Source organism: Tardiphaga sp. (assembly GCF_028290495.1).
Classification (GTDB): domain Bacteria; phylum Pseudomonadota; class Alphaproteobacteria; order Rhizobiales; family Xanthobacteraceae; genus Tardiphaga.
The window spans coordinates 1-55575 of sequence record NZ_JAQGJT010000051.1 but is presented as its reverse complement, the minus strand read 5'-3'; the positions used below and the strand labels follow the sequence as shown (position 1 = coordinate 55575).

General features: G+C 63.6%; 54 protein-coding genes and 1 pseudogene. 29 read left to right on the top strand and 26 right to left on the bottom strand.

Annotated features, from left to right (window positions below; translation table 11 throughout):
• Together JWQ24_RS09925 and JWQ24_RS09920 are read right to left on the bottom strand one after the other, a co-directional pair.
• Window positions 1-947, bottom strand: a 947-nt coding sequence (locus JWQ24_RS09925; RefSeq protein WP_299807133.1) for a GTP-binding protein, incomplete at its 3' end; no start/stop codon positions are given.
• Between the two features lie 483 nt (window positions 948-1430).
• Complete coding sequence (locus tag JWQ24_RS09920) at window positions 1431-2759, bottom strand: TAXI family TRAP transporter solute-binding subunit (protein WP_299807141.1); 1329 nt, start codon at window positions 2757-2759, stop codon at window positions 1431-1433.
• Window positions 2760-3026: 267 nt separating this feature from the next.
• Here JWQ24_RS09920 and JWQ24_RS09915 point away from each other — a divergent pair, with 267 nt between their 5' ends.
• From JWQ24_RS09915 to JWQ24_RS09905, 3 genes are all read left to right on the top strand, one after another.
• Window positions 3027-3332, top strand: a complete 306-nt coding sequence (locus tag JWQ24_RS09915) for a 4a-hydroxytetrahydrobiopterin dehydratase (protein ID WP_299807131.1) — start codon at window positions 3027-3029, stop codon at window positions 3330-3332.
• 85 nt (window positions 3333-3417) lie between these two features.
• The gene (locus JWQ24_RS09910) at window positions 3418-3801 is read left to right on the top strand and encodes a YkvA family protein (protein WP_299807129.1); all 384 of its coding nucleotides are present in this window, start codon (window positions 3418-3420) and stop codon (window positions 3799-3801) included.
• Between the two features lie 105 nt (window positions 3802-3906).
• The gene (locus tag JWQ24_RS09905; RefSeq protein WP_299807127.1) at window positions 3907-4311 is read left to right on the top strand and encodes a host attachment protein; all 405 of its coding nucleotides are present in this window, start codon (window positions 3907-3909) and stop codon (window positions 4309-4311) included.
• Between the two features lie 170 nt (window positions 4312-4481).
• Here the strand turns inward: JWQ24_RS09905 and JWQ24_RS09900 are convergent, their stop codons facing one another.
• Window positions 4482-5456: an NADPH:quinone oxidoreductase family protein gene (locus JWQ24_RS09900; RefSeq protein WP_299807125.1), complete on the bottom strand. Its 975-nt coding sequence runs from the start codon at window positions 5454-5456 to the stop codon at window positions 4482-4484.
• A 230-nt stretch (window positions 5457-5686) separates the two neighbouring features.
• Here JWQ24_RS09900 and JWQ24_RS09895 point away from each other — a divergent pair, with 230 nt between their 5' ends.
• The 5 genes from JWQ24_RS09895 to argG all read left to right on the top strand — a co-directional run bounded on the left by JWQ24_RS09895 (window position 5687) and on the right by argG (window position 10529).
• On the top strand, window positions 5687-6271 hold the full coding sequence (locus tag JWQ24_RS09895; protein WP_299807123.1) for an invasion associated locus B family protein: 585 nt from the start codon (window positions 5687-5689) through the stop codon (window positions 6269-6271).
• A gap of 111 nt (window positions 6272-6382) precedes the next feature.
• Complete coding sequence (gene rlmN, locus JWQ24_RS09890) at window positions 6383-7627, top strand: 23S rRNA (adenine(2503)-C(2))-methyltransferase RlmN (RefSeq protein ID WP_299807121.1); 1245 nt, start codon at window positions 6383-6385, stop codon at window positions 7625-7627.
• Between the two features lie 191 nt (window positions 7628-7818).
• Window positions 7819-8292 (top strand): hypothetical protein, encoded by a 474-nt coding sequence (locus tag JWQ24_RS09885; protein WP_299807119.1) that lies wholly within the window; start codon window positions 7819-7821, stop codon window positions 8290-8292.
• Window positions 8289-9062, top strand: a complete 774-nt coding sequence (locus JWQ24_RS09880; RefSeq protein WP_299807117.1) for a phosphatase PAP2 family protein — start codon at window positions 8289-8291, stop codon at window positions 9060-9062. Before JWQ24_RS09885 ends, JWQ24_RS09880 begins: the two co-directional genes overlap by 4 nt.
• 129 nt (window positions 9063-9191) lie before the next feature.
• Window positions 9192-10529, top strand: coding sequence for an argininosuccinate synthase (gene argG, locus JWQ24_RS09875; protein ID WP_299807115.1), 1338 nt, complete (start codon window positions 9192-9194; stop codon window positions 10527-10529).
• A gap of 110 nt (window positions 10530-10639) precedes the next feature.
• On the opposite strand, the gene JWQ24_RS09870 is transcribed toward argG, so the two are convergent.
• Window positions 10640-11191, bottom strand: a complete 552-nt coding sequence (locus JWQ24_RS09870) for an SH3 domain-containing protein (RefSeq protein ID WP_299807113.1) — start codon at window positions 11189-11191, stop codon at window positions 10640-10642.
• Window positions 11192-11416: 225 nt separating this feature from the next.
• Between JWQ24_RS09870 and JWQ24_RS09865 the strand changes: the two genes are divergently transcribed.
• Window positions 11417-12418: a D-glycerate dehydrogenase gene (locus tag JWQ24_RS09865; RefSeq protein ID WP_299807111.1), complete on the top strand. Its 1002-nt coding sequence runs from the start codon at window positions 11417-11419 to the stop codon at window positions 12416-12418.
• Between the two features lie 5 nt (window positions 12419-12423).
• On the opposite strand, the gene JWQ24_RS09860 is transcribed toward JWQ24_RS09865, so the two are convergent.
• Window positions 12424-13362 (bottom strand): LysR family transcriptional regulator, encoded by a 939-nt coding sequence (locus JWQ24_RS09860; protein ID WP_299807109.1) that lies wholly within the window; start codon window positions 13360-13362, stop codon window positions 12424-12426.
• 120 nt (window positions 13363-13482) lie between these two features.
• On the opposite strand from JWQ24_RS09860, the gene JWQ24_RS09855 reads away from it, so the two are divergent.
• Window positions 13483-14487 carry an aldo/keto reductase gene (locus JWQ24_RS09855; RefSeq protein ID WP_299807107.1) on the top strand — a complete coding sequence of 335 codons (1005 nt, stop codon included), beginning with the start codon at window positions 13483-13485 and terminating at the stop codon, window positions 14485-14487.
• 67 nt (window positions 14488-14554) lie between these two features.
• Here JWQ24_RS09855 and moeB read toward each other — a convergent pair whose 3' ends face one another.
• Entirely contained in the window at window positions 14555-15355 is an 801-nt protein-coding gene (gene moeB / locus JWQ24_RS09850) for a molybdopterin-synthase adenylyltransferase MoeB (protein WP_299807105.1), read from the bottom strand.
• 228 nt (window positions 15356-15583) lie between these two features.
• On the opposite strand from moeB, the gene JWQ24_RS09845 reads away from it, so the two are divergent.
• Genes JWQ24_RS09845 through JWQ24_RS09835 form a run of 3 tightly spaced genes read left to right on the top strand, consistent with a single transcriptional unit; the run spans window position 15584 to window position 19046 of the window.
• Window positions 15584-16945, top strand: a complete 1362-nt coding sequence (locus JWQ24_RS09845) for a serine protease (RefSeq protein ID WP_299807103.1) — start codon at window positions 15584-15586, stop codon at window positions 16943-16945.
• Window positions 16946-16993: 48 nt separating this feature from the next.
• A complete protein-coding gene (gene corA, locus JWQ24_RS09840) occupies window positions 16994-18043 on the top strand; it encodes a magnesium/cobalt transporter CorA (protein ID WP_299807101.1) in 1050 nt (349 codons plus the stop codon).
• Window positions 18012-19046 (top strand): MBL fold metallo-hydrolase, encoded by a 1035-nt coding sequence (locus tag JWQ24_RS09835; protein ID WP_366521426.1) that lies wholly within the window; start codon window positions 18012-18014, stop codon window positions 19044-19046. Before corA ends, JWQ24_RS09835 begins: the two co-directional genes overlap by 32 nt.
• Before the next feature lie 111 nt (window positions 19047-19157).
• Here the strand turns inward: JWQ24_RS09835 and JWQ24_RS09830 are convergent, their stop codons facing one another.
• Entirely contained in the window at window positions 19158-19859 is a 702-nt protein-coding gene (locus tag JWQ24_RS09830; RefSeq protein WP_299807097.1) for an SIMPL domain-containing protein, read from the bottom strand.
• Between the two features lie 71 nt (window positions 19860-19930).
• Window positions 19931-20695: a GyrI-like domain-containing protein gene (locus JWQ24_RS09825; RefSeq protein ID WP_299807096.1), complete on the bottom strand. Its 765-nt coding sequence runs from the start codon at window positions 20693-20695 to the stop codon at window positions 19931-19933.
• A 201-nt stretch (window positions 20696-20896) separates the two neighbouring features.
• On the opposite strand from JWQ24_RS09825, the gene dapF reads away from it, so the two are divergent.
• Both dapF and JWQ24_RS09815 read left to right on the top strand, forming a co-directional pair.
• A complete protein-coding gene (dapF, locus tag JWQ24_RS09820; protein ID WP_299807094.1) occupies window positions 20897-21769 on the top strand; it encodes a diaminopimelate epimerase in 873 nt (290 codons plus the stop codon).
• Window positions 21770-21833: 64 nt separating this feature from the next.
• On the top strand, window positions 21834-22577 hold the full coding sequence (locus JWQ24_RS09815; RefSeq protein ID WP_299807092.1) for a hypothetical protein: 744 nt from the start codon (window positions 21834-21836) through the stop codon (window positions 22575-22577).
• Between the two features lie 12 nt (window positions 22578-22589).
• Here the strand turns inward: JWQ24_RS09815 and JWQ24_RS09810 are convergent, their stop codons facing one another.
• The gene (locus JWQ24_RS09810) at window positions 22590-23225 is read right to left on the bottom strand and encodes an RluA family pseudouridine synthase (protein WP_299807139.1); all 636 of its coding nucleotides are present in this window, start codon (window positions 23223-23225) and stop codon (window positions 22590-22592) included.
• Window positions 23226-23364: 139 nt separating this feature from the next.
• Between JWQ24_RS09810 and ftsY the strand changes: the two genes are divergently transcribed.
• Together ftsY and JWQ24_RS09800 are read left to right on the top strand one after the other, a co-directional pair.
• The gene (gene ftsY, locus JWQ24_RS09805) at window positions 23365-24309 is read left to right on the top strand and encodes a signal recognition particle-docking protein FtsY (RefSeq protein WP_299807090.1); all 945 of its coding nucleotides are present in this window, start codon (window positions 23365-23367) and stop codon (window positions 24307-24309) included.
• A gap of 1 nt (window position 24310) precedes the next feature.
• On the top strand, window positions 24311-24928 hold the full coding sequence (locus JWQ24_RS09800; RefSeq protein ID WP_299807088.1) for a septation protein A: 618 nt from the start codon (window positions 24311-24313) through the stop codon (window positions 24926-24928).
• 74 nt (window positions 24929-25002) lie between these two features.
• Here JWQ24_RS09800 and JWQ24_RS09795 read toward each other — a convergent pair whose 3' ends face one another.
• The 7 genes from JWQ24_RS09795 to ccmA all read right to left on the bottom strand — a co-directional run bounded on the left by JWQ24_RS09795 (window position 25003) and on the right by ccmA (window position 29685).
• Window positions 25003-25380 carry a helix-hairpin-helix domain-containing protein gene (locus JWQ24_RS09795; RefSeq protein WP_299807086.1) on the bottom strand — a complete coding sequence of 126 codons (378 nt, stop codon included), beginning with the start codon at window positions 25378-25380 and terminating at the stop codon, window positions 25003-25005.
• Between the two features lie 239 nt (window positions 25381-25619).
• Entirely contained in the window at window positions 25620-26165 is a 546-nt protein-coding gene (locus JWQ24_RS09790; RefSeq protein ID WP_299807137.1) for a DsbE family thiol:disulfide interchange protein, read from the bottom strand.
• A gap of 32 nt (window positions 26166-26197) precedes the next feature.
• Complete coding sequence (gene ccmD / locus JWQ24_RS09785) at window positions 26198-26377, bottom strand: heme exporter protein CcmD (protein ID WP_299807084.1); 180 nt, start codon at window positions 26375-26377, stop codon at window positions 26198-26200.
• Window positions 26377-27114, bottom strand: a complete 738-nt coding sequence (locus tag JWQ24_RS09780) for a heme ABC transporter permease (protein WP_299807082.1) — start codon at window positions 27112-27114, stop codon at window positions 26377-26379. The genes ccmD and JWQ24_RS09780 overlap by 1 nt, the downstream gene beginning before the upstream one ends.
• A gap of 76 nt (window positions 27115-27190) precedes the next feature.
• Window positions 27191-28255, bottom strand: a complete 1065-nt coding sequence (locus JWQ24_RS09775; RefSeq protein ID WP_299807080.1) for an amidohydrolase family protein — start codon at window positions 28253-28255, stop codon at window positions 27191-27193.
• 112 nt (window positions 28256-28367) lie between these two features.
• Window positions 28368-29036: a heme exporter protein CcmB gene (gene ccmB, locus JWQ24_RS09770; RefSeq protein WP_299807078.1), complete on the bottom strand. Its 669-nt coding sequence runs from the start codon at window positions 29034-29036 to the stop codon at window positions 28368-28370.
• A gap of 46 nt (window positions 29037-29082) precedes the next feature.
• Window positions 29083-29685 (bottom strand): heme ABC exporter ATP-binding protein CcmA, encoded by a 603-nt coding sequence (ccmA, locus tag JWQ24_RS09765; RefSeq protein ID WP_299807076.1) that lies wholly within the window; start codon window positions 29683-29685, stop codon window positions 29083-29085.
• A gap of 228 nt (window positions 29686-29913) precedes the next feature.
• Here ccmA and acnA point away from each other — a divergent pair, with 228 nt between their 5' ends.
• The 3 genes from acnA to JWQ24_RS09750 all read left to right on the top strand — a co-directional run bounded on the left by acnA (window position 29914) and on the right by JWQ24_RS09750 (window position 34345).
• On the top strand, window positions 29914-32631 hold the full coding sequence (gene acnA, locus JWQ24_RS09760; RefSeq protein WP_299807075.1) for an aconitate hydratase AcnA: 2718 nt from the start codon (window positions 29914-29916) through the stop codon (window positions 32629-32631).
• 170 nt (window positions 32632-32801) lie between these two features.
• Window positions 32802-33557, top strand: coding sequence for a thioredoxin family protein (locus JWQ24_RS09755; protein ID WP_299807074.1), 756 nt, complete (start codon window positions 32802-32804; stop codon window positions 33555-33557).
• 428 nt (window positions 33558-33985) lie between these two features.
• Window positions 33986-34345, top strand: coding sequence for a DUF2794 domain-containing protein (locus tag JWQ24_RS09750; protein ID WP_299807072.1), 360 nt, complete (start codon window positions 33986-33988; stop codon window positions 34343-34345).
• 3 nt (window positions 34346-34348) lie between these two features.
• Here JWQ24_RS09750 and JWQ24_RS09745 read toward each other — a convergent pair whose 3' ends face one another.
• From JWQ24_RS09745 to JWQ24_RS09730, 4 genes are all read right to left on the bottom strand, one after another.
• Window positions 34349-34894, bottom strand: a complete 546-nt coding sequence (locus tag JWQ24_RS09745; protein WP_299807070.1) for a GNAT family N-acetyltransferase — start codon at window positions 34892-34894, stop codon at window positions 34349-34351.
• Window positions 34895-34976: 82 nt separating this feature from the next.
• On the bottom strand, window positions 34977-35765 hold the full coding sequence (locus tag JWQ24_RS09740) for a Bax inhibitor-1/YccA family protein (RefSeq protein WP_299807068.1): 789 nt from the start codon (window positions 35763-35765) through the stop codon (window positions 34977-34979).
• 279 nt (window positions 35766-36044) lie between these two features.
• Window positions 36045-38615, bottom strand: a complete 2571-nt coding sequence (locus JWQ24_RS09735) for an ABC transporter permease (protein ID WP_299807066.1) — start codon at window positions 38613-38615, stop codon at window positions 36045-36047.
• The gene (locus JWQ24_RS09730) at window positions 38615-39325 is read right to left on the bottom strand and encodes an ABC transporter ATP-binding protein (protein WP_299807064.1); all 711 of its coding nucleotides are present in this window, start codon (window positions 39323-39325) and stop codon (window positions 38615-38617) included. Before JWQ24_RS09730 ends, JWQ24_RS09735 begins: the two co-directional genes overlap by 1 nt.
• A 64-nt stretch (window positions 39326-39389) precedes the next feature.
• Between JWQ24_RS09730 and JWQ24_RS09725 the strand changes: the two genes are divergently transcribed.
• From JWQ24_RS09725 to sucD, 6 genes are all read left to right on the top strand, one after another.
• Window positions 39390-40022, top strand: a complete 633-nt coding sequence (locus JWQ24_RS09725) for an arylesterase (RefSeq protein WP_299807135.1) — start codon at window positions 39390-39392, stop codon at window positions 40020-40022.
• 219 nt (window positions 40023-40241) lie between these two features.
• Window positions 40242-40778, top strand: coding sequence for an RNA 2',3'-cyclic phosphodiesterase (gene thpR, locus JWQ24_RS09720; RefSeq protein WP_299807062.1), 537 nt, complete (start codon window positions 40242-40244; stop codon window positions 40776-40778).
• A gap of 209 nt (window positions 40779-40987) precedes the next feature.
• Window positions 40988-42169, top strand: a complete 1182-nt coding sequence (zapE, locus tag JWQ24_RS09715) for a cell division protein ZapE (RefSeq protein ID WP_299807060.1) — start codon at window positions 40988-40990, stop codon at window positions 42167-42169.
• Window positions 42170-42447: 278 nt separating this feature from the next.
• Complete coding sequence (mdh, locus tag JWQ24_RS09710) at window positions 42448-43416, top strand: malate dehydrogenase (protein WP_299807059.1); 969 nt, start codon at window positions 42448-42450, stop codon at window positions 43414-43416.
• Between the two features lie 207 nt (window positions 43417-43623).
• A complete protein-coding gene (gene sucC / locus JWQ24_RS09705; protein WP_299807058.1) occupies window positions 43624-44820 on the top strand; it encodes an ADP-forming succinate--CoA ligase subunit beta in 1197 nt (398 codons plus the stop codon).
• 4 nt (window positions 44821-44824) lie between these two features.
• Entirely contained in the window at window positions 44825-45709 is an 885-nt protein-coding gene (gene sucD, locus JWQ24_RS09700; RefSeq protein ID WP_299807056.1) for a succinate--CoA ligase subunit alpha, read from the top strand.
• A gap of 349 nt (window positions 45710-46058) precedes the next feature.
• On the opposite strand, the gene JWQ24_RS09695 is transcribed toward sucD, so the two are convergent.
• The 4 genes from JWQ24_RS09695 to JWQ24_RS09680 form a co-directional block, all read right to left on the bottom strand.
• Entirely contained in the window at window positions 46059-46913 is an 855-nt protein-coding gene (locus JWQ24_RS09695) for a hypothetical protein (RefSeq protein WP_299807054.1), read from the bottom strand.
• A gap of 70 nt (window positions 46914-46983) precedes the next feature.
• On the bottom strand, window positions 46984-47805 hold the full coding sequence (locus JWQ24_RS09690; protein ID WP_299807052.1) for a phosphatase PAP2 family protein: 822 nt from the start codon (window positions 47803-47805) through the stop codon (window positions 46984-46986).
• 115 nt (window positions 47806-47920) lie between these two features.
• Window positions 47921-48703 carry a hypothetical protein gene (locus JWQ24_RS09685; protein WP_299807050.1) on the bottom strand — a complete coding sequence of 261 codons (783 nt, stop codon included), beginning with the start codon at window positions 48701-48703 and terminating at the stop codon, window positions 47921-47923.
• A gap of 56 nt (window positions 48704-48759) precedes the next feature.
• Window positions 48760-49116, bottom strand: a complete 357-nt coding sequence (locus JWQ24_RS09680) for an HdeA/HdeB family chaperone (RefSeq protein ID WP_299807048.1) — start codon at window positions 49114-49116, stop codon at window positions 48760-48762.
• A 378-nt stretch (window positions 49117-49494) separates the two neighbouring features.
• Between JWQ24_RS09680 and JWQ24_RS09675 the strand changes: the two genes are divergently transcribed.
• On the top strand, window positions 49495-50496 hold the full coding sequence (locus tag JWQ24_RS09675) for an AraC family transcriptional regulator (protein WP_299807046.1): 1002 nt from the start codon (window positions 49495-49497) through the stop codon (window positions 50494-50496).
• 97 nt (window positions 50497-50593) lie between these two features.
• Here JWQ24_RS09675 and JWQ24_RS09670 read toward each other — a convergent pair whose 3' ends face one another.
• Both JWQ24_RS09670 and JWQ24_RS09665 read right to left on the bottom strand, forming a co-directional pair.
• A complete protein-coding gene (locus JWQ24_RS09670) occupies window positions 50594-51628 on the bottom strand; it encodes a DUF1254 domain-containing protein (RefSeq protein ID WP_299807044.1) in 1035 nt (344 codons plus the stop codon).
• A 547-nt stretch (window positions 51629-52175) separates the two neighbouring features.
• Window positions 52176-52271: pseudogene (locus JWQ24_RS09665) on the bottom strand (OsmC family peroxiredoxin); the annotation flags it as partial.
• 233 nt (window positions 52272-52504) lie between these two features.
• Between JWQ24_RS09665 and JWQ24_RS09660 the strand changes: the two are divergent.
• Both JWQ24_RS09660 and JWQ24_RS09655 read left to right on the top strand, forming a co-directional pair.
• Window positions 52505-53188: a TetR/AcrR family transcriptional regulator gene (locus tag JWQ24_RS09660; RefSeq protein ID WP_299807042.1), complete on the top strand. Its 684-nt coding sequence runs from the start codon at window positions 52505-52507 to the stop codon at window positions 53186-53188.
• A 174-nt stretch (window positions 53189-53362) separates the two neighbouring features.
• The coding region (locus tag JWQ24_RS09655; RefSeq protein WP_299807040.1) for a 2-oxoglutarate dehydrogenase E1 component at window positions 53363-55575 on the top strand (2213 nt) is incomplete at its 3' end.

Genomic DNA, 55575 nt, shown 5'->3' with positions numbered 1-55575 from the left:
GGCGAGTTGTTGACGATGAAGGACATCGACACGGTCGGCGGATCGATCGCCTGGGCCTGGATCGGAATCTCGACCGAGGGATCGCAGAACGTATCGGCCACGGTGCCCGTGGGCAGGCCGGCGATGGCGACGATGTCACCGGCTTCGGCGAGCTCGACCGGCTGACGCTCGAGGCCGCGGAAGGCCAGGATCTTGGTGATGCGGCCGGTTTCAACGGTCTTGCCGTCGCGCGACAGCACCTTGACCGCCTGGTTCGGACGAACCGAGCCGGACGAAATGCGGCCGGTGATGATGCGGCCGAGATAGGGGTTGGCTTCCAGGATCGTGCCGAGCATGCGGAACGGGCCTTCTTCGACCACGGGCGGCGGCACGTGCTTGATGACGAGATCGAACAGCGGCTTCATGCCGACGTCATGCGACGCATCCGGGCTGTCGGCCATCCAGCCGTTGCGGCCGGACCCGTACAGGATCGGGAAATCGAGCTGGTCGTCGGTGGCATCGAGCGCTGCGAACAGGTCGAACACTTCGTTGACGACTTCGGTGATGCGGGCGTCCTGACGATCAACCTTGTTGATCGCGACGATCGGGCGAAGGCCGAGCTTGAGCGCCTTGCCGACCACAAACTTGGTCTGCGGCATCGGGCCTTCAGCGGCATCGACGAGCACGATCACACCGTCGACCATCGACAGGATGCGTTCGACTTCGCCACCGAAATCGGCGTGGCCGGGGGTGTCGACGATGTTGATCTGGGTGTCTTCCCAATGCACCGAGGTGCACTTGGCGAGAATGGTGATGCCGCGCTCTTTTTCGATGTCGTTCGAATCCATCGCGCGCTCAACCTGACGCTGGTTGTCGCGGTAGGTGCCGGACTGCTGCAGCAGCTTGTCGACGAGCGTGGTCTTGCCGTGGTCAACGTGGGCGATGATAGCAATGTTGCGAAGGTTCATAGGTCTTCTTCTGGTTTTACGGTCTGGGTGCCCGGAGCGGTTCAACAAGGCAAGTTCGACAAAAGGCCTCAAGCCTCACGCGCCAGCGCGTCGTCGGTTCTGCCTCGTCTGAAAACGCGCTGGGGCAATCCCTCCAAAAGCAAACCCGGCCAATGGCCGGGTACTCGGACGCGTTGCGGCGCAATATAGTCAAAACGCGCCGGAAAACAAGCAAATCCGGCTTCACGTCCGCGTATTTTCGAGCCCTCAACCGTCGACAATATCGCCAGATCGGCCCGATTCGGGTGAGTCAGGGCCATTTGCCCGCCTTGGCCGTCGAATCCGGCGCATCCAAGGGTCCTGGCGAGGCGCTGACGGCAGATGCAGGCCGCGCCGAACGCGTTAATTTGACCTCGAATGACGCCGATGGCGAGGACGCGGAGGTATCGGAGAAAGCCGCCACACGGGAAATGCGGGCGCGTGCCGCAAATTTTCCGGCTGCGATCACACGATCTGCACCCGGTTCTGCCGAACAGGCTCGGGCAGGACCATGCCGATGAGCGCCTTGCGATCGGCGACGGCGTTGTGAAACTGCTCGAGCGCAATGTTGAAGGCGGTCAGCGTTCCATCCTCGATGGCGCCATACTCGAAGCAGTTTAGCGTCGCGCGCAGGATGTCGTCGGCCTCGGCCTGCATGCCGTCGAGTTCTTCCAGCGAATTGCTGTTGCGCGCCACCGCCAGCATGTCGAGCAGGCGGTCGCGCTGCGAGGTGTTGTTGTTGCGCTCGTCGCGCTTCATGAAGCTGGCGAACCAGGCGCCGGCCGAACCAACAGCGGAAAGCCCCATCAGGCTCCACCAGATGTAATCGCTGTAGCGATCGAGGAATGTCTTTTCCTCGCCGTCAACATAGGCCGCCGCGCCCGGATGCACGGGGACCACGGCGTCCTTGTCGGTGTCCGGCGTCTCGATCTTCGCTGCCAGAGGAAAATCGGTGATGAGTTGCTGGCGGACCGCGAACAGTTGCCGCGTGAACGCCGCCACCGTGGTGTCGGAGAGGCTCTGGCGGGCCACGATGTGGTGCGAGAAGCCGATGGTCTTGACGTCGTCGTCCGGCCGCGCGGGCGAACCGCCGAACACGCCGGCGGGAATTTCCGACGCTTCGTACATCGGGAAATTCTGCGCGATGGCTTCAGCCGCGTCTATCGCCAGGAAAGTCGGCGCGCCGTCGCGCGACGAAGCGGTGATGGCGTCGCTGGTGATCTTGCTGTTGACCGGACCCGCGGCAAGGAAGGCATCGACCTTCTGATCCTTCGCGGCCTCGGCCACCTCGGTGGTCGAGAACTGAACCGTGGTGACCTTTTCGGGATCGACGCCGTATTGCCGAAGCACGATGTTGAGCAGGTTGATATTGGCGGGGGTCTTGCCGATGACGCCGATCGTGCGGCCGGCCAATTGCGCGACCCTGGTGATCTTGGGTCCGCTCTTCTTGCCTTTGACAGGCCCCGGCAACCACAACACGACGACATTCTTGCGCAACGTGGCGACGGCGCGGGCGTTCTTCGGCACGTCGAGGTCGCCACGGATAATGGCGAGATCGGCGTAGCCGTCCGCGAGCGCCTTGGCGCTGGCGCTGGCGCTGTCGGTCACGATCGGGCGCAGCCGCACGCGGGTGTGATCGCGCGAGAATGCCTGCACCAGTGCCTGCACCACCTTGGCGTCGTCGCTGTTATACGGGCCGACGGCGATCCGCAGCGGCACCGGCTTCATCGCGAAATAATAACCGCTGGCCACGGTAGCAACGATAGCCAGCATGCCGGCCAGCACCACCAACATCATCCTTCGGCGGCGGACCGTGCGCGGCGATGCCGGATCGACCGGCCCGATCACGTCGGGGCCGTCCACGATCGATCTGGAAAACAATCGCTTCAGGCTCAAGGTCAATCCACCGTGGGGTTCATTGTCAGTATAACCGTTTGCGGCCGCCATGCCGACGATACCGCGTGGGAACTATCCTGCACGGGCTTTGCTGCCTTATTGTGGCACGGATCCGAACCGCGTCACCGGGCGTTGAGGTCAAGTTGCGGTGAGCAGGAGAATGACATGGCAGAACGATTGACGGCTGCGGCCCGCACGACGGCGCTGCAGGAATTGAGCGGCTGGAGCGATGTCAGCGGCCGCGACGCCATCGCCAGGACTTTCAGCTTCAGGGATTTCAACGAGGCGTTCGGCTTCATGGCGCGGGTCGCTCTGGTCGCCGAAAAACGCGACCACCATCCGGAATGGCGCAATGTTTACAAGACAGTGGAGGTGGTGCTGACGACTCACGACGCCGGAGGCGTAACCGCGCTGGATATTGATCTGGCGAAGGCGATGAACCGGATCGCCGCACCGTTCGAGGGATCGTAACAGCCCCCGCGCTTGCGGCATCGGGACGGAGTCACCAAATTCACCTGGCATTGCCGCGCAGCGCGGCAAGCGATGGGGCAACGCAATGGCTTCCGAACACAGCGTGGGTTTCGAGCCGGCCGACCGGCTGGCGCAGGACCAGGAAAGCGTTCGCCGAAGGTTCTGGCACAAGCTGAAGCGGCTGGCGGTGAAGCTGCCGTTCGCCGAGGATTTGCTGGCGGCGTATTACTGCGCCTTCGACCGGCAGACGCCGCGCCATGTCCAGGCCGCCTTGCTCGGCGCGATCGCTTATTTCATCCTGCCGTTCGACTTCGTACCGGACATGCTGCCGATTCTCGGCTTCACTGACGATGCCGCGATACTCGCCACAGCGCTGCGCATGGTGGCGACCCACATCACACCGGAGCACCGCGAAGCCGCGCGCGCAGCGATGGCGCGGGGTTTGGACAAAGGCGACGTGAAGGCTTGATTTACCGCAACGCGCGCTGCGGAACTTCCGGGTAACTGATCGATTGGTGCGGAGAGCCGTTTGAGCGATCTCGCTCGCGGCCGTCATCCATCACAGGAAATCCAAATGATCCTTCCCACGGATACCATCGTTGCCGTTGCCGATGGTGAAAAGCTCAGCCTGTTCCGCAACATCGGAACCGAAACCGAAATGAGCCTGAAGGCAGCGCCGGAGCCTGCGATCGACGCCGACGCCAAGGGGACCAGCGCCGGCCATCACAGCAGCGCCGCCAATCCCGATGATAGCCAGGTGGCCGAAGACGGCTTCGCCAAGGGCATCACGGAAATGCTGAACCAGCAGGTTCTGACCGGCGGCGTCCCCCATGTCCTCGTCATCGCCGCGCCGCGAACACTCGGCGAGATGCGCAAGCACTACCACAAGAAGCTGGAAGACGTTCTGCTAGGCGAGATCGCGAAAGACCTCACGGGCCATGCGATCGCCGATATCGAGAAAACGATTCTGGCGGCATAAGCTTCGACGACTTGCAGTCGCGGTGACACGCGACTGCCGCATCGGTTTCGGTTGTCATCACCCGCGGAAGCGGGTGAACCAGTACACGCGGTCTGAGTGTACTGGTTCACCCGGTCAAGCCGGGCGATGACAGCGAAGCTTGAAGTAGCTACAGCGCACCCAACGCCGGGCTACGGCTTCAAGATTACCTTGCCCATTGCCTTGCGGCCGCCGAGCACCTTCAAGGCTTCCGCGGTCTGCGCCAGCGGGAAGGTGCGATCGACATGCGAGGAAATCTTGCCTTCGGCCGCCCAGCTCACCAGCTTCTGCAGATTGGCGCGGTTCTTCGCCGGGTTCTTCTTCGCCCACGCGCCCCAGAATACACCGCGAATGTCGCAGCCTTTCAGCAGCGCCAGATTGAGCGGCATTTTCGGAATATCGCCGGCGGCAAAACCGATCACCAGGAAGCGGCCTTCCCAGGCGATCGCGCGCAACGCGGCTTCGGCATAGGTTCCACCAACCGGATCGAAGATGATGTTGGCGCCCTCGCCCGCGGTCAGCCGCTTCAGGCCTTCCTTGAGATCTTCGGTCGCGTAGTTCAGGCCGAGTTCCGCGCCGTGCTGCTTGGCGAACTCGATCTTCTCATCCGACGACGCACAGGCAATCACCTTCAGCCCCATCAGCGCACCGAGCTCGCAGGCCGCAAGGCCCGTGCCGCCGGCCGCGCCGAGCACGGCCAGCGTTTCGCCGGGCTTTGGGCTGGCGCGATCTTCCAGCGCATGCAGCGCGGTTCCGTAGGTGATGATGCAGCCTGCGGCGCGGTCGAAATCAAGATTGTCGGGGATCTTCACCACGGATGCCGCGGGAACCGCGATCTTCTCGCGCGCGCCGTTATGGCCGACCGAAGCCACCACGCGGTCGCCGACACGCAGATCGGTGACGCCGTCGCCGACGCTCTCGATCACACCAGCAACTTCGGCAGCCGGCGAGAACGGGAACGGCGGCTTGATCTGATACTTGCCCTGGATCATCAGGATGTCGAAGAAATTCAGCGCCGCGGATTTGATCGCGATCACCACCTGGCCTTCGGCCGCGACGGGATCAGCGATATCGGCGAGCACGAGATCGTCGGGTTCGCAAAACTGCGAGCAGAGGATAGCCTTCATCGATATCTGACCTTCTGATTGAGACAGTTGATTTCTTCTTGCCGGATTTGCGGGCGCGCGACAATCTGATTCAGTGGGCGACGGTCGCGGCTGCTTTCCAAGCCGGGCTTTCCCGGTTAAGTCAGGCCCGTGACGGCGCGGATTCGAGCCAGCTTTCGGGCCATCTTGCAGTCACAATAATAGAGGATCGAGACTTCATGTCCGTGCGAAAAATCCTGACAGTTGTGTCGATGAGTGTGGCATTTTGCGCGGCTACTGGCCTCGCACAAGCGCAGACGGCTTCGTCAAAAAGTGCCAAATCCGCGGCCAAGCAGACGCCTGCCAAGCCGAGCGCGGCCCCTGCCGCTGCAGCCGGCGGTGGAAATGCCGAGCCGACCTTGATCGGCCAGTTCGGCACCTGGGGCGCCTATACCGCGACCCCGAACGGCAAGAAGGTCTGCTTCGCGCTGGCCAAGCCGTCGTCGTCAAAGACCACGCCGGCCGGCCGGCCGCGTGACCCGGCCTACGCCTTCATCTCGACCCGCCCGGCGGAGAAGGTGACCAACGAAGTCTCGATCATGATCGGCTATCCGCTGAAGCCCGGCTCGGAATCGTCGCTGGAAGTCGGCGGCGCGCGCTATGCGATGTACACGCAAGGCGACGGGCTGTGGATCAAGAATGCCGCCGAGGAAGAGCGCATGGTTGAAGCCCTGCGCAAGGCCGCCGATGTCACCGTCAAGGGTACCTCGGCCAAGGGAACCGAGACCTCGGACACCTTCGCGCTGAAGGGTCTGGCCCAGGCGCTGGACCGTCTGGCGCAAGATTGCCGCCGCTAATTCGGCCGCCAGACACCGCCGCCGTTAATATTGCCGCATTTAGCGCCTTTTCAGGGGGCGCCGGAAAGCCTATTTGAGGCTGACATTTCCGCGACATCACAGATCGACGCCATGACCCCTGTTTCAACCGAGGCCGGTTCCATCGACGCCCATGCGCATGCGCTGCCCCCGGCAGACGCGCCATTGGAGAAGACGGCGCTGGAAACCTACGTTCCGCTCGCCAAGCCTTCCCTGATCGGACTGTCGCGCAATGAGATCGCCGAGCAGCTCGGCGGGATCGGCGTGGCCGCGGCCCAGCGCAAGATGCGCAGCCAGCAGCTTTGGCACTGGATGTATGTCCGCGGCGCCCGCGAATTCTCCGAGATGTCGAGCATCTCCAAAGACATGCGCGCCGAGCTGGAAAAGCATTTCACGGTCGCACGGCCCGAGGTGGTGGCCGAGCAGATCTCCAATGACGGCACCCGCAAGTGGCTGCTGCGGCTGCCGAGCGGCACCGCGGGCGAGAAAGCCCACGAGGTCGAGTGCGTCTACATTCCCGAGACCGACCGCGGCACGCTCTGCGTCTCCAGCCAGGTCGGCTGCACACTGACCTGCTCGTTCTGCCATACCGGCACCCAGCGGCTGGTGCGCAATCTGACGCCCGGCGAGATCGTCGGCCAGATCATGGTCGCCCGCGACCGCCTCAACGATTGGGCGGACCGAGATACCGCTAACGGCAACCGCCTCGTCACCAATGTGGTGATGATGGGCATGGGCGAGCCGCTTTATAATTTCGAGGCGGTGCGCGATGCGCTGCTGATCGTGTCCGACAATGAAGGCATCGGCATCTCGCGCCGTCGCATCACGCTGTCGACCTCCGGCGTGGTGCCGAACATCAAGCGCACCGGCGAAGAGATCGGCGTGATGCTGGCGATCTCGCTGCACGCAGTGCGCGATGAACTGCGCAACGAACTGGTGCCGATCAACAAGAAATATCCGCTGGCCGAACTGCTGCAAGCCTGTCGCGACTATCCCGGCGCCTCGAACGCACGCCGCATCACGTTTGAGTATGTGATGCTGCGCGGCGTCAACGATTCGCTCGAGGACGCCAAGCTGCTGGTGAAGATGCTGAAGGGCATCCATGCCAAGATCAACCTGATCCCGTTCAACCCGTGGCCCGGCACGCGCTATGAGTGCTCGGACTGGGACCAGATCGAGAAATTCTCCGAATACGTCTTCAACGCCGGCTATTCCTCGCCGGTACGCACCCCGCGCGGCCGCGACATTCTCGCTGCCTGCGGCCAGTTGAAGTCCGAAACCGAGAAGCTCACCGCCCGCGAGCGCCAGGCGCTGCGCGCAATGGCGATGACGGACTGATGCGTTCGCTACGTTCTCAACCGTCATTGCGAGGTCAAGGAAAGTTGGCTTGCCAACTTTCCCCTTAGCGAAGCGACGCGGCAATCCAGAGAGCCGCGAACTCCGCCAGAACTGGATTGCTTCGTCGCAAGGGCTCCTCGCAATGACGGGGAGAGGCCGGTGAAGTCATCACGAGCGAAGAGAATTTCTCGATGTCCCTGATCGGCCGCCTGTTCGTCGTCTTCTTTGCGTTCTGCGTCGCGTGTTTGATCGCCGGCGCGATCGTGGTGGTGGCGATCCTGTTTCCGGAGATCAGCGCGATCGATGTCGCCGGCATCGATCCCAATGCCATCAACGTGATCCTCGGGTTCGGCTTCATCTTCGTCAGCGGCTTTGCGCTGCTGCCCGCCATCATCGTGGTGGCCATTACCGAGACGTTCTCGATTCGCAGCGTGCTGGCCTATGCGCTGGGCGGCGCCGCGGTGGGACTGGCCTGCTACCTCGGTCTGGTGCCGTTCGATACCGATGCCATGCGCTTCGACGGCATCGTGCGCCGCCACCTTGAAGTGGTGACCGGCGCCGGCATCGTCGGCGGCTTGATCTACTGGATGATCGCCGGCCGCAATGCCGGCCGCTGGCGCGAGTCTTTTCATCGCCCGCCCGCTCCGCTAAACCGCGCACCATGAACCGGACCGGACTTTATATCGCGATCGCGCTTTGCCTCGTCGTCGGATTGACCTTCGGGCTGTATCCCGAACTCGATCTCAAGCTCGCAGCGCTGTTTTACGACGCCGCCAGCAAAACCTTCCCGATCAAGGACGGCGCGCTGGCGATGTTCGCGCGCGATGCGGCGATGTGGATCTGCTGGGCCTTCGTGCTGCCGTCGATTGCGGCCCTCATCATCAAGCTGATCTGGCCGAACCGGCCGCTGCTGATCTCCGCCAATACCATCGCATTCCTGCTGATCACCATCACGCTCGCTGCCGGCATCCTGACCAACCTGACTTTCAAGACCCATTGGGGCCGGCCGCGGCCGGTGATGGTCACGGAATTCAGCGGCCCCTGGCAGTTCAAGGCGTGGTGGGACCCGACCGGCCAGTGCGGCCGCAACTGCTCGTTCTTTTCCGGCGAGGGCGCCACCGCGTTCTGGACCTTCGCCCCGGCCGCGCTGACGCCGCCGGCCGTCCGCCCACTCGCTTATGCCGGTGCCTTCGTGTTCGGATCGCTGACGAGTGCCCTGCGGATGGCGTTCGGCGGGCATTTCTTCACCGACGTGGCGATCGCCGGGCTGGTGACGTTCCTGGTGATCTGGCTGGTGCACGGCTGGATTTACCGATGGCCGGCGACGCGCAAGACCGACGCCGAGGCCGAAGCCCGCCTGACGCGCTTCGCGTGGCCCGGCTATCGCTGGCGTCGCAAGCTGTTCGGCCGCGACGTCGGACCAGCCCCGGTCTGACCTTGCACCGAGGTCGGTTCTGCCTATAGTCCCGCAATCCCGTCAAACAGCCCCTGAACCGGTACCCGTCCCCGCGAAGCTTGATGGGCGCGCACCCCATGCAACCGAAATTGCCCGATTGGACGTTCGATGACTACGATCTTGAAGAACCTGCCCCAAGGAAAGAACGTCGGCATCGCTTTCTCCGGCGGGCTTGATACCAGTGCGGCGCTGCTTTGGATGAAGCAGAAAGGCGCCCGCGTGTTTGCCTACACCGCCAACCTGGGGCAGCCTGACGAAGCCGACTACGAAGAGATTCCGCGCAAGGCCATGGAATTCGGCGCCGAGAAAGCGCGCCTCGTCGATTGCCGCACGCAACTGGTTCACGAAGGCATCGCCGCCATTCAATCGGGCGCCTTCCACGTCTCGACCGGCGGCATCGCGTACTTCAACACCACGCCCCTCGGGCGCGCCGTGACCGGCACGATGCTGGTCTCGGCCATGAAGGAGGACGGCGTCAATATCTGGGGCGATGGCTCGACCTATAAAGGCAACGATATCGAGCGGTTCTACCGCTACGGGCTGCTGACCAATCCGGACTTGCAGATCTACAAGCCCTGGCTCGATCAGCTATTCATCGACGAACTGGGCGGCCGCTCGGAAATGTCGGCGTTCATGACCGCCCACGGCTTCGCCTACAAGATGTCAGCCGAAAAGGCCTATTCGACCGACAGCAATATCCTCGGCGCCACGCATGAGGCCAAGGATCTCGAACACCTCGACAGCGGTATCAAGATCGTCAATCCCATCATGGGCGTCCCGTTCTGGCGGGACGATTGTGTCGTCAAGGCCGAGAAGGTCGTCGTGCGGTTTGTCGAGGGGCGGCCGGTTGCGCTGAACGGTCAGACCTTCGCCGATCCTGTCGCGTTGTTCCTCGAGGCCAACGCCATCGGCGGCCGGCATGGCCTTGGCATGAGCGACCAGATCGAGAACCGGATTATCGAGGCCAAGAGCCGTGGCATCTACGAAGCGCCGGGCATGGCGATGCTTCACATCGCCTACGAACGTCTCGTCACCGGCATCCACAACGAAGACACCATCGAGCAATACCGCATCAGCGGCATGCGGCTTGGGCGGTTGCTCTACCAGGGGCGCTGGTTCGATTCCCAGGCCTTGATGCTGCGCGAAACTGCGCAGCGTTGGGTGGCTCGCGCCATCACCGGCGAGGTGACGCTCGAACTGCGCCGGGGCAACGACTACTCGATCCTCAACACCGAGAGCCCCAACCTGACCTATAAGCCGGAGCGGTTGAGCATGGAGAAGGTTGAGGATGCGCCGTTTACGCCAGCAGACCGGATCGGCCAGCTGACCATGCGCAACCTCGACATCATCGACACCCGCGCCAAGCTGGATCTCTACGCGTCGGCAGGCTTGCTGTCCGCCGGGCAGGGCTCCAACATCCCCAAACTTGACAACGACAAGAGCTGAACCGCGCGGTTTGGTGTAGAAGCGATGTCGTCCCGGACCAGCGAGCGTTAGCGAGCGCTCGCCAGGGCTCGCTTGGGCCGGGACGACGGGCTGAGGGTGCTGTGCCCCCCTCAATCCACCTTCTCGTCGGCGTACACGCCCCACAGCCGCTGCTGTTCGATCCAGCCATCGAAGCCGGGGCCGATGACGCGACACCAGTTCTTGCTGCAACGCTTGACCTGCGCCACCACGCCGGCCTGCAGCTTCGCGGCCACCGCGCTGGCGGGATCCGGGCTGTCATAGATCGAAGCAAGATCTTCCTTGTTCTTCATCGTCACCACCGCAGTGCGGCGGCCGGACAACAGCGAGTGGTAGACCCACCCCTCGGCGCCTTCGGAATCGCGCACGCGGCGCCAGTTCTCGTATTCGGCGGTGATCTCCACCGGCAGCCCGCTCTTGGTGTAGACCCAGGCGACGTCGTTATCCTTTGTCGGGCCGGCGCGAACGTTCACATGGTCTGACTTCAGGCTGACATAGCGCGGCACCGGCAGCCCGCTGCCGCCGACCGGCACGTTGCCGGTGCCATCCTTGCTGGCATCACGCGCCGCCGACCCCGGCTCGACCGACACGCCGAGCAACGCACTTGCGAGCAACGCCGCACCCACCACACGCCTGAACGCCATTCGCCAACCCCAACCAATTCAAGTCGCGTCGTCTCATCCACTCCCGCTGGGTTCTTGTTTTGGCTTGGTCTTCTGCTAGAGAGGATCAAAGCCCAAGATGAAGCCCGGGACGCCGAAGAGCATCCGGGAACCCGAGGAAACGGTGAGATCGCGCGATCGCGGCAGTTTCGATCAACCGGGTTAATGCGGACTGAACGGGCAGGCCAAAGCGCGAGTGAGCAGCACATGTCGGTCAAGAAAAAACCTCTCGTCGTTGTCACCCGCAAGTTGCCGGACAGCATCGAAACGCGCATGCGCGAGCTGTTCGACGCTCGTATCAACCTTGACGACACACCGCTGACCACCGAACAGCTCGCCGAGGCGATCCGCACCGCCGACGTGCTGGTGCCGACCGTGACCGACGAGATCACCAAGGAACTGCTCGACCAGCCCGACTGCAAGGTGAAGCTGATCGCCAACTTCGGCAACGGCGTCGACAACATCGACGTCACCGCGGCGCAGGCGCGCGGCATCACCGTCACCAACACGCCGAAGGTGCTGACCGAGGACACCGCCGACATGACGATGGGCCTGATCCTCGCCGTGCCGCGGCGGCTGATCGAGGGCGCCTCCATCCTCACCGACGGCAAGGACTGGCCGGGCTGGTCGCCGACCTGGATGCTGGGCCGCAGGCTCGGCGGCAAGCGCCTGGGAATCATCGGCATGGGCCGCATCGGCCAGGCCGTGGCGCGCCGCGCCCGCGCCTTCGGGTTGCAGATCCACTACCACAACCGCAAGCCGGTCGCCCCGGTGATTGCCGAGGAACTGGGCGCGACCTATTGGGATTCGCTCGACCAGATGCTGGCGCGGATGGACATCATTTCGGTGAACTGCCCGCACACGCCGGCCACGTTCCATCTGCTGTCAGCGCGACGCCTCAAGCTGATCCGCAAGGACGCCTATATCGTCAACACCGCGCGCGGCGAGGTGATCGACGAGGAAACGCTGACCAGACTGATCGAGAGCGGCGACATCGCCGGCGCCGGCCTCGACGTGTTCGAGCACGAACCGGCGGTGAACCCGAAGCTGGTGCGGCTGGCCCGGGCCGGCAAGGTGGTGCTGCTGCCGCATATGGGCTCGGCGACCATCGAAGGCCGCGTCGAGATGGGCGAGAAGGTCATCATCAACATCCGCACCTTCCTCGACAACCACAAGCCACCGGACCGCGTGCTGCCGGGAATGTTGTAAGTTCGTTACCGGCCCCCTCCAGGGCCGGGTGAAGAAACAGCGCTACGCCTTCCCTTCCGCCACTCCGCGACAAATCCCACGAACGCCGCCAGCGCCGGCGGCGGCTGCCTTCGGCTGGGGTAATACAGATACGGTCCGGGAAACGGCGGCAGCCAGTCCTCGAGCACGCTGACCAGCGTCCCCGCCGCGACGGCGTCGCGGACATAGCCTTCAAAGATGGCGTAGAAGCCGAGGCCATCGCTGGCCGCCTTGATCCCGAGATGCGGATAGTTGGCCGTCAGCCGGCCCTTCGGGGATACCATCACGACCCGGCCATCCTTCTCGAATTCCCAGTCCGGCATCGCGCCGGAGTCGAAACGGGTTCGGATGCTGGCGTGCTGCAGCAGATCCTGCGGGACATTGGGCCGGCCATGCTGCGCAATATATTGCGGCGACGCCACGATCGCGAAGCGCTCCGGCTGGCCGAGCGAGACAGCGATCATGTCCTGCGCCAGATGCTCGCCATAACGCACACCAGCGTCGAAGCCGGCATCGACAATGTCGATAAACGCCGTCTGCATGACGATATCGAGCTCGATCTGCGGGTATTTCGCCAGAAACGGCGCCAGCATGGGCGCTATCACCAAATCGATGGCCGGGCCCGGGGCGTTGATCCGCAGCCGGCCGGACGGGACATCGCTCATGCTGCGCACTTGTTGCAGTGCAGCATCTACGTCGGACATCGCCGGCCCGACCTGCGCCAGCAGCAGCTCGCCGGCTTCGGTCAGCGCTACGCTGCGGGTGGTGCGGTTCATCAACCGGACGCCGAGCCGCTCCTCCATGTCGCGCAGCCGCTGGCTCAGGCTGGACACCGAAACACCCTGCTCGATCGCGGCGCGGCGGAAATTCCGCGTCCGGGCCACGGCGATGAAGGCGGCGAGATCGCGAAGATCGAGGTCACTCATTGTTCGCCAGTGTGAACAAGGCTTTCAGTATTGTCCAGCTTATCACGCCAATGGCCCCGGTGCATATCAGAGCCACCGGCGGCAGGAGTGGTCCTGCCGCCTACGCCAAAGGAGAACACCATGGACACTCGCCCCCTCGGTAAAACCGGTCCCGCCGTATCCGTCTTCGGTCTCGGCTGCATGGGCATGTCGGATTTCTACGGCCCGGCCGACCGCGACGAAAGCATCGCGACGATCCACGCCGCGCTCGACGCCGGCATCACGCTGCTCGACACCGGCGACTTCTACGGCTCCGGTCACAACGAAATTCTGATCAACGAGGCACTGCGCGGCCGCAACCGCGACAACGTGCAGCTATCCGTCAAATTCGGCGCTCTGCGCGATCCCGCGCTAGGCTTCCTCGGCATCGACAACCGCCCCGCGGCGCTGAAGAGCGCGCTGGCCTATTCGCTGGTGCGGCTCGGCGTCGAGACGATCGACATCTATCGTCCGGCGCGGCTCGATCCCGCAGTGCCGATCGAGGACACCATCGGCGCGCTCAGCGAGATGGTGAAGGCCGGCTATATCAAGCATATCGGCCTGTCCGAAGTCGGCGCTGACACCATCCGCCGGGCCCACAAGGTGCACCCGATCGTCGATCTGCAGATCGAATATTCGCTGATTTCACGCGGCATCGAGGACGACATCCTGCCGACCTGCCGCGAACTCGGCATCGGCATCACCGCCTATGGCGTGCTGTCGCGCGGGCTGATCAGCGGCCACTGGACCAAGGGCGGCACCGGCGCGCGGGATTTCCGCAATCTGAGCCCGCGCTTCCAGGACGGCAACATCGACCAGAACCTCGCGCTGGTGGAGAAGCTGCGCGACATTGCCTCCGAGATCGACGCTTCCGTCGCGCAGGTCGCGATCGCCTGGGTGGCGGCGCAGGGCAGCGACATCGTGCCGCTGGTCGGCGCCCGCCGCCGCGACCGCCTCACCGAAGCCCTCGGCACGCTGGAGGTGAAGCTATCGCCCGCGCATCTCGCCGCCCTGGCGAAAGCGATCCCGGCCGACGCCGCGGCCGGCGGGCGCTATCCGGAAGAGCACCTCGCGCATCTGGACAGCGAGAAGAGAAAGAACGCGTAAGCACGGATCTGTATCCGGACGCGGAGCAGCACGCTTGTGCTGCTCCGCGGATCCGGGGAACGAGAACTCAGCGATGTCCGCTCAAATCCACAATCGTCGGCGCATCGCCGTTCAGCGGATTGGCCGGATCCCTCGCGTAGCGCAGCGTCTCGAACCGCATCGCGCGCGCATCGATCATCAGGAGTCGCCCCACCAGACCCTCGCCAAAGCCGGTGATCTCGCGGATCGCCTCCAGCGCCATCATCGAGCCGAGCACGCCGGCCAGCGCGCCCATCACGCCGGCTTCCTGGCAACTCGGCACGGTACCGGGCGGCGGCGCATCGGGGAACAGGCAGCGATAGGTCGGATTCAACACGCCGGAGGCGTTTTTCTCATGCGCGCGGATCGTGGTCAGCGAGCCATCAAAAGTACCAAGCGCCGCGGAGATCAGCGGCTTGTTCGCCAGATAGCAGGCGTCCGATACCAGATAGCGCGTCGCAAAATTATCCGAGCCGTCGAGAATGAGGTCATAGGACGACAGCAGCTCCATCGCATTCGTGGCATCGAGACGGACGCCATAGCCGATGAAATTGACATGCGGATTGAGCGCATGGATCTTCGCCGCCGCGCTGTCGACCTTGCGCGCGCCTACGTCCGGCGTGGTGTGGATAATCTGACGCTGCAGGTTGGACAGCGACACCTGATCGTCATCGACCACGCCGAGCGTGCCGACGCCGGCCGCGGCCAGATACATCAGCACCGGCGCGCCGAGCCCGCCGGCGCCGATCACCAGCACCTTCGCCTGACGCAAGGCGGCCTGGCCCTGGCCGCCGATCTCGCGCAGCACGATGTGGCGGGCGTAGCGTTCCAGTTCGTCTGCGCTCAGCATGATGTGGTCTTCCTGTTATTCGTCACCGGCCTCACCCCGTCATTGCGAGGAGCCCTTGCGACGCGGCAATCCAGAAGCCACAAGCTCGGCAAGAACTGGATTGCTTCGTCGCAAGGGCTCCTCGCAATGACGGCCGTGGGCACTGCGCCCTTGAACCCACACCCCGCTGTTGCCGACCCACCAGATGTGCTTCATTTGGCCGACGTCAATCGCTACCCGGGACATGTCATGAGATCGTGGCTTACGGCAACATGGATGATCGCGGCGGCCACCGCCGCGCAGGCGCAGATGACGCCGCCGGCCGCGCCGGTGAAGCCGAAGCCGGTGGCTACCGTCCCGATCCGCCCGGCACTGCAGACCCCTGCCGACACCGCCAATGCGATGGCGCAGGCCGAGCGGCTGGCGATCCAGTCGGACCTCGCCTGGGCCGGCGAATATAACGGCGCCATCAATGGCGAGGTCTCGGAACGCATGGTCGCCGCCATCAAGACGTTCCAGAAAAACAACGGCGCCAGGCAGACCGGCGTGCTGAACCCGCAGGAGCGCGGCATCCTCACTGCGGCTGCGAAGAAGCTGCAGGACAATGTCGGCTGGAAAGTCGTCACCGACATGGTGACCGGCGCCCGGCTCGGCATTCCCACCAAACTGGTGCCGCAGCAGTCAAGCGATGCCGGTGGCAGCAAATGGAGTTCGTCGACCGGCACGATCCAGATCCAGCTGTCGCGCCGCAAGGAGGCCGCGCCGTCCACGGCGAAACTCGCCGAGCAGGAGAAGAAGGAGCCGCCCGGTCGCCGCATCGACTACAGCGTGGTGAAGCCGGATTTCTTCGTGCTGTCGGGCATGCAGGGACTGAAGAAGTTTTACGTCCGCGGCCAGTTCAGGGATGCCGAGGTCCGCATCCTCACCATCCTCTACGATCAGGCTACCGAAGGCACGATGGAGCCGGTGGTGATCGCGATGTCGTCAGCGTTCAACCCGTTCCCGTCCGGCGCGCAGGCGATCGGCCCGCCGCCGCGCAAGAAGGTCGAGTATGCCTCCGGCATCGTCGTCAGCGGCGACGGCGCGATCGTCACCGACCGCGGGGCGGTCGATGGCTGCCTCTCCCTTGTCGTTGCCGGTTACGGCCAGGCGGACATGGCCGCCGCGGACAAGGTGCGTGACCTCGCGCTGCTGCGCATCTACGGCGCGCAGGGGCTGAAGCCGCTGGCACTCGGCGGCAATGCTGCGCCAAGGCCGGCACTCGACGTGATCGGCATTGCCGATCCGCAGAACCAGGGCGGCGCCGCCGCCGTGAGCAGCGTCAAGGCGGCGAGCACGCCGGTCGGCACATCCGGCGAGTTCGCCCTGTCGCCGGCGCCCGGTATCGGCTTCTCCGGAGCGGCGGCGATCGATAGCGACGGCGCGTTTGCCGGCGTGGCACAATTGAAGCCGCTGATCGTGGCCGGCCCAGCGAACGGCGTCGCCATGCAGGCCGCATTGGTGCCGGCAGAGGTCGTGCGCGCCTTCCTGAAAGACAACGGCGTGGTTGCGAATGCGACCTCGCGTGATACCAAGGCCGCGATGGTGCGCGTGATCTGCGTACGGAAGTAAATCTCGCGTCACGCGCCGTCGCGCAACTTTTCGACGGCCGGCGCGCCCATGACTACAGGCGCCACTGTGCGCATCGAACCGGAGTGTCTCGTGCACGGCAGCAAGTTACCGGAGCCGTTCTCCCATGAAGCCGGCGTTGTCGCCTCCAGCGTTTACGCCGGCGGGCATCGCGTCGCCGATATTCCGGTCGAGGAAGCGAAAGCGTGGTCCGGCAAGCCCGGCCATGTGGTGTGGATCGGCCTGCTTGAGCCCAGTACCGAGCTTCTTGAGCGCGTCCGCGCCCAGTTCGACCTGCATCCCCTCGCCATCGAGGACGCCGGCAAGGCGCACCAGCATCCCAAGGTCGAGCAATATGGCGAATCGCTGTTCGTCGTCGCCCGCACCGCGCAGTTGAACGACGGCGTCATCGCGTTTGGTGAAACCCATATCTTTGTCGGCCGCGGCTATGTGGTTTCGGTGCGCCACGGCGCCTCCACCTCTTACGCCGCGGTCCGCGCGCGGTGCGAGGCCTGCCCGACAGTGCTGACCAACGGCGAAGACTACATTCTCTATGCGATCCTGGATTTCATCGTCGACAACTACCAGCCGGTCATCGACGTGATCCAGGCCGAGGTCGAGCAGCTCGAGGATCGCGTGCTTCGGCAGACGCTGCATCGATCGGAATTCGAGCGGCTCTACAAGTTGCGTCGCGAACTGCTGAAGTTGCGCCGCGCGGTGGCACCACTGGTCGATGTGTGCCACCGGCTGGAGCACTCCGCCGTGCTGCCGATCGACGCCGAGATGCGACCGCTGTTTCGCGACGTACTCGATCACGTCAAGCGCGCGCAGGAGGACATCGATTCCCTGCGCGAGGTGCTGGCCTTCGCCTTCGAGGCCAGCTTGATGTCCGGCCAGTCGCAACAGAACGAGATCACAAGGCGGCTGGCGGCCTGGGCGGGAATTCTCGCGGTGCCGACTGCGGTCGCCGGCATCTACGGCATGAACTTCGACCACATGCCCGAACTGAAATGGGCCTACGGCTATTACATGGTGCTAGGTGGCATCGCCGCAATATGCGGGTTTATGTATCTGCGGTTCCGGCGCAACGGCTGGCTGTGAGCGAGCGACAGGAAGTGTTTCCCGCATGACTCGATATCACGGCCCGGTCTCCGATCATTTCGACGGCAAGACGTTTTTCGACCCCGACGGCGCGCCGCCGAAATCCCTGGGCGAGGTGCTGCGCTGGCAATTCGGCGGTGGTCGCAACCGGCATACATGGCCGGACTGGGTCGAGAACACGCATACCGACATTCCGCCGTCTGTCGTCGATAGCGGCGCGCGGCTGTCGTTCGTCGGCCATGCCAGCTGGCTGATCCAGAGCGCCGGGCAGAACATCCTGATCGATCCGGTGTGGTCGGACCGCGCCTCGCCGCTTGCCTTCGCCGGACCGAAGCGGCACAACGCGCCGGGCATCGCGTTCGACAAGCTGCCTCGCATCGATACCGTGCTGGTGTCGCATGGCCATTACGACCATCTCGACCTCACCACGCTGTCGCGACTCGCCGTGACGTTCAATCCGCGCGTGATCACGCCGCTCGGCAACGACCTCACCATGCACAGCGCGGACCCCGCGATCCGGGCCGAGGCGTTCGACTGGTACGACCGCGTCGAACTCGGCGGCGGGCTGGCGGTGACGCTGGTGCCGACGCGGCACTGGTCCGCGCGCGGCATGTTCGACCGCAACGAGGCATTGTGGGCAAGCTTCGTGCTGGAGACGCCGGCCGGCAAGCTCTACGTCGTCTGCGATTCCGGCTATGGCGACGGCGTCCACTTCCGCCGCGTCCGCGACGCGCACGGTCCCCTGCGCCTGGCGATCCTGCCGATCGGCGCCTATGAACCGCGCTGGTTCATGAAGGATCAGCACATGAACCCGAGCGACGCCGTGAAGGCTTTCGCCGATTGCGGCGCGCCACAGGCCCTGGCGCATCACCACGCCACGTTCCAGCTCACCGACGAGGCGATGGATGCGCCGGCGAAGGCATTGGACGTAGCACTCGATGCGGCGGGCGTTTCGCGGGAAATGTTCGTCGCGCTAAAGCCCGGGCAGGTTTTTGAAATCTAGCTCTGGCCTCTCCACGTCATGGCCGGGCTTGTCCCGGCCATCCACGATTCCCCGCAAGAACGTGGATGCCCGGCACAAAGCCGGGCATGACAGCGCGCACCTCAATTTGCGTTACTGCGCCGGCTTGATTTCCCAGGCCACGCTGACATTCACCCGCAGCGTTTCCTCGCCTTGCGCGACCGGCGCGGAGGCGGCCATGCTGGCCATCCTGCGGAACGCCACCGGCGGGGCCGAGCCGCCGCCATCTTCGGAAATGCTGACCGGGTTGCCCAGCGTGACGCCGGCGGCTTTCGCGTAGATCTGGGCCTTGCGGCGGGCGTCGGCAATCGCCTCGATGCGGGCGTCGTCGAGCAGTTTGGAGGCCTTCTCCACCGTGAAGTTGATACCGCCGATTTCGTTGGCGCCGGACGATACCAGCGTGTCGATGGTGGCCGCGACCTTGCTGATGTCGCGCAACCGGATGGTGACCCGGTTGCTGGCGCGGTAGCCGACGACAACATTCGGGCCGGACTTGGTCGCTTGCGCATATTGCGGCTGCAGCGACAGCCGCGCGGTCTGCACGTCCTTCTCATCGAGCCCGCCGGCCTTCAGTGCCAGCAGCACCTTGCCCATCGCAGCATTGTTAGCCTCGGAGGCTTCGCGGGCAGATTTCGCCTCGGAGCTCACGCCGCCATCGATCACCGCCATGTCGGGCGGCACCGATACGGTGCCCTCGCCCGATACGACGATGGTCGGCGGCGGAATGACCTGCGCCAAAGCGGGGGTCACGGCGAGGATGCCGGCGAGCGCGGCGAGAGCAAGATGATTTTTCATTCCCGATACTTCCGGACTGTCCAAGGCTTCTTTATGTCCACCGTTTCGTTATGTACGAGCCTCAGGCCTCGTTACTTCAGCGGCACATAGACGTTGATCACCAGCCGGTCTTCGGCGGTTTTCAACGGGTCGGTCATGTATTCCTCGATGAAGGTATCCTTGGCTTCCAGCTTCTTGTCGTCGAGGTGATTGGTGATCGCCTCGTAGGTATTGTCCATGTTGTCGTAGGAGCCACGGTGGACGAATTTCAGCGACTTGCCTTCCGGCGATTTGCTGACGCTCATCGTCTTCGGCAGGTTTTTCGGATCCTGATCGACCGGGATTTCCGCCAGGAATGTGAAGCCGGCATCATCGGTCGAGGTGTAGACGATCATCGAATTGCCGGATGATTTGATGCCCTGCTTGTCGAGCACCGCGGTCAACTGCTTGAAAGCATCCATCAGGGTCTCGAACGCCGAGTCCCAGTTCGCCTTGCCGTTGAAGGCTAGCACCTGCTTCGGCGTCAGCGTGATCTCCTCGCCGAACGGATCGGCGGCCTGCACCGCCGGCGGGGCGACGGGCGCCGGGGTTTCGACCACCACCGGCGGCGTCACCGCGGCGGGCGTCGAAGCCGAAGGCGTCGCCGGTGCGGGTGTCGCGGGCGTGGCTGGGCTCGGTACGACAGGAACCACCGGGGCCGGACTCTGGGCCGGCGTCTCCGGCGTCGGCGTGGCCGGGGTGGCGGTCGCCGCTGGCGCGGTGGCGGGAGGCGCCTGCGCGAAGGCCGCAAAATTCAGCGACAGCGCGGCGGCCGGGATCAGCGCCACAGCGGCGAGGCGAAGCAGGGAACGGTTCATCCGGGGGTCTCCATCAGCATCGACGCGCGCCCGGTGGCGGCGCGTCGAAACGAGCGCAACAGGACATCATGGTAACACGCTGCCCCGGCTTTCGTCCCCTGCACAATCCGCCGGGGCGCATGAATGTCGCGCCATAGATTGGCCGCACTGGCCAACGCCCGCCGGCTTCGCCATATACAGCAGGCAACATCGGAACATGACATGAGCACGCTGGCCAACCACGCCTTTGCCAAGATGAACGGCATCGGCAACGAGATCGTCGTGATCGACCTGCGCGACGGCGCCGCCGCCGTGACGCCGGACGACGCCCGCGCGGTCGCGGCACCATCTGGCGTGCCCTACGACCAGCTAATGGTGCTGCAGAAGCCGCGGCTCGCCGGCACCGAAGCTTTCGTGAAAATCTACAACAACGACGGCTCGGAATCCGGCGCCTGCGGCAACGGCATGCGCTGCGTGGCGCGGCAGGTGTTCGCCGGCAGCGGCAAGACCGCGCTGACCTTCGAGACGTCAGCCGGCCTGATCAATTGCTGGCCGGGCCCCTCGCCGGAGACCTTCACCGTCGATATGGGCGCGCCGAAGTTCGGCTGGCAGGACATTCCGTTGGCGGAGGAATTTCGCGACACCCGCTCGATCGAGTTGCAGATCGGCCCGATCGACGCGCCGATCCTGCACACGCCCTCGGCGGTCAGCATGGGCAATCCGCACGCGATCTTCTGGGTCGACGACATCGAGGCCTACGACCTCGGCCGCTTCGGCCCGCTGCTCGAGAACCACCCGATCTTTCCGGAACGCGCCAATATCACGCTGGCCCATGTCATCGACCGCGATCACATCGTGATGCGAACCTGGGAGCGCGGCGTCGGCCTCACCCGCGCCTGCGGCTCGGCCGCGTGCGCCACCGCGGTCTCTGCCGTCCGGCTGCGCCGCACCAACCGTATCGTGCACATGACGCTGCCCGGTGGCGAACTCAGCATCGAGTGGCGCGAGCGCGACGACCACGTGCTGATGACCGGCCCGGCCGAACTGGAATATGAGGGCCGGCTCGATCCGAAACTGTTCGGGACGGCGGCGTAAGGCAGCATCTACTGCGCCTCGTGGCGCCGTTGATTCAACCAGAGATAGTGATACCTTTCGCAAGGTGCAGCGCCGACAGTTGGTCGCTGCGGCCGGGGAAGGAATGGCAATGCCATCAGTCATCAATCTCAACTTCGTCAACCGCAGCAGCGATGCTGGCAACAGCCACATCGTGATCTTCCAGCAGCAGCCCGGCCCGCCGGCACACACCCTGAGATTCCACAACAACAGCGGCACTACGCAAACCTTCGTCTGCTTTCAAACCAGCGGAAGCAAGCCGGCTGGCCTCGCCCCGGCGTGGTTCGCCATGCCCGTCGCCACCGGCGTCGAAGTCAACTTCACCTGGCAGCCCAGCTACGATCTGGTCTGGATGGAAACCGGACAGCTCGCGGAAGGTGTGCAGTTCACGGCGTCGCAGGTCGTGCCGGCGACCCTCGGGACCGAGAACAAGATCGAACTGACCTATAGCGAGGGCGCCTTCGCGTTCAACGCCCAAGGACCGGCCCAAATGACAAATCAGCTCCAGATCCTTTGCGACGGCACGATCCCGCCAAATACCGTCAGCGTCGGCATCGGCATGGCCGGCTCGCCCATCGAAGTCATGCAGGCCGCTTCCAACATGAACTTCGTATTCACACCTCTGGCGAATTACTGGGTCACCCTGGCCGATGTCACGCAGGGTGAAATCATGGACCTGTCCAGACTGACATCCTCGGCACGGGTGGTTTTCCCGCCCAACGTGACCGCCATGACGGCAACGATCAACGTGGATCAGAGCTGGACGATCCAGCAGGGGCTGGTCGTCTGAGGCGGCAAGCGCCTACTCGCCGTTCCAGCCACACGCCCGAAGCCGCTCGTGCAGATGCGACGGGGCGGGGGCGACGACGCGGATCGGGTCCTTGTTGCGCGAGATCGGGATCACGATCTCGCGGGCATGCAGATGTAGCGTCGGCTCGCCGAAGCGGGGTCCGCTGCCGTAGATATTGTCGCCGACGATCGGCCAGCCCGACGCGGAACTGTGCACGCGCAACTGATGGGTTCGTCCGGTGACCGGTTCCAGCGCCATCCAGGCGAGGCCATCGCCCCGCCCCATCACCCTGAAATTGGTCACGGCCTTGAGCCCTTCGGCGTCCGGCTTCATCCACCAGCCCCGCTCGGCGTTGAGCCGGCCGAGCGGCATGTCGATGGTGCCTTGGTCCTCGGCCGGGCCGCCTTCGACCACCGCCCAGTCGGTCTTGGAGACCCGTCTGTGCATGAACAGCAGGCCGAGCGACGCCGTGGCCTTGCGGTGGCGGCCGAGCACCAGGCAGCCCGATGTATCCCGGTCGAGCCGATGCGCCAGCACCGGCGGGCGCGGCAGGCCATAGCGCAGGAATTCAAACGAGGATTCCAGGTTGGCGCCGCCCTTGGGGCCGCGATGCACCGGCAGCCCGGCCGGCTTGTCGATCACCAGCATCAGCCCGTCGCGGTGCAGCACCCTGGACAGGATCTCGGCTTCGGTCAGTTCCACCGCGTCGGTGCGCGGTAAACGGGGCTCTTCCCCAATGTCGTCGTGGCTTTCGTTCATGGCGCGAAACCGCTAACACAGCGCCAACATGAACGACACTCCTGAAACGCCGAAACTGAGCTGGTGGCGGCGGCTCTCCAGCGGCCTGAAACGCACCTCGAACTCGCTGGGAAGCGCGGTCGCCGACCTCGTCACCAAGCGCAAGCTCGACCGCGCCATGCTCGACGATATCGAGGATGTGTTGCTGCGTGCCGATCTGGGCACCGAAGTCGCGGCGCGGATCGCCGCTGCGGTCGGCCATGGCCGCTACGACAAGGCGATCTCGGCCGATGACGTCAAGGCCGTGGTCGCCACCGAGGTCGAAAAGGTGCTGTCCGCTGTCGCCAAACCATTGGTCATCGACACCGGGCAAAAGCCATTCGTTATCCTGGTGGTCGGCGTCAACGGCTCCGGTAAGACCACCACCATCGGCAAGCTGACCGCGAAGCTGTCCGCCGAGGGTCGCCGCGTGATGCTCGCCGCCGGCGACACTTTTCGCGCGGCAGCGATCGAGCAGCTCAAGGTCTGGGGCGAGCGTAACAAGGTGCCGGTGATCGCCGCGGCACAGGGCTCGGATTCGGCAAGCCTCGCCTTCACGGCCGTCACCGCGGCGCGCGACGACAAGCGCGACGTACTGCTGATCGATACCGCCGGCCGGCTGCAGAACAAGGCCGAGCTGATGATCGAGCTGGAAAAGGTCGTCCGCGTGATCAAGAAGGTGGAGCCATCAGCGCCGCATGCGGTGCTCCTGGTGCTCGACGCCACCGTGGGACAAAACGCGCTATCGCAGGTCGAGGCGTTTCATCGTATGGCAGGGGTCACCGGGCTGGTGATGACCAAGCTCGACGGCACCGCGCGCGGCGGCATCCTCGTCGCGCTGGCGGAAAAATTCAAACTGCCGGTGCATTTCATCGGCGTCGGCGAAGGGATCGACGATCTCGCGCCATTTACCGCACGCGACTTCGCCCAGGCGATTGCGGGAATCGAAAGCTGACATGAGCAAAACCGAAATTCTCGACAGGAAGCAGCCGCACCCGCTGTTCAAGCTCGCCACCGAGCTCGGCCCGCTGCTGATCTTCTTCGTCGCCAATGCGAAAGCCAACCTGTTCGTCGCCACCGGCGCGTTCATGGTAGCGGTGATCGCGGCGATGATCGCCTCCTATGTGGTGACGAAGCATGTGCCGATGATGGCCATCGTCACCGCCATTGTCGTCATCGTGTTCGGATCGCTGACGCTTTACCTGCACGACGAGACCTTCATCAAGATGAAGCCGACCATCGTCTATGCGCTGTTCGCCGCGACCCTCGGCGGCGGGCTGCTGTTCGGCCGCTCCTTCATCGCCATCATGTTCGACCAGATGTTCAATTTGACCACGCAGGGATGGCGCACGCTGACCTTGCGCTGGGCGCTGTGGTTCGCGGCGATGGCGATGCTGAACGAGATCATCTGGCGCACCCAGACGACCGAATTCTGGGTCGCCTTCAAGGTGTTCGGCATGGTGCCGCTGACGATGGTGTTCGCTATCACCCAGATGCCGCTGATCAAGCGCTACCATCTGGAGCCGGTGTCGCTCGCCAAAAGTGCCGCCGACGAAGGCGATCTGACGAAGTAAAGTCGCACACGTTTCCTGAAAAGAAAACGCACCGGCGCGAAAGCGCCGGTGCGTTTTTGTTGGAAGTGAGAAGCTTACTTCGGCTGGGTAGCGATGATCTGGTCGGAGAGCTTCTTGTAGGTCGCCTCCGGCAGGATGTTCTTCGAGACCAGCTGGTCCTTCTTGGCGTAGGGACGGCCGGCAATGATCTTGTCGGAATACTTGTCGCCGATGCCCTTGAACGCCATCAACTCTTCCTTGGTGGCGGTGTTGATGTCGATCTTCGCCTCGGCCTTCGCCGCGGGCGCCATTTTCGATTCAGCGGCGGGGGCCATCTTGGCGGCGGGCGACGGCGCGGGCGCCATCTTGCTGGGCGTGGCGGGGGCTGCTGTCTGCGCCATCGACGGGCCGGAGACCAGAAGGCCGATCGCGAGGGCGGCGGCGGAGAGTGAAGCAAGCGAGAAATGGCGCATGAAATGTCCCTCCAAGGACTGATTAAGTAACGGAACCAAACTAGCGGTCGATTCATGGCGGACGCAAGGCGGTCAAATGAACGGCGGATAAACGCTGAAGTTTATTTGGTATGTCATTCCGAGCCGGGCACTGCGCCAGTTGCGAGCGAACCTGAACCCGGAGATACTCAAAACACTTCCGGCTTCCGGGTCTGCACCCCAGCCGGCTACGCCGCCTGAAGCGCATCCCGGAATGACAACTAGCTTCCCGCCTTCAGCGCCTTGTCAATTTCCACCTTCAGCACGCGATCGAAATTCTCCGGCGTGACGCCGCCGACCAGCTTGTAGCTGATACGGCCGTCGCGGCCGACGATGAAGGTCTCCGGCACGCCGTAGACCCCCCATTCGATCGAGGCGCGGCCGTTGCCGTCGACGCCGACGATGCCGAACGGATTGCCGTAGCGGCCCAGAAAGCGCCGGGCGTTGTCGGCGCCGTCCTTGTAGTTGATGCCGACGATCTGGATGCGCTTGTCCTGCGCCAGCGTGGTGAACAACGGCGCCTCGTCGTGGCACGGCACGCACCACGACGCCCAGACATTGACGACGCTGACGCGGCCCTTGAACACCGCGGGATCGAGCCCGGGCACCGGCGCGCCGTTGGCGCTGAGACCTTCCAGCGCCGGCAGCGCGGTGGCAGGCGCCGGGCGGCCGATCAAAGCGGAGGGCAGCTTTGCGGGATCGCCGGCGCCAAGCTTGAACCAGAACAGAGCCGCGACCACGGCAAAGCCGAGCAGCGGCAGCGCCATCAGCAGAGGCCGTCGTTTCGGGGCCGCCTCGCTCACGAGACATCCGTGGCGCTGCGGCCGGAGCGGCGGCTGACGCCGGAGGCTTCCAACTCATGCAGCCTGGCTTTGACGCGGCGATGGTCGACCGCGATCCAGACGATCAGGATCGCGACCACGGCGGCGACCAGCGCGTACGAACCGACGATGAAGGTGGCGTAGGGACCAAGCGTCATTACGGCAACGCCGGACGTTGGCTGGCCTGCTGCATCTGCAAGGCGCGCAGCCGGCGGCGCAGGATCTCGTTGCGCATCGCCGCCAGATGCAGCGTGATGAACAGCAGCGAGAACGCCACGCCCATCACCAGCAGCGGGATCAGAAAGGCCTTGTCGAGCGACGAGCCGCCCATCTTCATCACCGAGGCCGGCTGGTGCAGCGTATTCCACCAGTCGACCGAGAACTTGATGATCGGAATGTTGATGGCGCCGACCAGCGTCAGCACCGCCGCGGCGCGGGCCGCGCGCGACGGATCTTCCACCGCGCGCCACAGCGCGATCAGGCCGAGATACATCAGGAACAGGATCAGCACCGAGGTCAGGCGGGCATCCCATTCCCAGTAGGTGCCCCACATCGGCCGGCCCCACAGCGAACCGGTGACGAGGGCGAGAAAGGTAAAGGCGGCGCCGATCGGGGCGGCAGCCTTGGCGGCGACGTCGGCGAGCGGATGCCGCCACACCAGCGTGCCCAGCGCTGCGACGCTCATCACGCCCCAGACGAACATCGACAGCCAGGCATTGGGCACGTGGATAAACATGATCTTGACGGTGGCGCCCTGCTGATAGTCATCCGGCGCCACCGCCGACTGGTACAGACCGACGGCCAGCAGGACCGCCGTCAGCATCGCGAGCCACGGCAGGATGCGCGTCGCCAGCGACAGGAAGCGGGTCGGATTTGCGAGTTCGGTCAGCGTCATGGCGGGCTTTATAGCAGGCTCCGCCGTGATGTCAGGTGGAGATAGATCAATGTTTGGCGACCCCGTCGGGGCACGATCAGGCCCGCAGCCTCGGCAACAGCGCCAGCGCATTGTCGCGCTCGATCCGTTTCAAGTCGCCCGCCCCGAAGCCGCAACCGGCGAGATTGGCGACATGCTCGGCGCCGGTGCGGTACGGGAAATCCGTCCCGAAAACGATCTGCGAGACCTCGACCAGTTGACGCAGCGCGCCCATCGCGGCGGGATTGGAAGCCTGCGCCGTGTCGTAATAGAGCTTTCGCAAGGCTGCGCGCACGCCGGCCGGCACCATCTTGGCGGCCTGCGGCGAGCGGGCGAGAAATTCGAAGCGCTCGATCAAAAACGGCATCGTGCCGCCGGCATGCGAGAAGATGAACTTGATATCGGGCCAGCGGTCGACCGCACCGGAGAACACCAGGCTGGCGATGGCGCGCGTGGTGTCGGTGCCGAATTCGATCACGGTGTCGGGGATGAACGGCATCAGGTTGCCGCAACAGGCGGCCGTGGTCGGATGCACCGAGACCACCGCCTTGCGCCGGTTCAGGTCGTCGAATATCGGCACGAAGATGGCATCGCCCAGCCATTTGCCGTCATAGCTGGTGAAGACACAGACGCCGTCGGCCTTTAGCGTATCGAAGGCGTAGCCGATCTCGCCCAGCGCCGCATCGGCATTGAGCATCGGCAGCGCCGCGAAGGAACCGAACCGGCCGGGATTGTCGGCAATCAGCTTCGCCGCATATTCGTTGCAGCCGCGCGACAATCGGGCGGAAGCCGCCGCGTCACCGAACCACAGGCCGGGCGTGGTGATCGACAGCATCGCCGTCTGCACGCCGGCCTTGTCCATGTCGTCGAGCGTCTTCTGCAACGTCCACCCCGTGGAAAGCGGCGACAGCGGCACCCGCGGATTCACCGCCGTGATATAGTCCGGTGGCGTCAGATGATGGTGCACGTCAATGCGGAACGGGGCTGGTGCCTGCGCCTTCGCCGCATTGGGCAGCGCTGCGGCCGCGGCAAATGCTGCGCCGCCAGCGAGGAAGCCGCGGCGGCTGACGCCGCAGCCACATGACGGCGCGGCGTGGCCGGTATCGTTACAGAGGAAACTCATCCCGATTCACTCCCGCGGTATTTTATTGTTGCGGGCATCATCAATGGTTTTTTCGGGGGTGACAATCCTGGCCGCCGTGGCCTGACCAGCCCAAGCTTGGCTCAGACGTTGCCTAGTCCAGCCCGTGCCGCAGGCTGGCCGCGGCGGCGAACGGGCCGATCACCAGGCTCGCCAGCGACAGCGCGCACAAGATCGAGAACGGCGTGCCGAACGCCAGTTCGCCGTCGATCGCGGCATTGGACGCCGCGACGCCAAAGATCAGCACCGGGATCGATAACGGCAGCACCAGCACGGCCAGCAGCAGCCCGCCGCGTTGCAGCGTCACCGCGAGCGCCGCGCCGATCATGCCGGTGAAGGTCAATGCCGGGGTGCCGGCCAACAGCGTCAGCGCCACCGCCAAGGTGGCGGCGCCGTCGAGATTGAGCAGCAGACCGAGCACCGGCGTGGCGATGATCAGCGGCACGCCGGCGGCGATCCAGTGCGCCAGCGCCTTGGCCGCGCAGGCCAGTTCGAGCGGCGTGCGGCTCATTAGAATCAGGTCGAGCGAACCGTCGTCCTGATCGGCCACGAACAGCCGGTCGAGCGTCAGCAGGCTGGCCAGCAGCGCACCGATCCACAGGATCGCCGGCCCGAGCCGCGCCAGCAGCGCCAGATCCGGCCCCAGCGCGAACGGCATCAGCACGACCACCGTGAGAAAGAACAGCACCCCGATCAATGCGCCGCCGCCCACCCGCATGGCAATGCGGATGTCGCGGCGAATCAGGGCGCCAAGGGCGGTCATGAGGGACACCGTGGCGAATAACGTGAGCCGTCGTCCACGCGCGCCCTCACGATGGCCCCCCGATCCGCAATTCCCGGGCCTTGATGCCGAGCGGCGCGTGCGTGGCGGCGATGATCATGCCGCCGCCGGCCAGATGCATCGTCATCAGGCCGGCAAAAATCCGCTGGCTGGCCATATCCAGCGCGGAGGTCGGCTCGTCGAGCAGCCAGATCGGCCGGTGCACGGCGAGAAGCCGCGCGATCGAGAGCCGGCGGCGCTGGCCGGCAGAGAGGAACCCGGCCGACAGCGCGGCGGCGTGGCTGAGGCCGACGGCGGCAATGCATTCGGCCGGATCGGCCGACGCGCCGCCGAGAAATTCAGCCCAGAAAGCAAGGTTTTCCGTCACCGTCAGCGCCGGCTTCATGGCGTCGCTGTGGCCGAGATAATGCGACTGCTCGGGCAGCGTCAGCTCGGCATCGCCGCCGGCCAACGCGATCGAACCGCCCTCGATCGCGAGGAGACCGGCGATCAGCCGCAGCAACGAGGTCTTGCCGGCGCCATTGGGACCGACCACGGCCAATGCCGAGCCGGCCTCCGCATCGAAATCGAGCCCGGAAAACACCTCACGGCCGCCCCGCACGCATCGCAAACCACGCCCCGAGAGCCGCATCCTGGTCCTTTCGCGGCCCTCCGCTCGTGGAAGGCGCAGTGTCGCATTGCCCGATCCCGCATTGCTGCGAAACGATTGTCAGTGTGGCGGCGGCTCTAGAAAGATTCTATAAGCCGGAACTTGATGCAGCACACAATCGGTACCTGCAAGTCAATCAGGTTGCCCCGCTGCGGTGTATTGATACCTTTTGCCGGGTATCCCTGAAACGAAGAATTGGGACTGCTCCACATGACCTCGCTCGACAGCTTCAAATGCCAGACGACCCTCAAGGTTGGCGACAAGACCTATGTCTATTACAGCCTGCCCTTGGCTGAAAAAAACGGCCTGGCCGGCATTTCGAAGCTGCCCTATTCGATGAAGGTGTTGCTCGAAAACCTGCTGCGTCATGAAGACGACCGCACCGTCAAAAAGGCCGACATCCTTGCCGTCGCCGAGTGGCTGAAGAAGCGCCAGCTCGAGCACGAAGTCTCTTTCCGCCCCGCCCGCGTGCTGATGCAGGATTTCACCGGCGTGCCCGCGGTGGTCGATCTGGCCGCCATGCGAAATGCGATGCAGGCGCTCGGCGGCGATGCCGAGAAGATCAACCCACTGGTCCCGGTCGATCTGGTCATCGATCACTCGGTGATCGTGAACTTCTTCGGCAATAACGAGGCCTTCGGCAAGAACGTCGCCGAGGAATACAAGCAGAACCAGGAGCGCTACGAGTTTCTGAAGTGGGGCCAGAAGGCGTTTTCGAACTTCTCGGTCGTCCCCCCCGGCACCGGCATCTGCCACCAGGTCAATCTCGAATATCTCGCCCAGACCGTCTGGACCCGCGTCCAGGAAATGACTGTCGATGGCAAGGCCGGCAAGTATGAAGTCGCCTATCCCGACACGCTCGTCGGCACCGATTCGCACACCACCATGGTCAACGGCCTCGCCGTGCTCGGCTGGGGCGTCGGCGGCATCGAGGCGGAAGCCGCGATGCTCGGCCAGCCGCAGTCGATGCTGCTGCCGGAAGTCATCGGCTTCAAGCTCGACGGCGCGCTGAAGGAAGGCGTCACCGCCACCGATCTGGTCCTGACCGTCACCCAGATGCTGCGCAAGCAGGGCGTGGTCGGCAAGTTCGTCGAATTCTACGGCCCCGGCCTCGACTTCATGTCGGTCGCCGACAAGGCCACAATCGGCAACATGGCGCCGGAATACGGCGCCACCTGCGGCTTCTTCCCGGTCGATGACGCGACGCTGGAATATCTCACGACCTCCGGCCGCAAAACCGAGCGCGTCGCGCTCGTCGAAGCCTACGCCAAGGCGCAGGGCCTGTTCCGCACCGCGGAATCCGCCGATCCGGTGTTCACCGAAACCCTGTCGCTGAACCTCGCCGATGTCGTCCCCTCGATGGCCGGCCCGAAGCGTCCCGAAGGCCGCGTCGCGCTGCCCGCCATCGCGGAAGGCTTCGACGCCGCGATGACCGCCGAATACAAAAAGGCCACCGACCACGGCGTGCGCTTCAAGGTCGAAGGCCGCGACTTCGACCTCGGCCATGGCGACGTGGCGATCGCCGCGATCACCTCCTGCACCAACACCTCCAACCCCTCGGTGCTTATCGGCGCGGGCCTGCTGGCCCGCAACGCGGTCGCCAAGGGACTGACATCAAAGCCGTGGGTGAAAACCTCGCTGGCTCCGGGCAGCCAGGTGGTCGGCGAATATCTCGCCAATTCCGGCCTGCAGAAGGACCTCGACAAGATCGGCTTCAACCTGATCGGTTTCGGCTGCACCACCTGCATCGGCAATTCCGGCCCGCTGCCGGAGGAGATCTCCAAGTCGATCAATGACAACGGCATCATCGCCGCCGCCGTGCTGTCGGGTAACCGCAACTTCGAAGGCCGCGTCTCTCCGGACGTGCAGGCGAACTACCTGGCGTCGCCGCCGCTGGTGGTCGCCTATGCGCTGGCCGGCTCCGTCACCAAGAACCTCGCGGTCGAGCCGATCGGCGAAGGCACCGATGGTCCGGTCTATCTCAAGGACATCTGGCCGACGACGCAGGAGATCAATTCCTACATGAAGGAATTCGTCACCGCGGAAATCTTCAAGAAGAAGTACGCCGACGTGTTCAAGGGCGACGTCAACTGGCAGGGCATCGAGACGGTCGAGAGCGAGACCTACGCCTGGAACATGGCGTCGACCTATGTGCAGAACCCGCCCTACTTCGAAGGCATGAAGCGCGAGCCGGAAGCGATCGTCGATGTCGTCGACGCCCGCATCCTCGCGATGTTCGGCGACAAGATCACCACCGACCACATCTCGCCGGCCGGCGCGATCAAGCTGACGTCGCCCGCTGGCAAGTATCTGTCGGAGCATCAGGTGCGCCCGGCCGACTTCAACCAGTACGGCACCCGCCGCGGCAACCACCAGGTCATGATGCGCGGCACCTTCGCCAACATCCGCATCAAGAACTTCATGCTGCAGGGCGCCGACGGTAACGTGCCGGAAGGCGGCATGACCAAGCACTGGCCCGACGGCGAGCAGATGGCGATCTTCGACGCTGCGATGAAGTACCAAGCCGAGCAGGTGCCGCTGGTAGTGTTCGCCGGAGCCGAATACGGCAACGGATCGTCGCGCGACTGGGCTGCCAAGGGCACCCGCCTGCTCGGCGTCCGCGCCGTGATCACCGAGAGCTTCGAGCGCATCCATCGCTCCAATCTCGTCGGCATGGGCATTCTGCCGCTGACCTTCGAGAGCGGCACCTCGTGGAAGTCGCTGGGCCTCAAGGGCGACGAGAAGGTCACCATCCGCGGTCTGCAGGGCGAACTGAAGCCGCGCCAGAAGCTGGTGGCGGAAATCGTTTCGGCCGACGGCACCAAGCGTGAAGTATCGCTGCTGTGTCGCATCGATACGCTCGACGAACTCGAATATTACCGGAACGGCGGCATTCTCCAGTACGTGCTGCGTCAACTCCTGGCCTGATCGATCACAACACGCCGTGAGCCATACTGCCTCACGGCGTGTTGAGTGGTTAGTGAACGGAAGGCGGCCTATCAAGGGCCGCCTTCCGTCGTATGAAGGTGAATGAACTTAGCGGCCCTTCCGGATCGGGGCACCGTCTGTTACGTGTCGCTTTTCAACCGTGGCAATTCATGAAGTCGTCTCAAGGCATATCGCGATGGACCGGCGCAGCCAGCGTCTGCGCCGTGCTTGCTATGATCGGTACCGCGCACAGCCAACCCCGCGCGGTTGTCGAGCTGTTTACCTCGCAGGGATGTTCGTCCTGCCCGCCGGCCGACAAGATCATCGGCGACCTCGCCCGCGACCCCTCGGTGATCGCACTCAGTCTTCCGATCGACTACTGGGACTATCTCGGCTGGAAGGACACGCTGGCGGACGCCCGGTTCAGCGCGAGACAGAAATCCTATTCACAAATGCGTGGCGATCGTGACGTCTATACGCCGCAGGTCGTCATCAACGGCACCCAGCAAGCGATCGGCAGCGACCGCAGCAAGATCGAATCCGCGATCACCGACACCCGAAAAAACGATGGCGTCATGTCGGTGCCGGTGTCGCTGACGATCTCGGGCAAACAGGTCAACGTCGCCGTCGCCGCTTCCGGCAACAGCCCTTATGCTGCCCGCGGCGAAGTCTGGATCTTCGCGGTATCAAAAGCCGTGCCGATCTCCATCGGCCGCGGCGAGAATCGCGGCCAGGCGCTGACCTACTACAATGTAGTGCGGAACTGGCTCAAGGTCGGCGACTGGACCGGAACGGCGGAAAGCTGGACTGTACCGCTGGAAAACATCCGCCTCGAAGGTGTCGATGCCGCGGTGGTCTACGTCCAGAACGGGACGCGAGACAATCCCGGCGCCATGCTCGGCGCGACGATGACGTCTCTGCAATAACGCTTCAACGTCATTCCGGGGCGCGCTCGGGCGGCGGAGCCGACAGAGCGTGAACCCGGAACCCCGAGTTGTTCATCGTCCCATTTCGAGATTCCGGGCTCGCTCGCGCCCCGGAATGACAAGTACCATCCAAAAGAAAAGGACCAACTTACGTTGGTCCCAGTAGAGTAACCCTGCGCGGGCCCGACCCAAGCGGCCCCGGGGGGCTGGGGGCTGAGGAATCCAGGACCAGAAGAACCGGGCCCAACGCAGTGACTTCTTTTCGCAACGCAGCTAGGCCGCCGCTGGGCGAAAATCTGGCGGCAATAAGATCGCTCTAACGATCCCGTGACAGCACATTTCCAGGGGGCACCTGATGCCGCGCCGCGGCCCCTTGCAGCACAGGCAGGACGGCGCGATCATGCGAAACCTGTGACAGGAGGCGCTGCATGAGTTTGACACCAGGGGATACCGATCCCGGCGAGAGTCGCGGGGCAGACCGCAACGTGGTCGCCCCTACCGTCACGTTCAACCGCATCGAACTCAATCGCATACTGAACCTGTACGGCCGCATGGTCGCCGATGGCGAGTGGCGCGATTATGCGATCGACTTCCTCCGAGATCGCGCGGTGTTTTCGGTGTTCCGGCGCGCCTCCGAAGTGCCGATCTACCGGATCGAAAAAGACCCCCGGCTGGCGCGCAAGCAGGGCATCTACAGCGTGATTTCCGCCAGCGGCCTGATCCTGCGCCGCGGCCACGAACTCGACCGCGTGCTGCTGGTGATCGACCGCAAGCTGGCGGTGATATAGCGGCTACTTCTGCGCGGGATCGTCATCCGGCACCGACCGCCCGCCGCCGCCGATCGCGTGTTGCATCATCACGACGTCGAGCCAGCGGCCGAATTTGAAGCCGACATCGGGATGGATACCGATCATCTGGAAGCCGGCGCTGACGTGAACGCCGATCGAGCCAGCATTGGCGGAGTCGCCGATCACCGCGACGATCTGGCGGAAGCCCCTCACCTCGCATTCCTCGATGAGCCGCTGCACCAGCCTGGTGCCGATGCCGCGGCGTTGGCTGTCCGACGCCAGATAGATCGAATCCTCCACGGTGAAGCGATAGGCGGGCCGGGCGTGGAAACTTCCGGCATAGGCATAGCCGACGACACGGCCGTCGAGCAGCGCCGACAGCCAGGGGAAGCCCGCAGACGTCAGCGCCTCGAAGCGGCGCGTCATCTCGACGAGATCCGGCGGGATCAGCTCGAAGGTCGCGGTGCCATGCAGCACCTCTTCGCGGTAGATCGCGGTGATGGCGGCAAGATCGGCCGCCGCGGCGGGCCTGATTTGAATATCGGACATGCCGCAGCGTAATTTTCATGACGGCAAAAGAAAAGCCCCGGCCGTGAGGCCGGGGCTTTGAAAGATCCGGAAAACCCGAAGGTTACTCTTTCTGCCCGAGCAGCTGCAGCAGCAGCGTGAACAGGTTGATGAAGTTCAGGTACAGCGACAGTGCGCCGGTGATCGCCGCACGTTCCGCGATATCGCCACCCTGCGAGGCGTAACCGTAGATGTAGTCGTTCTTCAGGCGCTGGGTATCGTAGGCGGTGAGGCCCGCGAAGATCAGCACGCCGACCACCGAGACGATGAACTGCAGCATCGAGGAGGCCACGAAGATGTTGACCAGGCTCGCGATGATGATGCCGAACAGGCCCATGATCAGGAACGACCCCATGCCCGTCATGTCACGCTTGGTGGTGTAGCCGTACAGGCTCAGCGCACCGAACGAGGCCGCGGTGATGAAGAACACCCGGGTGATCGAGGTGTGCGTGTACACCAGGAAGATCGACGACAGCGAGATGCCCATCAGGGCCGCGAAGGCCCAGAACATCAGCTGCGCGGTCGCGGGCTTGAGGCGGTTGATGCCGAACGAGATAGCGAACACCATCGCCAGCGGCGCCAGCATGAACACCCACTTCAGCGGGCTGACGAACATTGCGTAGCCGAACGGCGTCAGGAACGAGCTGCCGATCTTGGCCGCAGCGCCCGACGGGTCGGTGGTCACGGCCGCCATGTACACGCCGAGCGCGGCCAGACCGGTGATGGCCAGGCCGATCGACATGTAATTGTAAATCCGCAGCATGTATGAGCGCAGCCCGGCATCGACCGCAGCGGTGTCACGCGCGGCGGCCCGGCCGAAAGGAGAAGCATAATTACGATCGAAGTCCGACATGGTCGAAATCCTGTGTTGTCCGTCTGGCCGCAAAGGGTTTGCGCCGCCGGTTCGAATTGTATCCCAGAGCCGGCATTCCTGACATTAAATCAATGTCATTCACGCCGGTCGTCTGACCCAGAGGGTATGTGGTAAACTAACACATTCACCGCAAGCTTCCACGCGTGGCGGAATGTCGCCCCACCCGATATGTCCGCCCGAGTGGTAAATCCGCCGCTGCCGCAAATACCTTTATAATAGCAAAATAACAGCTTTAAGCGGCATTCTTGCCGTTTCGGGTCACAAATTCCGCAATACAGTGGCCGGTTTCTGGTTCAGCGCGACCAGCGTACCGGCAAGGCCGAGCCCCACTGTGACAATAAGCGCGGCCAGCACGACGCCGGCGGCGCTGCCGGCCTGCCAGATGAAGCTCAGCGTCATCAGCCGTGTCACAATCAGCCAGGCCGCGACCGAGCCGGCGACGACGCCGAATACAGCGGTGGCAAAGCCGATCATCAGATATTCCAGCGCATAGGCGCCGAGCAGCCGCAACCTTGTGGCGCCGAGCGTCTTGAGAATCACCGCGTCATAGACCCGGTGGCGGTGGCCGGCGGCCAGCGCCCCGCCCAACACCAGGATCGCCGAGAGCAGCGTCACCGCGCTGGCGCCGCGAATCGCCAGCACCAGGTTGGTGACGACGGTGCCGATCGTATCGAGCGCCTCGCGAACTCGGACGCTGGTGATCATCGGGAACGCTTCCGCCACGGCCTTGATCAGCGGGGCATCCTTCGACGGGTCGGGCTGCGCCTCGGCCAGCGTCGCGATATGGGTATGCGGCGCGCCGCGGAAGGTGTTGGGCGAGAACACCAGCACGAAATTGATGCCCAGGCTCTGCCAGTCCACCGTGCGCATGTTGGAGATCCTGGCGGAGATGTCGCGGCCAAGCACGTTGACCACGACTTCATCGCCGAGCTTCAGCCCGAGCCCGTCGGCCAGCTTCTTCTCGAACGAGACCAGCGGCGGCCCATTGTAATCCGGCGCCCACCATTGGCCCTCGACCAGCTTCGAGCCCTTGGGCACCTCGTTGGTGTAACTGATGCCGCGGTCGCTCTGCAGCACCCATTCGGCGTCCGCCGACGGCTTGAGGTCCTCGGCCTTGACGCCGCGCGCCGCGACGATCCGGCCGCGCAGCATCGGCACGTCCTCAACGGTGGCTTGCGGAGCCTTCTCCTTGAGGAACGCGCCGAAGCGCTCCGCCTCGGTGGAGGGGATGTCGATGAAGTAGAACGACGGCGCCTTCTCCGGCAGTGCCGCCATGAACTGGCGGCGCAAATTGCCGTCGATCTGGGTGATCGTTACCAGCACGGTGAGGCCGAGCCCGAGCGACATCACCACCGACGGCGTCAGCGCGCCCGGCCGGTGGATATTGGCGATCGCCAGCCGCAACATGGTGGTGGAGGGACGCGGCAGGCGTTTGGCGAAAGCCATCATCGCCGAGGCGATGCCGCGCAACAGCGCGAACACCAGCATCGACGACACCACGAACACCCCGGCGACGCGTTTGTCGTAGGCGAGGCCGATCACCACGGCGATCAAGAGCGCGATCACCAGCGCCATCCAGACCAGATAGCGTCGCTTCGGCCGGTGGGTTTCGCCGGACACCTCGTCGCGAAACAGGGCCGCCACCGGCACGTCATGGACCCGCGCCAGCGGCCATAGGCCGAACGCCAAAGCCGTCAGCAGACCATAGAGCAGCGACAAGCCGAGTTCGCCGGGATGCAGCGCCGGCACCACCGGCAGCGGCAGCAGGTGGCCGAACAGCCCGACCACGGCAAAGGGCAGTCCGGCGCCGAGCACCAGGCCGATCAACGAGCCGATCGCCGCCAGCGCCAGCACCTGCGTGAGGTAAATCGCAAACACGTCGCGGCCGGTGGCGCCGAGCGCCTTCAGCGCGGCAATGACGTCGCGGCGGCGATCGATATGGCTTTTCACCGCGTTGGCGACACCGACGCCGCCGACCAGCAGCGCGGCGAGGCCAACCAGCGTCAGGAACTGGGTGAAGCGGGTGATGGTGCGCTCAAGCTGTGGCGAAGCATTGTCGCGGGTACGGATTTCCCAGCCGACCTGCGGCAGGGCTTTGCGGGTATCATCGGCCAGCGCATTGGCGGCGCGGTCACCGGCGGCGTTGTCGGGCAGCCGGACGCGATAGATCCAGCGCACCAGGCTGCCTGGCTGCAGCAGCTTGGTCGCGCGCAGCGCCTCCTCGCTGGCGAGAAAGCGGGGCGCGAAGCCGACGCCGCCGGACAGCTTGTCGGGCTCGGCGGAGATTACGCTGCGGATCTGGAAGGTGGTGGAGCCGACGGTGACGCGGTCGCCGAGCTTGAGGTCGAGCCGCGCCATCAGCGTCGAATCGGTCGCAGCGCCAAATGCGCCATCGCGCTCGGCAACGAGATCCCTGACCGCCATGTCGGGCGCCATCGTGACCTGGCCGAGCATCGGATAGGCACTATCGACGGCCTTGATCTCGACCAGCGCCAACTGGCCGTCGGCGGCCTTGACCATGCCGCGCAACGTCGCCGCGCTGGAAACCTGGCCGCGCGAGCGCAGGAAGGCGAGTTCTTCCGGGCTGGCCTCGCGCTGCATCAGCGAGAACGCGGCGTCGCCGCCGAGCAGTGTGCGGCCCTCGCGCGCCAGACCTTCGCTGAGCGAGGCGGCGACCGAGCCGACGCCGGCGATCGCCATGACGCCGAGCGCGATGCAGGCGATGAACACGTAGAAGCCGCGCAGCCCGCCGCGCATCTCGCGCAGCGCATAACGCAGCGCCAGCGACGGACCGCGGCTGGCCGGAATGGTCGTGTCCTGCGTTGTCATCAGGCGATTTCGATATGGCCGGAGCGCAGCCGCACCACGCGGTCGCAGCGATGCGCCAGCGCGGTATCGTGGGTCACGAGCACCAGCGTCATGCCGCGTTGGGCATGCTGCGCGAACAGGAGATCGACGATCTGGCTGCCGGTGGCTTCGTCGAGATTGCCGGTCGGCTCGTCCGCGACCAGGATCGCCGGGTCCGTCGCCAGCGCACGGGCCAAAGCAACGCGCTGCTGCTCGCCGCCGGACAATTGCGTGGGGTAATGGTGCAGTCGGCCACTAAGTCCCACGGCTTCCAGCTCGCCCGCCGCCCGCGCCATCGCATCGCTGCGGCCGGCGAGCTCGAGCGGCACCGCGACGTTCTCCAGCGCGGTCATGGTCGGGATCAGATGGAAACTCTGGAACACAATACCGACATGACGGCCACGAAACCGTGCAAGGCCATCTTCATCCAGCGCATTGAAAGAGGTACCGTTGACCACCACCTCTCCGCTGTCAGGACGTTCCAGCCCGGCCATCACCATCAGCAGCGTGGATTTGCCGGAGCCGGACGGACCGATCAGGCCGATCGCTTCTCCGGAGCCGACGCGCAGGCTGATATCCTTGAGGATATGCACGCGTGCTGCGCCGCTGCCGAGCGACAGGTCGACGTTCGAAATAACAATGGTGTCCGGGGAAAGTCCGGCCGATGATGAGGCTTCGATGAAAGTGTCCATGCAGGCTTCATATGGTACTTGCCTTGCGATGGTCGAGGGGGCGCTGCGCACGTTTATGTGGCTGATGGCCGCCGGTTTGACGCTGGCGCTGCCGATCGCGCCTGCCGCCGCACAGGATCCCGCAGCGAAGCCTGTAAAGCTGGTGGTGCTCGGTGATTCGCTGAGCGCCGGCTACGGCCTGCCGGCGCCGGCGGCGTTTCCGATCCGGCTGCAATTGGCGCTTAAAGACAAGGGCATAGCGGTCGAGATGATCAATGCCGGGGTGTCCGGCGACACCACTTCGGGCGGCCTCGGCCGGCTCGACTGGTCGGTTCCCGACGGCACCCAGGGCGTGATCCTGGAGCTCGGCGCCAACGATGCCTTGCGCGGTACCGACCCGAAAGTACCTCGCGAGGCGCTGACCGAGATCATCAAGCGGTTGCAGGCGCGCAACATCACCGTGCTCCTGTGCGGCATGCTGGCGCCGCCGAACTACGGCGCCGACTACGCGGATAAATTCAACGCGATCTATCCGGACCTTTCGAAGCAGTTCGGCGTGCCGCTGTATCCGTTCTTCCTCGAAGGCGTCGCCGGCAATACCAGGCTGGCGCTGCCCGACGGCATGCACCCGACCGCGGAGGGCGTCGACATCGTCGTGAAAAACATCCTGCCCAGCGTCGAGGCATTTATCGGTTCGATCAATAAGCAGCCCCGCTGAAAAACGGGCACCGGCAACCTTAACAAGGGGATTTCCCGGGAGGCATGCCTGCCCCCGGGGTTGAACGCTTCGCGCTGTCACTGAACTACGCTAAAAAAGGCATCGGTGATTCGTCACCGGCCCTTTTGTTCGGGCATGATTTTCGCCGAGAAGTGGCAGCACCTTAAAGCAGCTTGCACTTTTCGGCGAAGATCGGGCCCCTGCACGGAGGAGCTACCTATGCCGCGTTTGTTCACCGGACTGGAAATACCGGCCGAGATTGGCCAGACCCTTTCCCATTTGCGTGGTGGCCTCCCCGGCGCCCGCTGGGTCGATCCCGAGAACTATCACGTCACCCTGCGTTTCATCGGCGACATCGACGGCGTCTCGGCCAACGAGATCGCCTCGCTGCTGGACCGCGTCAACCGCAAGCCGTTCGAAGTCGCCTTGCAGGGGCTGTCGAGCTTCGGCGGCAAGAAGCCGCGCGCGGTTGTGGCGTCTGTGGTGCCGAGCCGACCTCTGATCGAGTTGCAGGCCGAGCTGGAGCGTCTGATCCGGCGCTGCGGCCTCGATCCCGAGGGCCGCAAGTTCATCCCCCATGTTACACTGGCGCGGCTGCGCGACGCCTCCAACCAGGACGTTGCCGACTATCTGTCGATGCGCGGCTATTTCCCCACCAAGACCTTCAAGGCGCAGCGCTTCGTGCTGTACTCGTCGCGCGCGTCCACCGGCGGCGGCCCCTACGTGGTAGAGGACGCCTATGCGCTGAGCGCGTAGAGAAACAGGAAGGCTGTCGTCACCCGGCTTGACCGGGTGACCCGGTAAACGCAGGTATCGGCGACAAGCCGGAACGCCTGCGATTGCTGGACCCCCGCATGGGCGGGGATGACAATTGAGCGCGGGGGGGGAGAACTAAGAGCGCCCCGCATATCCCCCCTCCCAATTCGCATCTTGCAATTTTCGCCCGCGTAAGGCCGTTAGCGGCCATGTCCTCCGCTGCCCCCACTTCCTTTCGCCAGCAATATCAGTCTCTCGTCGCCTCCGGCACGATCGAGGCCGATCCGGCGCAGGCGCGCGCCGTCGAGGCGATCGCGCAGCTCGACGCGACGCTCTCGACCTATACCCCGCCACGCAAGCAGAGCTTCTTCGGCCGATTATTCGCCGACAAAAACGGCGGCCCGCCGCGCGGGCTCTACGTGTTCGGCGAAGTCGGCCGCGGCAAGACGATGTTGATGGACCTGTTCTTCGAGAGCAGTTCGGTCACCCTCAAGCGGCGCTGGCATTTTCACGAATTCATGGCCGACGTGCACGAGCGCATCTACGGCTTCCGCCAGAAGGTTGCCAGCGGCGAACTGCCCGACGGTGACGTCATCGCGCTGACCGCCAATTCAATCTTCGAGGAAGCGTGGCTGCTGTGCTTCGACGAATTCCACGTCACCGACATCGCCGACGCGATGATCCTTGGCCGGCTGTTCTCGCGGCTGTTCGAGCTCGGCACCGTGGTGTTCGCGACGTCGAACGTCGAGCCGGTCAACCTCTACAAGGGCGGGCTGAACCGCGCGCTGTTCCTGCCCTTCATCAAGCAGATCGAAGACCACATGGAGGTGATGCGGCTGGATTCGCGCACCGATTTCCGGATGGAAAAACTGGTCGGCCTGAAGACGTGGCTGGTGCCGGCCGATGCCGCCGCCGAAGCGGCGCTCGATGCGGCCTTCGTCAAGCTCGCCGGCGGCGCCGGCAGGCCGCGCGACCTCACGATCAAGGGCCGCACGCTGCATGTCCCGCGCGAAGCGCACGGCGTGGCGCGGTTTTCCTTTGCGGAGCTGTGCGAGAAGCCGCTCGGCGCGTCGGACTATCTGCGGCTGGCGCATGAGTACCACACGCTGTTCATCGACCGGATTCCGATGATGGATTACGGCGACCGCAACGCCGCCAAGCGCTTCATCGCGCTGATCGACACGCTCTATGACAACGCCGTGAAGCTGATGGCCTCCGCCGCCGGCGAACCGCACGCTTTGTACCAGGCCAGCGAAGGATTCGAGGCGATGGAATTCGCCCGTACCGCCTCGCGGCTGTTCGAGATGGGTTCGGAATCCTATCTGGCGCTACCCCACGGCCGCAGCGATTCCACCGCGTCCGGCGCGACCACCGGGCTGGTGGAGACGTAATGAAGTTGCCATCCCGGGGCTCAAGCCAGCGGCGCAGCCGACTGGCACGCGAACCCGGAAGCCCGAGATGTTTTACGCACCTCTGGGTTCCGGGTTCGCTCGCAGCTGGCGCTGCTCCCGCCCCGGAATGACAAGGGGGTCAATAAAACGCAATGCAGCCCGGCGGCGGACATTTGCTGCGGCCGCGACTTGAACGGTTCCTGCGAAAGGGATAACCAGCCACTCAGCATATCGTGCTCCCACCTCCCCTCCCTTCGGGCTCAAAGGACAGATTTCTCATGGCGCGCAACAAGATCGCATTGATTGGCTCCGGTCAGATCGGCGGAACGCTGGCTCACCTGATCGGCCTGAAAGAACTGGGCGACGTGGTGATGTTCGACATCGCCGAGGGCGTGCCGCAGGGCAAGTCGCTCGATCTCGCGCAGTCTTCCCCGGTTGACGGCTTCGACGCCAAAATGACCGGCGCCAACTCCTATGAGGCGATCGAAGGCGCAGACGTCATCATCGTGACCGCCGGCGTGCCGCGCAAGCCGGGCATGAGCCGCGACGATCTTCTCTCCATCAACCTCAAGGTGATGGAGCAGGTCGGCGCCGGCATCAAGAAGTACGCCCCGAACGCTTTCGTGATCTGCATCACCAACCCGCTCGACGCGATGGTCTGGGCGCTGCAGAAGGCCTGCGGCCTGCCGCACAACAAGGTGGTGGGGATGGCGGGCGTGCTGGACTCCGCGCGCTTTCGCTACTTTCTGGCCGATGAATTCAACGTTTCGGTCGAAGACGTCACCGCCTTCGTGCTCGGCGGCCACGGCGATACCATGGTGCCGCTGACCAAGTACTCCACCGTCGCCGGCATCCCGCTGCCCGACCTGGTGAAGATGGGCTGGACCTCGCAGGCCCGCATCGACGAGATCGTCGACCGCACCCGCAACGGCGGCGCCGAGATCGTCAACCTGCTGAAGACCGGCTCGGCCTTCTACGCCCCCGCCGCCTCGGCCGTCGCGATGGCCGACAGCTACCTCAAGGACAAGAAGCGCGTGCTTCCCTGCGCCTCCTACCTGAACGGCGAATACGGCGTGAAGGACATGTATGTCGGCGTTCCCGTCGTGATCGGTTCCAAGGGCGTCGAGCGCATCGTCGAGATCGAGCTTACCGGCAAGGACCGCGAATGCTTCGACAAATCGGTCGCCTCGGTGGTGGGCCTGATGGACGCCTGCAAGAAGATCGCCCCCGACCTGCTCGGCGGCTAAAGCCAACCCTACCATCCCACCGGCACCCCAAAAGGGTGCCGGTTTCACTTCCGGCGTTGTTGGCAGGCAATACAGCGAACCCCTTCCGCCAACTTTTCGCTATATGGAATTACCGTGGTTTTTGACAAGCGGCATCCGTGGTATACGGTATGCCAATTCAAAAACAGCGGACATTCAAGTTCACCATCCGGGGTTCGGGAGCGACTAATGAACATCCATGAATATCAGGCGAAGGCCGTGCTGAAGGAATTCGGCGTGCCCGTTTCCAGGGGCGTGCCGATCCTCAAGGCCGAGGAAGCCGAAGCTGCGGCGAAGGAACTCGGCGGCCCCCTCTGGGTCGTGAAGAGCCAGATCCACGCCGGCGGCCGCGGCAAGGGCAAGTTCAAGGAAGCTTCGGCCGGCGAGAAGGGCGGCGTCCGCCTCTCCAGGTCGATCGAAGAGACCAAGCAGTTCGTCAAGGAAATGCTCGGCGCAACCCTGGTGACCGAGCAGACCGGCCCCGCCGGCAAGCAGGTCAACCGCATCTATCTGGAAGACGGCTCCGACATCGAGAAGGAATTCTACCTCTCGCTGCTGGTCGACCGTGAAACCTCGCGCGTGGCTTTCGTGGTCTCCACCGAAGGCGGCATGAACATCGAGGACGTCGCGCACAGCACGCCCGAGAAGATCATCACCTTCTCCGTTGATCCCGCTACCGGCGTGATGCCGCACCACGGCCGCACCGTGGCGCAGGCGCTGGGCCTCACCGGCGATCTCGCCAAGCAGGCCGGCAAGCTGATCACCCAGCTCTACACAGCCTTCATTGCGAAGGACATGGACATGCTGGAGATCAACCCGCTGATCGTTTCCAAGACCGGCGAGCTGAAGTGCCTGGACGCCAAGATGTCGTTCGACAGCAACGCGCTGTATCGCCACCCGGAAATCGTCGCGCTGCGTGACACCACCGAGGAAGACGCCAAGGAAATCGAGGCCTCCAAGTACGACCTCGCTTACATCGCGCTCGACGGCACCATCGGCTGCATGGTCAACGGCGCCGGCCTCGCGATGGCCACACTCGACATCATCAAGCTGTACGGCGAAAGCCCGGCCAACTTCCTCGACGTCGGCGGCGGTGCCACCGAGGAGAAGGTGACCGCGGCGTTCAAGATCATCACCTCGGATCCCTCCGTGAAGGGCATCCTGGTCAACATCTTCGGCGGCATCATGAAGTGCGACATCATCGCTGCCGGCGTCGTCGCCGCGGTGAAGACCGTCGGCCTCACCGTGCCGCTCGTGGTCCGCCTCGAAGGTACCAATGTCGAGGAAGGCAAAAAGATCATTCGTGAATCCGGCCTGAACGTGCTGCCCGCCGACGATCTCGACGACGCTGCGCAGAAGATCGTCAACGCCGTGAAGGGAAAGTAAGCCGATGTCAGTTCTCATCGACAAGAATACCAAGGTGATGTGCCAGGGCTTTACTGGCAAGAACGGCACCTTCCACTCCGAACAGGCGGTGATCTACGGCACCCAGATGGTCGGCGGCACTTCGCCCGGCAAGGGCGGCTCCACCCACCTCAACCTGCCGGTGTTCGACACCGTGGCCGAGTGCCGCGACAAGACCGGCGCCGATGCTTCGGTGATCTACGTGCCGCCGCCGGGCGCCGCCGACGCCATCTGTGAAGCGATCGATGCGGAAATCCCGCTGATCGTCTGCATCACCGAAGGCATCCCGGTGCTCGACATGGTGCGCGTCAAGCGTTCGCTGTCGGGCTCCAAGTCGCGCCTGATCGGGCCGAACTGCCCGGGCGTCGTCACCGCCGGCGAATGCAAGATCGGCATCATGCCGGCCAATATCTTCAAGCCCGGCAATGTCGGCATCCTGTCGCGCTCCGGCACGCTGACCTATGAAGCCGTGTTCCAGACCACCATGGCCGGCCTCGGCCAGACCTCGGCGGTCGGCATCGGCGGCGATCCGGTGAAGGGCACCGAGTTCATCGACATCCTCGAGATGTTCCTCGCCGACGAGAAGACCCACTCGATCATCATGATCGGTGAAATCGGCGGTTCGGCGGAAGAAGACGCCGCGCAGTTCATCAAGGACGAAGCCAAGCGCGGCCGCAAGAAGCCGATCGTCGGCTTCATCGGCGGCGTCACCGCGCCTCCCGGACGTCGCATGGGCCATGCCGGCGCGATCGTGTCGGGCGGCAAGGGCGACGCGCAGTCGAAGATCGCGGCGATGAAGTCCGCCGGCTTCGCGGTGTCGCCGTCCCCGGCACGCCTCGGCACCACGCTGGTGGAATTGCTGAAGGGCTAGGGTTTTAGCTGCTATCAGAATGCAAAAGGCCCGCTCGTGAGAGCGGGCCTTTTTGTTTTGCGCTGACGTTCGATTTCTCAATTAGGCGACAAGTTGACTCGCGTCCAGGAAAGGATTGTCGGTCCAGAGCCGTAACACAAGAAAAATCAGATACTTATCACCACTGCGAATGGGGTCTTTGTACCACCGGAATGTGCCAATAGGTGGCCGAACATACCCGATGAGCTAAGCCACAGCGACAGAACGAACAGATTTCACCCTACTCATCGGCACGCGGCGGCCAATCAAGCGGCATCAAGGCTCGACGATGCCGGCGTCGTGCCATGGTGAGTTCAGACACAAACGCTGGCTAGTTCCCCGTCAGATAGAGCGGCGTTCTGAACGTCAATTGGTAGGACGGCTGTGGGATCCATTGGATCTGCACCATCACACCGAACACGCGATTGTCGTTGTCGTCCATGCGGTCGAGGTCGAGGCGGATGATGGGTTGGGTAAAGGGCTGGATCAGCGTTCTGTTCAGGAGGTCGACGCCGCCGAATGATTGCACGCCGACGCGGGCGGACGCTTTCCAGTTGTTCGGCCACTGATAGTAGCCACCGGCATATCCGATCATGCTCGGATGGACCTCCGCCGATGCGCTTTGCACCACGACGCGGGTGTCCTGGAGGCCAAAGAAAAATCCCTTCGTCTGATCCTCGTCCAAGGCATAGTCGAACTCGATGACGTTGTTGAAATTCGTCGTCGCAAATGGGCCGATCGGCAGCGATTGCGTGATGGTCGATTGCACGGTGACGGTGGGGAGCGCGCCACCGTTTTGTTTGTAGAGATCAGCCTGGAAGCCGACGTTCCAACTCGCGATGTCGATATCCGTCCAGCCGCCGAGCGGCACCGTGTTGGCGTTCACCGAAACACCGCCATAGACCGACACCCGATCGTTGAGATCGACGGTCAGCGGGATATCGACCGTGACCGCGTGCACCGTCGGCAATTTTATATGGGTCGGCACGGTCGACGGCGTGTGGCCGGCCGCGAGGGCGATCGCTCCCAGAACCGAAAACAGCGACGTGTTGCCGAAGCCTATTCCGATGGCGCCGCCGGGGGCTGTCGCGTAGGTCGTTCGAAGATCCAGATAGACGTTTGGCGCGGTGAATTGAGCCGCTTGATCGTTGTCGTCCTTGCCGAAGGCAACATCGGTCGCACCCATGCCAAGGGTGCAAACCAGAAGCCATCCATAAATCGGTCGAAGAAGCCCGCTGCTCAAAGTCAATGCCCGCTTATTGCGTGGACAAGGCCGTTGTCTCGGCCGCGCAAGCCGGCGCAGCGCGCCTCGCCTTCGCTGCCTTCACCTCCACCTTCGCAGCTTTGAGGTCGGCGAGGAAGGTCGCGTTGGTCTGCAACCGCGAGACGGTCGCTGCTCCCATGATGCGGCCCGCATCGACATCGCTCTGCCAATGCGCATCGCAGATCACGCGGCTCTGGCCGAAAGCGACGCCGCGCGTGAACAACTCGTTGGAACGTTCGGGATTGATCTGCGCGAAGACGAGGGCCCATCCCCAGCCGGCAGCCGTGTGGCCCGACGGATAGGAGCCGTCTCCCCGCAGGATCGCTTCCTGATCCGCCCTGCATGTGGCTTCGTTGTGAACGACGAAGGGGCGGGTGCGGTTGTATTTGTTCTTCACGCCATAGGTCGACAGCCCGAAGTCGGACAACATTTTTTGCATCATGGCATAGAGGCGCGGGGTCTGCTCTTTGTCGACCTTGATACCCATCGCGCAGGAAAAGTTGTCGGCGGCCTGCGGGAAGGCAAGATCGGCGTCGGTATAGGCCTGTTTCCAGCGGTCGGTGCCGCGCAGCGGGAGCGTTGCCTTGCGGGCTTCTTCGTCCCTAGCCAGCGCAGCCGAATCCTTTTCGGGAGGAGGACCGAGCAGGACGAGGCTGTTCGGCAGTTCGGACGGCTTCAGATAGCCGGGCGCGATCTTGAAATGCGGATCAGTGACCTTCGGTGGGGCTTCGCTTGATTGCGCGAGGGGCTGCCCGCAGATCGTAAGCAGCACGAAGATGGATGCGCCTGCGGATCGAGCCAGGTTTGCAGTCATGGATAGTCCCCATTCATTTCAAGAGTGCCGGGATCATGAGGCGGCTGAGTTTCCTTGAATGCAGATCCGACCATCTGGCCGGGCCGCCACTTCGAAGGTGAGTCAGCGCCGCCGATCAAAACCGGTAGGTTGCTGCAATGGCGGGGCCATGCATGGTCACCTCGTACAGAAATCCGTCGTTGCGATAGTCGACATGCAGCCCGCGATAGCCGGCTTTCAACGTCCAGTTCTCGTTCCATGCATAGTTGACCGTGCTCAGGGCCTGCCACGAGAAGCGTGAGCCGACACCGAAGCCGCCGACGTCGCCGGCGAGTGTCAGGCTCCATGGGCCACCGAGTTTCAGTCCGAGCCGGGCACCGAGAGTAGGGTCCACCCACATCTCAGTTTGGCGATGATCGATGTAAAGATTGGCGAGGCCAGGCTGGATTTCGAGTCTGTTGTTCAGATTCCAGAACCGGATGCCGCCTCCCACATCCAGCGACACGTTCGCATCCGTGTAAGCCCGGTAGAGGGCCGAGGCTTGAATGGTCGTGCTTTGCGAGCGCACTTTCAGCGACGAGAAGAACGGACCAGGCAGGTTGCCTCCGGCCGTGACCTGAGAAAATTGCCCATCGACCACAAAGCTCCACCGATCGATACGCATCTCTCCAGCAAGCATCATCGCGCCATCGAGCTCCTTGAGCACATCGCGGAAGCCCAGATTGATGTTCGTGGCCGGCAGCGGCGGGAACGTCGCGCTCCGTCCATCGATCGCGCTGGCCCAGATATAGCTGGTCACGTAGAAGCTTGGCGCCGATGCGTTGACGGGCGCCCGCGGTGGGACAGGTTGCGGGAGATCGGCCGCCCAAGCTGGCATGTTCAGTAATGCCGACGTCAACCCGATAGCGAGATAGCGCACTGTGTCTCCTGACATTGATGCTGTCCCCCAGGCATTCCGCGGGGGCGTGCTCGTGTTTACGGCTTCATCTTGATTCCGAGTCTGGCCCGCATGTCCTTGAAGACAACGCCGATCGCTTCGATCACCGTTTTGTCCGGATGGGCCTTGCAGTGCACGATCACCTCGTGCTCGGCTTCGCGCGCGTGCTTGATGTTCATCACGTGCTTGCGCGCGAGGCCGTCGTACCACCCGCTATACCAGGTGGTGAGCATGTCCGCGTCCTGCTGCCATGTGCTGGTGAGCTGCGAGCACGTCAATTTCTGAACGTCTAAATAGCCATCGGCGTCGGCATAGGCGCTGAGATCAGTCTGCGCGCGTGCCGCTTGCATCGATGTGACGCCAACGACCGCTGCGATGATCAGTGTTCTGAACATAGTGGTTCCAGTTTACTTGTCGGGCTCATTGGGAAGGCGGAAGCAAAGCCGGGCCGGCGCCGACGTTCCGTGGGGCGGACTCTTCGGGGAAGCCGACGCCTGCGTCCGGCCCGGTTGCCTTCCGATCGACAGGCGACCCCTGTCCGGGTCATTTCGTGCAGACGAAGGCCGGCCGTCTTGCCACTTCGCGCCAATCGCGACCGATCAGGCCGATTGCAGGTGAATTCTTGTTGAGACGCACACGCCGCGATGGCCGCTGCAAGTCGAGATCGACATATGCCGGCAATAGAACGATGAAATTCTGCGGCCTCGCCAGTAGCGATTCCAATGAAATTGTGGCTGATGACAAGGGCCTACTGATGATCGTGACGAGACCCAATGGCTAACATCCCTTTGACGCGCTGCCAGTTTCTTCTGCCTTTCGTCGGGATTCTCGATGATACCGGTGCGCCGACGAGTTCGCTTCTGGCCAAGTTTCGGCTTCCGTCGTCTCTGGTAGACAAGAGCGATCTCTACGTCCCGCTGATGCCGGCAATCCGCTTCATGGAAACCGCCCGCAGAAGTCAGGGCATTGAAGAATTCGGCTTCCTGGCCAGCCAGCGGCTGCATTTCTCCCATATGCGCGAGAAAACGCGGGCCCTGATCGCTCACTCCCCGACATTGCTCGTTGCGCTACGGCACGCCTGCGCATGGGCGCCGCGGGAGGATACGATTCTGAGCATGTGGATCGAGCACGATGACGATCACGCGCGGATTTGCACCAGGCTCGCCGGGACTAACGGGCTTCTGCATATGGAGCACCTGCAATGGATCCAGAACATTTTCTCCATACACATTGTCCGGCAGTTCGCTGGGCCGGACTGGATGCCGGCGACGATCGCCTTTGAAGCGCGCTACACGCCCCGTCCGGCGACGCAATCCTTGTGGCCCAATGTGCGGTTCCTGTCAGGCCAGCATGCCGCGTGGATCGACTTGCCGATCTCGCACCTCAGTCTCTCCAACCGCCGGAAAGACGTGAGCCCTGCGCCGCAAGCTCACGAAGATGGCCCGTCCGGCTATGACATCGTTGAGCTGGTGAAACTGATGCTGCCGTCCTATCTGGACGACGGAATTCCGGCTCTTGCTGAGGTCGCTGAAATGGCGGGCGTCAGCACACGAAGCTTTCAGCGCAAACTCGCGCATGTCGGCCTGAGCTATTCAGATCTGCTCGACACCGTCAGATATGAGAATGCGAGCAAGCTTCTGCGCGACACGGATTCCAGGATTATCGATATTGCATTTTCGTCCGGCTACACGGATCCGGCACACTTCAGCCGCGCCTTCCGCCGAATTGCCGGTGTCGCGCCGCGACAGTTCCGCGAACAATCGCGGCTGGGATAAGCGCGTGTCGCCTTGAGCATTTCTGCACGACCACTGACACGCCAATCGGCGAATGACGGTGTGGGGCTTGGATACGCTCGGCCCTTCGGCTTGAGGCTCAGTTTAAGGGCTTAGCCTCCGGGAGTTTCCACTTGCCGCTGGCAAGGGGTTGCTCCGGCCGATAAAGCCGGACGGTGTAGTTCCAGCCTTCAACGACCGGAAGACAGTTCGGGATCTTGCCGTCACAGCCGCCGAACTGGACGGTCACCGAGCCGTCGGTATTCTTCTTCGCGGTGAGGTCGTTGATCGAATAGGCATTGTATTCGTTTTTCTCGAAGAAGCCCTTCGCGTTGTACACGCTGACCGACCAGAATTCCTTCACCGGCACGGTCTTCGGCATATTGAAGGTGTAGACCGTCTTGCCGTCGTTCTTCGCAGGCGTGAAGCTTACGTAGATGGCGTCCTTATCCGGAATACCGCCCCACCCGGCGGCCGTGCCGATCAGGTGCTGGATCGGATCGACCTGGCCGCGGGCGCCAAATGAACCGCGAAACGACGTCTGGAACTTTGCTAGTCCGAGCAGCGCATTGCGGACATCCGTCAGGCTCCCTTCATCCCAGTTTGGAAGGTCGAGCTTGCCTGTTGCCTTCTGGCTGACCTTGATGGCGTCCTGAAGCTTGTGAACCTCGCCTAGATCCTTCGGATCATTGGGATTGACCAGCGTCCGGATAGCGACAAAGGCATATCGAGTGCCAACCGATTTCTGCGTCAGCGTAACCGCCTTGGTGCCGTAGGCGACGACCGGCAGGTAGTGATCCTGATCGACGACCATCATCGACATATAGCGCTTGCCCGTGTCAGGCAGCGAGAGCGTTACCGGCCCGCCGGCAAGATCAAACACAGCAAACGAATACAGCGTATCCCGGTTCATGCGGATGACCGTTTGCTTATCGATCGATACGGGCTCCCGGGAGTGCTGGAACTTGCCCAGCCCGCCTACGGCCTTTGCATTCGCCGCGAGATAATGATCGGTCTCAGCGCGGGCGAAATTGTCAACGGTGACCGGCATTTTGCCGCCTGGCGCCTGGGCAAATGCTCCACCGGTCAGTGCAACCGAAACAAATGCGAGACTGATCCCAACCGAGCGGAACATGGACATACCTCTTCGTTTAATCTGACTAACGACGCGGGGGCCATTTCGAGCATAGGCAGATCACCAGTCTTGCCATTTGGTGCCAATTGTTATCCGGCGACCGCATTTCTTCCATTCGAGAGAAAGGGCTCGGACTGTGATCGCCCCCCCCCCGACACTGGTCGTTGCGCTGAGACATGCCTGCCGTCGGGCGTCACGGGAGGACCAGGCAAAAGCCCATGCCACAGCATGAGGGAGGCCCTCCTTCGTCAACCGTCACCCTCGGGATTTTTGGCGAAAATCTGTGAACGCCTCCCCCTCGACCGGGAGTGATTGGTGCATCCCCCCTGCCGGGTGGTCGCTGCTCGTAATCGGCCCGAGGCGTTGAATTTCCTATAACCATTGGACCGAGCACGGCGGCCTCCGGGAAGCCGACACAGGCTCGGCGTCGGATCGCTGGAAGCTTAATGGTCAGCGCGGCGAGGTACACGGTCCAGCCGATGGCGAATAGACAGAATTACGTGACGGTGCTGCCATGAAACGAACAGCCCTCATGTTGGCGCTGGGAATTGGCTTTGCCGTTGGCAATCAGCTGGTCGAGCCCGCCTTTGTCGATCGGTGCGAGGCAACCGGTCAGGACGGTCTTTGCGGCAACAGCGGTCATGGGTTTCTCCCTGTAGATGGCTGGATACAGAACGTTCTGTATCTTAGCAGGAAGCATGCCAGCGAACCCCCCGGAGGAAAGGCGAGCGTTACGAACGGGTTAGGTGACTGCTCGAAAATCAATCCTCTGGAAAACCGCCACTTATATCACCAAAATACGGCTTTACCGCTCGAATCTCAGCCAGAATCCGATCATCGCTTGCGGTTCGGGCGCGGCGTGTCATATGAAAAGACATGACCGATGCGATCCCGCAGGCCGCCGAGATCAACGTTGCCGTGGTAGCCCCGCGCGACCGGTTGATGGACGCAGCGACACGACTGTTCTGCAAGAACGGCATCAATTCCACCGGTATCGACGCCATCGTCTCCGAGGCCGGGACTGCCAAAACCACCCTCTACAAGATCTTCAAATCCAAGAGCGAACTCGTCGAAGCCGTGCTCGAAGCCGAAGGCCGGACCTGGCGCGGCTGGTTCATTGCCGGCATCGAAACCGGCAAAACCCCGCGGGAAAAGCTCGATTCGATCTTTCCCGTGCTGAAGAAATGGTTCGGCGAAGAGGGCTATTACGGCTGCGTCTTCATCAATGCCGTGGGCGAGCATCCGAAGGACGAGACCCGCTTGCGGGCCATCACCATGGCGCACAAATCCTTCGTGCTGAGCCATATCGCGGGCCTGGCGCGCGCCGCGGGCGCCGCCAAACCGGACTTTCTCGCCCACCAGATCGGCCTGCTGATGGACGGCGCGATCGTCGCTGCCATGGTGACGCGCGATCCAGCCGTAGCGGATGCCGCCGGCACGGCTGCGCAGGCCTTGCTGGATAAGGCCTGCGGGCGGGCGGTTGCCAGGCGTGCGCGCCGCAGCGCCCTGCAGGGCGACGCCGCCGCACTGGCCAGGGAAAGCCTCAGCGCCGTCGATTAAAACTCCGTTAAACTCATCGTACAAAGAGTTGATGAGATATTCAATTCTTCGCACTTTTCAGGGCGCAACTTTAGACTAAATAGGGTAGAAGGTCCGCGCTATTCAGGCCGTTCCGGCAGTCGGATCGGCTCTCGCCATATCTTTCCGCGCGACACTAAAAATCAGGAAGCAATCATGTCTCGCCAGGACGCGAATGCCGCTTTTGCCCTTTCTTCGTTTTTGCAGGGCGCAAATGCCACTTACATTGACGAACTCTATGCTCGTTACGAGAAGGACCCCTCCTCGGTCGACGCCGAGTGGCAGGAGTTCTTCAAGAGCCTGAAGGACTCGCCGTCTGACGTTCAGAAGAACGCCGAGGGCCCGTCCTGGGAGAAGGCCAACTGGCCGGTACTTCCGAACGACGATCTCACTTCCGCGATGGACGGCAATTGGGCGCAGGTCGAAAAGGCCGTCGGCGCCAAGCTCGCCGCCAAGGCTGCGAAGCCCGGCGCCGAACCCGCGACCGGCGACATCAACCAGGCGACCCGCGATTCGGTGCGCGCCCTGATGCTGATCCGCGCTTTCCGGATGCGCGGCCATTTCCACGCCAACCTCGATCCGCTCGGCATCGAGGGCCAGAAGGACCATGAGGAGCTCGATCCGCGCTCCTATGGCTTCACCGATGCCGATTACGACCGCCGCATCTTCCTCGACCACGTCCTCGGCCTCGAATACGGCACGCTGCGCGAGATCGTCGCGATCTGCCAGCGCACCTACTGCCAGACGCTCGGCGTCGAATTCATGCACATCTCGAACCGGGCGCAGAAGGCCTGGATCCAGGAACGCATCGAAGGGCCGGACAAGGAAATCAGCTTCACCCCCGAGGGCCGTCGCGCCATCCTGATGAAGCTTGTCGAGGCCGACGGCTTCGAGAAATTCTGCGACGTCAAGTTCACCGGCACCAAGCGGTTCGGTCTCGACGGCGGCGAATCGCTGATTCCGGCGCTGGAGCAGATCATCAAGCGCGGCGGCAGTCTCGGCGTCCGCGACATCGTGGTCGGCATGCCGCATCGTGGCCGCCTCAACGTGCTGACCCAGGTGATGGGCAAGCCGCACCGCGCGCTGTTTCATGAATTCAAGGGCGGCTCCGCCAATCCCGACGAAGTCGAAGGCTCCGGCGACGTCAAGTATCATCTCGGTGCTTCGTCGGACCGCGAGTTCGACAACAACAAGATCCATCTGTCGCTGACCGCCAACCCGTCGCATCTCGAGATCGTCGATCCCGTGGTGCTCGGCAAGGTCCGCGCCAAGCAGGATCAGAACGGCGATCCGCCGGATGACCGTATTTCCGTGCTGCCGCTGCTGATGCATGGCGACGCGGCGTTCGCCGGCCAGGGCGTGGTCGCGGAATGCTTCGCGTTGTCCGACCTGAAGGGATATCGCACCGGCGGTTCGATCCACTTCATCGTCAACAACCAGATCGGCTTCACCACCTATCCGCGTTATTCGCGTTCGTCGCCCTATCCGTCCGACGTCGCGAAGATGATCGACGCGCCGATTTTCCACGTCAACGGCGACGATCCGGAAGCCGTGGTGTTCGCGGCCAAGATCGCCATCGAGTTCCGGCAGAAGTTCCACAAGCCTGTCGTCATCGACATGTTCTGCTATCGGCGCCACGGCCACAACGAAGGCGACGAGCCGGCGTTCACCCAGCCGGTGATGTACAAGAAGATCGGCGCGCATCTTTCGACGCTGGACCTCTATGCCAAGCGCCTGATCGCCGACGGTGTCATGACCGAAGGCGAGATCGACAAGGCCAAGGCCGACTGGCGTACACGGCTCGATGCCGAGCTGGAAGCCGGTGCCGGCTACAAGCCGAACAAGGCCGACTGGCTCGACGGCAAGTGGGCGGGCTTCAAGTCCGCCGACCAGGAAGAGGATCCGCGCCGCGGCATCACCGGCGTCGATGTCAAGAAGCTGCGCGAGATCGGCAGCAAGATCACCAAGGTGCCCGATGGCTTCCGGGTTCATCGCACCGTGCAGCGCTATCTCGACACCCGCGCCAAGGCGATCGACAGCGGCATCGGCATCGACTGGGCGACCGGCGAAGCCTTGGCGTTCTGCACCCTGATGGAAGAGGGCCACCATGTCCGCCTGTCCGGCCAGGACAGCGAACGCGGCACCTTCTCGCAGCGCCATTCGGTGCTGTTCGACCAGGAAGACGAGAGTCGCTACACGCCGTTCAACCACCTCGGCGGTAACCAGGGCCATTACGAAGTCATCAACTCGCTGCTGTCGGAAGAAGCGGTGCTCGGATTCGAGTACGGCTATTCGCTGGCCGAGCCGAATGCGCTGACCATCTGGGAAGCGCAGTTCGGTGACTTCGCCAATGGCGCGCAGGTGCTGTT

Bases quoted from the DNA above. Each gene is read 5' to 3' on its own strand.
- JWQ24_RS09735 (WP_299807066.1), bottom strand. From the start codon at position 38,615: ATGACAACGCAGGACACGACCATTCCGGCCAGCCGCGGTCCGTCGCTG.
- ccmB (WP_299807078.1), bottom strand. From the start codon at position 29,036: ATGACCGCCCTTGGCGCCCTGATTCGCCGCGACATCCGCATTGCCATG.
- JWQ24_RS09855 (WP_299807107.1), top strand. From the start codon at position 13,483: ATGGACACTCGCCCCCTCGGTAAAACCGGTCCCGCCGTATCCGTCTTC.
- corA (WP_299807101.1), top strand. From the start codon at position 16,994: ATGACTACAGGCGCCACTGTGCGCATCGAACCGGAGTGTCTCGTGCAC.
- zapE (WP_299807060.1), top strand. From the start codon at position 40,988: ATGTCCTCCGCTGCCCCCACTTCCTTTCGCCAGCAATATCAGTCTCTC.
- JWQ24_RS09745 (WP_299807070.1), bottom strand. From the start codon at position 34,894: ATGTCCGATATTCAAATCAGGCCCGCCGCGGCGGCCGATCTTGCCGCC.
- ftsY (WP_299807090.1), top strand. From the start codon at position 23,365: ATGAACGACACTCCTGAAACGCCGAAACTGAGCTGGTGGCGGCGGCTC.
- acnA (WP_299807075.1), top strand. From the start codon at position 29,914: ATGACCTCGCTCGACAGCTTCAAATGCCAGACGACCCTCAAGGTTGGC.
- JWQ24_RS09870 (WP_299807113.1), bottom strand. From the start codon at position 11,191: ATGGCGTTCAGGCGTGTGGTGGGTGCGGCGTTGCTCGCAAGTGCGTTG.
- JWQ24_RS09800 (WP_299807088.1), top strand. From the start codon at position 24,311: ATGAGCAAAACCGAAATTCTCGACAGGAAGCAGCCGCACCCGCTGTTC.
- JWQ24_RS09750 (WP_299807072.1), top strand. From the start codon at position 33,986: ATGAGTTTGACACCAGGGGATACCGATCCCGGCGAGAGTCGCGGGGCA.
- JWQ24_RS09880 (WP_299807117.1), top strand. From the start codon at position 8,289: ATGAACCGGACCGGACTTTATATCGCGATCGCGCTTTGCCTCGTCGTC.
- ccmD (WP_299807084.1), bottom strand. From the start codon at position 26,377: ATGACGCTTGGTCCCTACGCCACCTTCATCGTCGGTTCGTACGCGCTG.
- dapF (WP_299807094.1), top strand. From the start codon at position 20,897: ATGAGCACGCTGGCCAACCACGCCTTTGCCAAGATGAACGGCATCGGC.
- JWQ24_RS09830 (WP_299807097.1), bottom strand. From the start codon at position 19,859: ATGAAAAATCATCTTGCTCTCGCCGCGCTCGCCGGCATCCTCGCCGTG.
- sucC (WP_299807058.1), top strand. From the start codon at position 43,624: ATGAACATCCATGAATATCAGGCGAAGGCCGTGCTGAAGGAATTCGGC.
- JWQ24_RS09885 (WP_299807119.1), top strand. From the start codon at position 7,819: ATGTCCCTGATCGGCCGCCTGTTCGTCGTCTTCTTTGCGTTCTGCGTC.
- moeB (WP_299807105.1), bottom strand. From the start codon at position 15,355: ATGCTGAGCGCAGACGAACTGGAACGCTACGCCCGCCACATCGTGCTG.
- JWQ24_RS09895 (WP_299807123.1), top strand. From the start codon at position 5,687: ATGAGTGTGGCATTTTGCGCGGCTACTGGCCTCGCACAAGCGCAGACG.
- JWQ24_RS09690 (WP_299807052.1), bottom strand. From the start codon at position 47,805: ATGACTGCAAACCTGGCTCGATCCGCAGGCGCATCCATCTTCGTGCTG.
- JWQ24_RS09905 (WP_299807127.1), top strand. From the start codon at position 3,907: ATGATCCTTCCCACGGATACCATCGTTGCCGTTGCCGATGGTGAAAAG.
- JWQ24_RS09775 (WP_299807080.1), bottom strand. From the start codon at position 28,255: ATGAGTTTCCTCTGTAACGATACCGGCCACGCCGCGCCGTCATGTGGC.
- JWQ24_RS09780 (WP_299807082.1), bottom strand. From the start codon at position 27,114: ATGACGCTGACCGAACTCGCAAATCCGACCCGCTTCCTGTCGCTGGCG.
- JWQ24_RS09810 (WP_299807139.1), bottom strand. From the start codon at position 23,225: ATGCTGGTGATCGACAAGCCGGCCGGGCTGCCGGTGCATCGCGGCCCC.
- argG (WP_299807115.1), top strand. From the start codon at position 9,192: ATGACTACGATCTTGAAGAACCTGCCCCAAGGAAAGAACGTCGGCATC.
- JWQ24_RS09900 (WP_299807125.1), bottom strand. From the start codon at position 5,456: ATGAAGGCTATCCTCTGCTCGCAGTTTTGCGAACCCGACGATCTCGTG.
- mdh (WP_299807059.1), top strand. From the start codon at position 42,448: ATGGCGCGCAACAAGATCGCATTGATTGGCTCCGGTCAGATCGGCGGA.
- JWQ24_RS09865 (WP_299807111.1), top strand. From the start codon at position 11,417: ATGTCGGTCAAGAAAAAACCTCTCGTCGTTGTCACCCGCAAGTTGCCG.
- JWQ24_RS09795 (WP_299807086.1), bottom strand. From the start codon at position 25,380: ATGCGCCATTTCTCGCTTGCTTCACTCTCCGCCGCCGCCCTCGCGATC.
- JWQ24_RS09755 (WP_299807074.1), top strand. From the start codon at position 32,802: ATGAAGTCGTCTCAAGGCATATCGCGATGGACCGGCGCAGCCAGCGTC.
- JWQ24_RS09725 (WP_299807135.1), top strand. From the start codon at position 39,390: ATGGCCGCCGGTTTGACGCTGGCGCTGCCGATCGCGCCTGCCGCCGCA.
- JWQ24_RS09860 (WP_299807109.1), bottom strand. From the start codon at position 13,362: ATGAGTGACCTCGATCTTCGCGATCTCGCCGCCTTCATCGCCGTGGCC.
- JWQ24_RS09670 (WP_299807044.1), bottom strand. From the start codon at position 51,628: ATGTTCCGCTCGGTTGGGATCAGTCTCGCATTTGTTTCGGTTGCACTG.
- JWQ24_RS09675 (WP_299807046.1), top strand. From the start codon at position 49,495: ATGGCTAACATCCCTTTGACGCGCTGCCAGTTTCTTCTGCCTTTCGTC.
- JWQ24_RS09915 (WP_299807131.1), top strand. From the start codon at position 3,027: ATGGCAGAACGATTGACGGCTGCGGCCCGCACGACGGCGCTGCAGGAA.
- JWQ24_RS09845 (WP_299807103.1), top strand. From the start codon at position 15,584: ATGAGATCGTGGCTTACGGCAACATGGATGATCGCGGCGGCCACCGCC.
- JWQ24_RS09730 (WP_299807064.1), bottom strand. From the start codon at position 39,325: ATGGACACTTTCATCGAAGCCTCATCATCGGCCGGACTTTCCCCGGAC.
- ccmA (WP_299807076.1), bottom strand. From the start codon at position 29,685: ATGCGGCTCTCGGGGCGTGGTTTGCGATGCGTGCGGGGCGGCCGTGAG.
- JWQ24_RS09790 (WP_299807137.1), bottom strand. From the start codon at position 26,165: ATGGCGCTGCCGCTGCTCGGCTTTGCCGTGGTCGCGGCTCTGTTCTGG.
- sucD (WP_299807056.1), top strand. From the start codon at position 44,825: ATGTCAGTTCTCATCGACAAGAATACCAAGGTGATGTGCCAGGGCTTT.
- JWQ24_RS09695 (WP_299807054.1), bottom strand. From the start codon at position 46,913: ATGGGTGCGACCGATGTTGCCTTCGGCAAGGACGACAACGATCAAGCG.
- JWQ24_RS09660 (WP_299807042.1), top strand. From the start codon at position 52,505: ATGACCGATGCGATCCCGCAGGCCGCCGAGATCAACGTTGCCGTGGTA.
- JWQ24_RS09825 (WP_299807096.1), bottom strand. From the start codon at position 20,695: ATGAACCGTTCCCTGCTTCGCCTCGCCGCTGTGGCGCTGATCCCGGCC.
- JWQ24_RS09740 (WP_299807068.1), bottom strand. From the start codon at position 35,765: ATGTCGGACTTCGATCGTAATTATGCTTCTCCTTTCGGCCGGGCCGCC.
- thpR (WP_299807062.1), top strand. From the start codon at position 40,242: ATGCCGCGTTTGTTCACCGGACTGGAAATACCGGCCGAGATTGGCCAG.
- JWQ24_RS09680 (WP_299807048.1), bottom strand. From the start codon at position 49,116: ATGTTCAGAACACTGATCATCGCAGCGGTCGTTGGCGTCACATCGATG.
- JWQ24_RS09920 (WP_299807141.1), bottom strand. From the start codon at position 2,759: ATGTTGGTGGTGCTGGCCGGCATGCTGGCTATCGTTGCTACCGTGGCC.
- rlmN (WP_299807121.1), top strand. From the start codon at position 6,383: ATGACCCCTGTTTCAACCGAGGCCGGTTCCATCGACGCCCATGCGCAT.
- JWQ24_RS09910 (WP_299807129.1), top strand. From the start codon at position 3,418: ATGGCTTCCGAACACAGCGTGGGTTTCGAGCCGGCCGACCGGCTGGCG.